Origin of the sequence: Streptomyces daqingensis (genome assembly GCF_014645895.1) — a bacterium.
Taxonomy (GTDB): domain Bacteria; phylum Actinomycetota; class Actinomycetes; order Streptomycetales; family Streptomycetaceae; genus Streptomyces; species Streptomyces daqingensis.
This window is the reverse complement of sequence record NZ_BMMP01000017.1, coordinates 56,284-109,597: the sequence shown is the minus strand read 5'-3', so window position 1 is coordinate 109,597 and position 53,314 is coordinate 56,284. Positions and strand designations below refer to the sequence as shown.

At 70.1% G+C, this 53,314-nt stretch carries 68 protein-coding genes and 1 pseudogene (2 of these 69 running past the window's edge); 7 read left to right on the top strand and 62 right to left on the bottom strand.

What is annotated here, in order from left to right; all coding sequences use genetic code 11:
* From guaB to IEY56_RS23405, 3 genes are all read right to left on the bottom strand, one after another.
* Window positions 1-368, bottom strand: partial view of an IMP dehydrogenase gene (gene guaB, locus IEY56_RS23415; RefSeq protein WP_189039251.1) — the beginning only. It extends 1,150 nt beyond the left edge of the window; 368 of the gene's 1,518 nt are visible here — the first part of the coding sequence; its start codon is at window positions 366-368; its stop codon lies off the left edge, out of view.
* A 53-nt stretch (window positions 369-421) separates the two neighbouring features.
* Complete coding sequence (locus IEY56_RS23410) at window positions 422-1,006, bottom strand: sigma-70 family RNA polymerase sigma factor (RefSeq protein ID WP_045867075.1); 585 nt, start codon at window positions 1,004-1,006, stop codon at window positions 422-424.
* 273 nt (window positions 1,007-1,279) lie between these two features.
* A complete protein-coding gene (locus IEY56_RS23405) occupies window positions 1,280-1,891 on the bottom strand; it encodes a response regulator transcription factor (protein WP_003948568.1) in 612 nt (203 codons plus the stop codon).
* 370 nt (window positions 1,892-2,261) lie between these two features.
* Here IEY56_RS23405 and IEY56_RS23400 point away from each other — a divergent pair, with 370 nt between their 5' ends.
* The 3 genes from IEY56_RS23400 to IEY56_RS23390 all read left to right on the top strand — a co-directional run bounded on the left by IEY56_RS23400 (window position 2,262) and on the right by IEY56_RS23390 (window position 4,296).
* On the top strand, window positions 2,262-2,570 hold the full coding sequence (locus tag IEY56_RS23400; protein WP_045867074.1) for a WhiB family transcriptional regulator: 309 nt from the start codon (window positions 2,262-2,264) through the stop codon (window positions 2,568-2,570).
* Window positions 2,571-2,842: 272 nt separating this feature from the next.
* Window positions 2,843-3,502, top strand: coding sequence for an MOSC domain-containing protein (locus IEY56_RS23395; protein ID WP_189039250.1), 660 nt, complete (start codon window positions 2,843-2,845; stop codon window positions 3,500-3,502).
* Between the two features lie 20 nt (window positions 3,503-3,522).
* Window positions 3,523-4,296 carry an SDR family NAD(P)-dependent oxidoreductase gene (locus tag IEY56_RS23390; protein WP_189039249.1) on the top strand — a complete coding sequence of 258 codons (774 nt, stop codon included), beginning with the start codon at window positions 3,523-3,525 and terminating at the stop codon, window positions 4,294-4,296.
* A 123-nt stretch (window positions 4,297-4,419) separates the two neighbouring features.
* Here the strand turns inward: IEY56_RS23390 and groL are convergent, their stop codons facing one another.
* Together groL and groES are read right to left on the bottom strand one after the other, a co-directional pair.
* Window positions 4,420-6,045 (bottom strand): chaperonin GroEL, encoded by a 1,626-nt coding sequence (gene groL, locus IEY56_RS23385; protein ID WP_189039248.1) that lies wholly within the window; start codon window positions 6,043-6,045, stop codon window positions 4,420-4,422.
* A gap of 108 nt (window positions 6,046-6,153) precedes the next feature.
* Window positions 6,154-6,462, bottom strand: coding sequence for a co-chaperone GroES (gene groES / locus IEY56_RS23380; protein ID WP_028431119.1), 309 nt, complete (start codon window positions 6,460-6,462; stop codon window positions 6,154-6,156).
* Window positions 6,463-6,712: 250 nt separating this feature from the next.
* Between groES and IEY56_RS23375 the strand changes: the two genes are divergently transcribed.
* Window positions 6,713-7,927 (top strand): class I SAM-dependent methyltransferase, encoded by a 1,215-nt coding sequence (locus tag IEY56_RS23375; protein WP_189039247.1) that lies wholly within the window; start codon window positions 6,713-6,715, stop codon window positions 7,925-7,927.
* A gap of 30 nt (window positions 7,928-7,957) precedes the next feature.
* Here the strand turns inward: IEY56_RS23375 and IEY56_RS23370 are convergent, their stop codons facing one another.
* The 6 genes from IEY56_RS23370 to tsaB all read right to left on the bottom strand — a co-directional run bounded on the left by IEY56_RS23370 (window position 7,958) and on the right by tsaB (window position 14,067).
* Window positions 7,958-9,313 carry a hypothetical protein gene (locus IEY56_RS23370; RefSeq protein WP_189039246.1) on the bottom strand — a complete coding sequence of 452 codons (1,356 nt, stop codon included), beginning with the start codon at window positions 9,311-9,313 and terminating at the stop codon, window positions 7,958-7,960.
* Window positions 9,303-11,354, bottom strand: a complete 2,052-nt coding sequence (locus tag IEY56_RS23365; RefSeq protein ID WP_189039245.1) for a hypothetical protein — start codon at window positions 11,352-11,354, stop codon at window positions 9,303-9,305. The genes IEY56_RS23370 and IEY56_RS23365 overlap by 11 nt, the downstream gene beginning before the upstream one ends.
* 149 nt (window positions 11,355-11,503) lie before the next feature.
* A complete protein-coding gene (locus tag IEY56_RS23360; RefSeq protein WP_189039244.1) occupies window positions 11,504-11,752 on the bottom strand; it encodes a hypothetical protein in 249 nt (82 codons plus the stop codon).
* Window positions 11,749-12,870 carry a tRNA (adenosine(37)-N6)-threonylcarbamoyltransferase complex transferase subunit TsaD gene (tsaD, locus tag IEY56_RS23355; protein ID WP_189039243.1) on the bottom strand — a complete coding sequence of 374 codons (1,122 nt, stop codon included), beginning with the start codon at window positions 12,868-12,870 and terminating at the stop codon, window positions 11,749-11,751. The genes IEY56_RS23360 and tsaD overlap by 4 nt, the downstream gene beginning before the upstream one ends.
* The gene (gene rimI / locus IEY56_RS23350) at window positions 12,863-13,357 is read right to left on the bottom strand and encodes a ribosomal protein S18-alanine N-acetyltransferase (protein WP_189039259.1); all 495 of its coding nucleotides are present in this window, start codon (window positions 13,355-13,357) and stop codon (window positions 12,863-12,865) included. The genes tsaD and rimI overlap by 8 nt, the downstream gene beginning before the upstream one ends.
* 44 nt (window positions 13,358-13,401) lie before the next feature.
* Window positions 13,402-14,067, bottom strand: coding sequence for a tRNA (adenosine(37)-N6)-threonylcarbamoyltransferase complex dimerization subunit type 1 TsaB (tsaB, locus tag IEY56_RS23345; RefSeq protein WP_189039242.1), 666 nt, complete (start codon window positions 14,065-14,067; stop codon window positions 13,402-13,404).
* Between the two features lie 307 nt (window positions 14,068-14,374).
* Here tsaB and IEY56_RS23340 point away from each other — a divergent pair, with 307 nt between their 5' ends.
* Window positions 14,375-14,944 (top strand): hypothetical protein, encoded by a 570-nt coding sequence (locus tag IEY56_RS23340; RefSeq protein WP_189039241.1) that lies wholly within the window; start codon window positions 14,375-14,377, stop codon window positions 14,942-14,944.
* Between the two features lie 98 nt (window positions 14,945-15,042).
* On the opposite strand, the gene IEY56_RS23335 is transcribed toward IEY56_RS23340, so the two are convergent.
* The 4 genes from IEY56_RS23335 to alr all read right to left on the bottom strand — a co-directional run bounded on the left by IEY56_RS23335 (window position 15,043) and on the right by alr (window position 18,753).
* Window positions 15,043-15,231 carry a hypothetical protein gene (locus IEY56_RS23335; protein WP_189039240.1) on the bottom strand — a complete coding sequence of 63 codons (189 nt, stop codon included), beginning with the start codon at window positions 15,229-15,231 and terminating at the stop codon, window positions 15,043-15,045.
* Window positions 15,232-15,461: 230 nt separating this feature from the next.
* Entirely contained in the window at window positions 15,462-16,058 is a 597-nt protein-coding gene (gene tsaE / locus IEY56_RS23330; RefSeq protein ID WP_189039239.1) for a tRNA (adenosine(37)-N6)-threonylcarbamoyltransferase complex ATPase subunit type 1 TsaE, read from the bottom strand.
* 107 nt (window positions 16,059-16,165) lie between these two features.
* Window positions 16,166-17,623, bottom strand: coding sequence for an alpha/beta fold hydrolase (locus IEY56_RS23325; protein WP_189039238.1), 1,458 nt, complete (start codon window positions 17,621-17,623; stop codon window positions 16,166-16,168).
* 5 nt (window positions 17,624-17,628) lie between these two features.
* On the bottom strand, window positions 17,629-18,753 hold the full coding sequence (alr, locus tag IEY56_RS23320; protein WP_229712142.1) for an alanine racemase: 1,125 nt from the start codon (window positions 18,751-18,753) through the stop codon (window positions 17,629-17,631).
* Window positions 18,754-18,981: 228 nt separating this feature from the next.
* Between alr and IEY56_RS23315 the strand changes: the two genes are divergently transcribed.
* On the top strand, window positions 18,982-19,470 hold the full coding sequence (locus IEY56_RS23315) for a GNAT family N-acetyltransferase (RefSeq protein ID WP_189039236.1): 489 nt from the start codon (window positions 18,982-18,984) through the stop codon (window positions 19,468-19,470).
* Window positions 19,471-19,602: 132 nt separating this feature from the next.
* Here the strand turns inward: IEY56_RS23315 and IEY56_RS23310 are convergent, their stop codons facing one another.
* The 9 genes and pseudogenes from IEY56_RS23310 to IEY56_RS23270 form a co-directional block, all read right to left on the bottom strand.
* A complete protein-coding gene (locus tag IEY56_RS23310; protein ID WP_189039235.1) occupies window positions 19,603-21,078 on the bottom strand; it encodes an NAD(P)H-hydrate dehydratase in 1,476 nt (491 codons plus the stop codon).
* A gap of 29 nt (window positions 21,079-21,107) precedes the next feature.
* Complete coding sequence (locus IEY56_RS23305; RefSeq protein WP_189039234.1) at window positions 21,108-21,476, bottom strand: holo-ACP synthase; 369 nt, start codon at window positions 21,474-21,476, stop codon at window positions 21,108-21,110.
* A 59-nt stretch (window positions 21,477-21,535) separates the two neighbouring features.
* A pseudogene (locus tag IEY56_RS23300) lies at window positions 21,536-22,255 on the bottom strand (glutamine--fructose-6-phosphate aminotransferase); the annotation flags it as partial.
* Window positions 22,256-22,347: 92 nt separating this feature from the next.
* Entirely contained in the window at window positions 22,348-22,608 is a 261-nt protein-coding gene (locus tag IEY56_RS23295; protein WP_189039260.1) for a hypothetical protein, read from the bottom strand.
* Between the two features lie 215 nt (window positions 22,609-22,823).
* Entirely contained in the window at window positions 22,824-24,182 is a 1,359-nt protein-coding gene (glmM, locus tag IEY56_RS23290) for a phosphoglucosamine mutase (protein ID WP_189039232.1), read from the bottom strand.
* A 356-nt stretch (window positions 24,183-24,538) separates the two neighbouring features.
* Window positions 24,539-25,042: a 30S ribosomal protein S9 gene (gene rpsI, locus IEY56_RS23285; RefSeq protein WP_189039231.1), complete on the bottom strand. Its 504-nt coding sequence runs from the start codon at window positions 25,040-25,042 to the stop codon at window positions 24,539-24,541.
* 41 nt (window positions 25,043-25,083) lie between these two features.
* Entirely contained in the window at window positions 25,084-25,527 is a 444-nt protein-coding gene (gene rplM, locus IEY56_RS23280; protein WP_189039230.1) for a 50S ribosomal protein L13, read from the bottom strand.
* A 388-nt stretch (window positions 25,528-25,915) separates the two neighbouring features.
* Entirely contained in the window at window positions 25,916-26,446 is a 531-nt protein-coding gene (locus IEY56_RS23275) for a GNAT family N-acetyltransferase (RefSeq protein WP_189039229.1), read from the bottom strand.
* A gap of 24 nt (window positions 26,447-26,470) precedes the next feature.
* Window positions 26,471-28,117: an ABC-F family ATP-binding cassette domain-containing protein gene (locus tag IEY56_RS23270; RefSeq protein ID WP_189039228.1), complete on the bottom strand. Its 1,647-nt coding sequence runs from the start codon at window positions 28,115-28,117 to the stop codon at window positions 26,471-26,473.
* Between the two features lie 55 nt (window positions 28,118-28,172).
* Between IEY56_RS23270 and IEY56_RS23265 the strand changes: the two genes are divergently transcribed.
* Entirely contained in the window at window positions 28,173-29,021 is an 849-nt protein-coding gene (locus IEY56_RS23265) for a hypothetical protein (RefSeq protein WP_189039227.1), read from the top strand.
* A 79-nt stretch (window positions 29,022-29,100) separates the two neighbouring features.
* Here the strand turns inward: IEY56_RS23265 and truA are convergent, their stop codons facing one another.
* The 38 genes from truA to IEY56_RS23075 all read right to left on the bottom strand — a co-directional run.
* Complete coding sequence (truA, locus tag IEY56_RS23260) at window positions 29,101-29,988, bottom strand: tRNA pseudouridine(38-40) synthase TruA (RefSeq protein ID WP_189039226.1); 888 nt, start codon at window positions 29,986-29,988, stop codon at window positions 29,101-29,103.
* Window positions 29,989-30,066: 78 nt separating this feature from the next.
* The gene (gene rplQ, locus IEY56_RS23255) at window positions 30,067-30,597 is read right to left on the bottom strand and encodes a 50S ribosomal protein L17 (protein WP_189039225.1); all 531 of its coding nucleotides are present in this window, start codon (window positions 30,595-30,597) and stop codon (window positions 30,067-30,069) included.
* A 214-nt stretch (window positions 30,598-30,811) separates the two neighbouring features.
* A complete protein-coding gene (locus IEY56_RS23250) occupies window positions 30,812-31,834 on the bottom strand; it encodes a DNA-directed RNA polymerase subunit alpha (protein ID WP_189039224.1) in 1,023 nt (340 codons plus the stop codon).
* Window positions 31,835-31,938: 104 nt separating this feature from the next.
* Window positions 31,939-32,565 (bottom strand): 30S ribosomal protein S4, encoded by a 627-nt coding sequence (rpsD, locus tag IEY56_RS23245; RefSeq protein WP_189039223.1) that lies wholly within the window; start codon window positions 32,563-32,565, stop codon window positions 31,939-31,941.
* 26 nt (window positions 32,566-32,591) lie between these two features.
* Window positions 32,592-32,996 carry a 30S ribosomal protein S11 gene (rpsK, locus tag IEY56_RS23240; protein ID WP_028433270.1) on the bottom strand — a complete coding sequence of 135 codons (405 nt, stop codon included), beginning with the start codon at window positions 32,994-32,996 and terminating at the stop codon, window positions 32,592-32,594.
* A 67-nt stretch (window positions 32,997-33,063) separates the two neighbouring features.
* On the bottom strand, window positions 33,064-33,444 hold the full coding sequence (rpsM, locus tag IEY56_RS23235) for a 30S ribosomal protein S13 (RefSeq protein ID WP_028433879.1): 381 nt from the start codon (window positions 33,442-33,444) through the stop codon (window positions 33,064-33,066).
* Between the two features lie 207 nt (window positions 33,445-33,651).
* Window positions 33,652-33,765 (bottom strand): 50S ribosomal protein L36, encoded by a 114-nt coding sequence (rpmJ, locus tag IEY56_RS23230; protein WP_003956441.1) that lies wholly within the window; start codon window positions 33,763-33,765, stop codon window positions 33,652-33,654.
* 64 nt (window positions 33,766-33,829) lie between these two features.
* Complete coding sequence (infA, locus tag IEY56_RS23225; RefSeq protein WP_003948620.1) at window positions 33,830-34,051, bottom strand: translation initiation factor IF-1; 222 nt, start codon at window positions 34,049-34,051, stop codon at window positions 33,830-33,832.
* A 214-nt stretch (window positions 34,052-34,265) separates the two neighbouring features.
* A complete protein-coding gene (gene map / locus IEY56_RS23220; protein ID WP_045867050.1) occupies window positions 34,266-35,102 on the bottom strand; it encodes a type I methionyl aminopeptidase in 837 nt (278 codons plus the stop codon).
* Window positions 35,103-35,262: 160 nt separating this feature from the next.
* The gene (locus tag IEY56_RS23215) at window positions 35,263-35,928 is read right to left on the bottom strand and encodes an adenylate kinase (protein ID WP_189039222.1); all 666 of its coding nucleotides are present in this window, start codon (window positions 35,926-35,928) and stop codon (window positions 35,263-35,265) included.
* On the bottom strand, window positions 35,928-37,241 hold the full coding sequence (gene secY / locus IEY56_RS23210; protein ID WP_189039221.1) for a preprotein translocase subunit SecY: 1,314 nt from the start codon (window positions 37,239-37,241) through the stop codon (window positions 35,928-35,930). The genes IEY56_RS23215 and secY overlap by 1 nt, the downstream gene beginning before the upstream one ends.
* A gap of 161 nt (window positions 37,242-37,402) precedes the next feature.
* Window positions 37,403-37,858, bottom strand: a complete 456-nt coding sequence (gene rplO, locus IEY56_RS23205; RefSeq protein WP_189039220.1) for a 50S ribosomal protein L15 — start codon at window positions 37,856-37,858, stop codon at window positions 37,403-37,405.
* Window position 37,859: 1 nt separating this feature from the next.
* A complete protein-coding gene (gene rpmD / locus IEY56_RS23200; protein ID WP_189039219.1) occupies window positions 37,860-38,042 on the bottom strand; it encodes a 50S ribosomal protein L30 in 183 nt (60 codons plus the stop codon).
* Window positions 38,042-38,644 carry a 30S ribosomal protein S5 gene (gene rpsE, locus IEY56_RS23195; RefSeq protein WP_028433263.1) on the bottom strand — a complete coding sequence of 201 codons (603 nt, stop codon included), beginning with the start codon at window positions 38,642-38,644 and terminating at the stop codon, window positions 38,042-38,044. Before rpsE ends, rpmD begins: the two co-directional genes overlap by 1 nt.
* Window positions 38,645-38,688: 44 nt before the next feature.
* Complete coding sequence (gene rplR / locus IEY56_RS23190) at window positions 38,689-39,069, bottom strand: 50S ribosomal protein L18 (RefSeq protein ID WP_045867045.1); 381 nt, start codon at window positions 39,067-39,069, stop codon at window positions 38,689-38,691.
* Window positions 39,070-39,071: 2 nt separating this feature from the next.
* Window positions 39,072-39,611, bottom strand: coding sequence for a 50S ribosomal protein L6 (gene rplF / locus IEY56_RS23185; protein ID WP_045867044.1), 540 nt, complete (start codon window positions 39,609-39,611; stop codon window positions 39,072-39,074).
* 23 nt (window positions 39,612-39,634) lie between these two features.
* Complete coding sequence (gene rpsH / locus IEY56_RS23180) at window positions 39,635-40,033, bottom strand: 30S ribosomal protein S8 (protein ID WP_045867043.1); 399 nt, start codon at window positions 40,031-40,033, stop codon at window positions 39,635-39,637.
* Between the two features lie 270 nt (window positions 40,034-40,303).
* Window positions 40,304-40,489 (bottom strand): type Z 30S ribosomal protein S14, encoded by a 186-nt coding sequence (locus IEY56_RS23175; RefSeq protein ID WP_028433259.1) that lies wholly within the window; start codon window positions 40,487-40,489, stop codon window positions 40,304-40,306.
* Window positions 40,490-40,491: 2 nt separating this feature from the next.
* Complete coding sequence (gene rplE, locus IEY56_RS23170; RefSeq protein ID WP_189039218.1) at window positions 40,492-41,052, bottom strand: 50S ribosomal protein L5; 561 nt, start codon at window positions 41,050-41,052, stop codon at window positions 40,492-40,494.
* A complete protein-coding gene (gene rplX, locus IEY56_RS23165) occupies window positions 41,052-41,375 on the bottom strand; it encodes a 50S ribosomal protein L24 (RefSeq protein ID WP_028433869.1) in 324 nt (107 codons plus the stop codon). Before rplX ends, rplE begins: the two co-directional genes overlap by 1 nt.
* 3 nt (window positions 41,376-41,378) lie before the next feature.
* A complete protein-coding gene (rplN, locus tag IEY56_RS23160) occupies window positions 41,379-41,747 on the bottom strand; it encodes a 50S ribosomal protein L14 (protein ID WP_019354942.1) in 369 nt (122 codons plus the stop codon).
* 128 nt (window positions 41,748-41,875) lie between these two features.
* Window positions 41,876-42,160, bottom strand: coding sequence for a 30S ribosomal protein S17 (gene rpsQ / locus IEY56_RS23155; RefSeq protein ID WP_070017418.1), 285 nt, complete (start codon window positions 42,158-42,160; stop codon window positions 41,876-41,878).
* The gene (gene rpmC / locus IEY56_RS23150) at window positions 42,160-42,384 is read right to left on the bottom strand and encodes a 50S ribosomal protein L29 (protein ID WP_028433254.1); all 225 of its coding nucleotides are present in this window, start codon (window positions 42,382-42,384) and stop codon (window positions 42,160-42,162) included. The genes rpsQ and rpmC overlap by 1 nt, the downstream gene beginning before the upstream one ends.
* A complete protein-coding gene (gene rplP / locus IEY56_RS23145; RefSeq protein WP_045867040.1) occupies window positions 42,384-42,803 on the bottom strand; it encodes a 50S ribosomal protein L16 in 420 nt (139 codons plus the stop codon). Before rplP ends, rpmC begins: the two co-directional genes overlap by 1 nt.
* A gap of 5 nt (window positions 42,804-42,808) precedes the next feature.
* Complete coding sequence (rpsC, locus tag IEY56_RS23140; protein WP_045867039.1) at window positions 42,809-43,645, bottom strand: 30S ribosomal protein S3; 837 nt, start codon at window positions 43,643-43,645, stop codon at window positions 42,809-42,811.
* Window positions 43,645-43,992 (bottom strand): 50S ribosomal protein L22, encoded by a 348-nt coding sequence (rplV, locus tag IEY56_RS23135; RefSeq protein WP_045867038.1) that lies wholly within the window; start codon window positions 43,990-43,992, stop codon window positions 43,645-43,647. The genes rpsC and rplV overlap by 1 nt, the downstream gene beginning before the upstream one ends.
* Before the next feature lie 41 nt (window positions 43,993-44,033).
* A complete protein-coding gene (gene rpsS / locus IEY56_RS23130) occupies window positions 44,034-44,315 on the bottom strand; it encodes a 30S ribosomal protein S19 (protein ID WP_028433864.1) in 282 nt (93 codons plus the stop codon).
* 14 nt (window positions 44,316-44,329) lie between these two features.
* The gene (gene rplB / locus IEY56_RS23125; RefSeq protein WP_189039217.1) at window positions 44,330-45,166 is read right to left on the bottom strand and encodes a 50S ribosomal protein L2; all 837 of its coding nucleotides are present in this window, start codon (window positions 45,164-45,166) and stop codon (window positions 44,330-44,332) included.
* 39 nt (window positions 45,167-45,205) lie between these two features.
* Complete coding sequence (gene rplW / locus IEY56_RS23120; RefSeq protein ID WP_045867036.1) at window positions 45,206-45,538, bottom strand: 50S ribosomal protein L23; 333 nt, start codon at window positions 45,536-45,538, stop codon at window positions 45,206-45,208.
* On the bottom strand, window positions 45,538-46,197 hold the full coding sequence (rplD, locus tag IEY56_RS23115; RefSeq protein ID WP_045867035.1) for a 50S ribosomal protein L4: 660 nt from the start codon (window positions 46,195-46,197) through the stop codon (window positions 45,538-45,540). The genes rplW and rplD overlap by 1 nt, the downstream gene beginning before the upstream one ends.
* Before the next feature lie 8 nt (window positions 46,198-46,205).
* The gene (gene rplC / locus IEY56_RS23110; protein WP_045867034.1) at window positions 46,206-46,850 is read right to left on the bottom strand and encodes a 50S ribosomal protein L3; all 645 of its coding nucleotides are present in this window, start codon (window positions 46,848-46,850) and stop codon (window positions 46,206-46,208) included.
* Between the two features lie 16 nt (window positions 46,851-46,866).
* A complete protein-coding gene (rpsJ, locus tag IEY56_RS23105; RefSeq protein WP_016909683.1) occupies window positions 46,867-47,175 on the bottom strand; it encodes a 30S ribosomal protein S10 in 309 nt (102 codons plus the stop codon).
* A 542-nt stretch (window positions 47,176-47,717) separates the two neighbouring features.
* On the bottom strand, window positions 47,718-48,149 hold the full coding sequence (gene panD / locus IEY56_RS23100) for an aspartate 1-decarboxylase (RefSeq protein ID WP_189039216.1): 432 nt from the start codon (window positions 48,147-48,149) through the stop codon (window positions 47,718-47,720).
* Window positions 48,150-48,301: 152 nt separating this feature from the next.
* Window positions 48,302-49,495 (bottom strand): elongation factor Tu, encoded by a 1,194-nt coding sequence (gene tuf, locus IEY56_RS23095; protein ID WP_189039215.1) that lies wholly within the window; start codon window positions 49,493-49,495, stop codon window positions 48,302-48,304.
* A 220-nt stretch (window positions 49,496-49,715) separates the two neighbouring features.
* The gene (fusA, locus tag IEY56_RS23090) at window positions 49,716-51,839 is read right to left on the bottom strand and encodes an elongation factor G (RefSeq protein WP_045867031.1); all 2,124 of its coding nucleotides are present in this window, start codon (window positions 51,837-51,839) and stop codon (window positions 49,716-49,718) included.
* Window positions 51,840-51,878: 39 nt separating this feature from the next.
* Entirely contained in the window at window positions 51,879-52,349 is a 471-nt protein-coding gene (gene rpsG, locus IEY56_RS23085) for a 30S ribosomal protein S7 (RefSeq protein WP_045867030.1), read from the bottom strand.
* A 2-nt stretch (window positions 52,350-52,351) separates the two neighbouring features.
* Window positions 52,352-52,723, bottom strand: a complete 372-nt coding sequence (gene rpsL, locus IEY56_RS23080) for a 30S ribosomal protein S12 (RefSeq protein ID WP_003948652.1) — start codon at window positions 52,721-52,723, stop codon at window positions 52,352-52,354.
* A 282-nt stretch (window positions 52,724-53,005) separates the two neighbouring features.
* Window positions 53,006-53,314, bottom strand: the 3' portion of a protein-coding gene (locus IEY56_RS23075; RefSeq protein ID WP_308424175.1) for a DUF1707 and DUF4190 domain-containing protein. 213 nt of this gene lie beyond the right edge of the window; 309 of the gene's 522 nt are visible here — the last part of the coding sequence; the start codon falls outside the window, past its right edge — the gene reads right to left on this strand; the stop codon is at window positions 53,006-53,008.

Here is a 53,314-nt window from a genome sequence, read left to right as displayed (position 1 = left end):
TCCGCGTCGCCCAGCGTCGCGTCCGGACGGATCGTGATCGGGTCGGTGACCATGCCGGACTCGGAGCGCTTGACCCGGTCCACCTGCGCGGCCTGGTCCTCCACGGAAAGGTTGCGGTGGAGGACGCCGACGCCGCCCTGCCGGGCCATGGCGATGGCCATCCGCGCCTCGGTCACCTTGTCCATCGCCGCCGAGAGCAGCGGCACGTTCACCTTGACGTTGCGCGAGACGTACGAGGCGGTATCGATCTCACCGGGAGCCATGTCGGACTCGCCCGGCAGCAGCAGCACGTCGTCGTAGGTCAGCCCGAGCATCGCGAATTTGGCAGGCACTCCGGCCTCGGCTCCGACTCCGTCGTTCGCTGTCATGACACCTTTCCCATGCTTGCCCAGGCTGAACGTCCATGCTAAACGGCCCGGGACTACTGCTCTGCCAGAGCCCTCAGCCTGCTCAGGGCCCTGTGCTGCGCGACGCGGACGGCGCCCGGCGACATCCCGAGCATCTCCCCGGTCTCCTCCGCGGTGAGGCCGACGGCCACCCGGAGCAGCACCAGTTCGCGCTGGTGCTGGGGCAGGTTGGCGAGCAGCTTCTTGGCCCAGGCGGCGTCGCTGCTCAGCAGGGCGCGCTCCTCGGGACCCAGTGAGTCGTCGGGCTGCTCGGGCATCTCGTCCGAGGGCACCGCCGTGCTGCCCGGACCGCGCATCGCCGCGCGCTGAAGGTCGGCGACCTTGTGCTGGGCGATGGCGACGACGAAGGCCTCGAAGGGCTTGCCTGTGTCGCGGTAGCGCGGCAGGGCGCAGAGCACGGCGATGCAGACCTCCTGTGCGAGGTCGTCCACGAAGTGGCGAGCGTCACCCGGAAGCCTGGTCAGCCGCCTCCGGCAGTACCGCAGGGCGAGTGGATGCACCCGGGCGAGGAGGTCGTGCGTGGCCTGCTCGTCACCTTCGGCCGCACGCCGTACGAGTGCACTCACGACTGCGGTGTCGTCGTGCCCGTCGTCGCGCATCGGTCCATGGTGCACTGGCGCCACAGATTCAGTCGTACCGCGTCCGTAGTTGTGCACCGAAGCGTTATGAGCAGGGGCAGTGGCCCTCATCTCCCGCGCCCTCCCCTCACGCCTGACCCGCCGGTCCCGAGGAACTCCATACTCCAAGCATGCGGCACTCGCGAGATTACCGAACCGCTTACGCCGCCCCGCCCTCCCCCTGAGGGCGGCCCATGACTCGGGTGTCGCGGAGTTCTCCCAGGCGGGGACGGGCGGGCAGTTGGCGAACGTGAGTTATCGAACGAGTCCCCATCGGAACCCGAGGGCCACCGCGTGAGCGCGGTCCGAGGCACCGAGCTTCTTGAAGAGCCGGCGGGCGTGTGTCTTGACGGTGTCCTCCGAGAGGAACAGCTCACGGCCGATCTCGGCGTTGGAGCGTCCGTGGCTCATGCCTTCCAGCACCTGGATCTCACGCGCTGTGAGTGTCGGGGCGGCGCCCATCTCGGCCGAGCGCAGCCGCCGCGGCGCCAGTCGCCAGGTCGGGTCCGCCAGGGCCTGCGTGACCGTGGCCCTCAACTCGGCGCGCGAGGCGTCCTTGTGCAGGTATCCGCGGGCGCCCGCCGCCACCGCGAGCGCCACCCCGTCGAGGTCCTCGGCCACGGTCAGCATGATGATGCGGGCACCGGGGTCGGCGGACAGCAGCCGCCGGACGGTCTCGACTCCGCCAAGGCCGGGCATGCGCACGTCCATGAGGATGAGGTCGGACCGGTCGGCGCCCCAGCGACGGAGGACTTCCTCGCCGTTGGCCGCCGTCGTCACACGCTCGACGCCGGGCACGGTCGCGACCGCGCGGCGGAGCGCCTCCCGGGCAAGCGGGGAATCGTCACAGACGAGGACGGATGTCATGAACGCCCTCCGCAGCTGATGCGCGTCACCTTGAGCCTCCAGGCTGTTACGAATCGTCACCTGTGCGGTCGGCGCTCCACGGACATCAGTACCTGAGTCCGACTTCGCCAACCGCCTCTCCGCTCACTCAACGACGGTCACCCAAAAGAGTTACGGGCTTCGGCCACCGCCATCAGCACTCTACGTGATCAGTCGTACACAGTTCACCCGCATCGCACTGAGGGGTTTCCCCGAGTGGCGTCTTTTACCTTTTGACCTATTTAGCACTACTTAGATCTGCTTCTCGCTTTCTTTCGGCTAGGTTCGCAATGAGTCATATTTGTCTATGAATGGATGGAGCGAGCCTCACTAGCCGTCGAGAGGAAGCGCAATGGCAGACTTCTCCCGCCTCCCCGGCCCCAACGCCGACCTGTGGGACTGGCAGCTCCTGGCCGCGTGCCGCGGCGTCGACAGTTCGCTCTTCTTCCACCCGGAGGGAGAGCGGGGTGCAGCCCGCAGCGCGCGTGAGGCTTCCGCGAAGGAGGTCTGCATGCGGTGCCCCGTCCGTTCGGAGTGCGCCGCTCACGCCCTGGCGGTGCGCGAGCCGTACGGCGTGTGGGGAGGGCTGACCGAGGACGAGCGCGAGGAGCTGATGGGCCGGGCCCGCAGCCGGCTCGTAGCCGTGCCCGACAGGAGCTGACGTCCAGCGGCCGACCCGAGAAGAAACGTTTGCACCTGGACCCCTGTACGACACCGCCGCCGCCACAGGCGCTCCGCAGCCGTCCCGTCGCACACTCCGCTCCCCCCGGACCGCCTCCCTCTCTGCCGCCGCTTCCGCCGTCCCGCCGGCGTCTCGTTCCATCCTTCGCATGCGATCCCTCGAATGCAGCAGAGGGCCGAGCCCGGTGCGAATCGGGCCGTCGGCCCGGGTCCTCTCGTGCGCGGTGCCGGCGGCCCCGTAGCGTGAGTGCCATGGAGCTTCTGTCGGTCAACGTCGCAAAGCCGTACCCGGTCCCGTACACCGATGCTCCGGAAGGCGTCACCGGGATCGACAAGCGCCCCGTGGACGGGCGGGTCCACGTCAGCGCGCCGGGTCCCAAGGGCGTCGGAGGCAGCGCGCTCGCGGGGGACACCATCGGCGACCACCGTCACCACGGCGGCAGCGACCAGGCCCTCTACGCCTTCGCACGCGAAGACCTGGACGGGTGGGGAGCCGAACTGGGCCGCGAGTTCACCGACGGCTTCTTCGGCGAGAACCTCACCACGCGCGGCGTCGACGTCAACGGAGCCCTCATCGGCGAGCGCTGGCGCATCGGTCCCGACGTCGTGGTGGAGGTGAACGCGGCGCGCATCCCGTGCCATACGTTCGCGAGCTGGCTCGGCGAGCGCGGCTGGGTGAAGCGCTTCACGGAGAGGGCCGCGCCGGGGGCGTACCTGCGCGTGATCGAACCCGGGTGGATCGGCGCGGGCGACGAGATCCGCATCGAGCACCGACCCGACCACGAGGTGACGGTGGCGTTCCTCTTCCGCGCGCTCACCCTTGAGCCGGAGCTGCTGCCCCGGCTCCTGGCGGCCGGCGACGCGCTCCACCCCGAGGCCCGGGAGACGGCCCTGCGGCGAACGGCGCGCTGAGCGGGGGCTACCGTGCCCGCATGACGACTGCGTTGATCACTGGGGCGACGGCCGGGCTCGGCGCCGCGTTCGCCCGGCGTCTCGCCCGCGACGGCCACGATCTCGTGCTGGTCGCGCGCGACGAGGAACGGCTGCGCGAGCAGGCCGCCGCGATGCACGACCGGTACGGCGTGAACGCGTCGGTGACGGTCGCCGACCTCTCGACGGAGGAGGGCATCTCCACCGTCGAGGAGCGCCTCACCGACCAGGCCCGCCCCGTCGATCTCCTCGTCAACAACGCGGGGTTCGCCAACAGGGACACCTTTCTGAAGGTCCCCGTCGAGGACGAGCTGACGATGCTGAAGGTGCACTGCGAGGCGGTGCTGCGGCTGACCTCGGCGGCTGCGGGGAGCATGCGCGACAGGGGCCGGGGCGGCGTGGTGAACGTCGCCTCGCTCGCGGCCTTCGTACCGCGCGGGACGTACGGGGCGAGCAAGGCGTGGGTGGTGCAGTTCACGCAGGGCGTGGCGAAGGACCTGGCCGGTTCGGGCGTGCGGCTGATGGCGCTGTGCCCCGGCTTCGTGCGTACGGAGTTCCACAAGCGGGCCGGCATGGACGCCGGCAGCGTCCCCGGGTGGATGTGGCTGGACGCCGACAAGGTGGCCGGCGCGGCGGTCAAGGATCTGGCCCGCGGCCGCACCCTCTCCATCCCCGGCGTCAGGTACAAGGCGCTGATGGGGGCGGCCAACCTGCTGCCCCGCAGCGTGCTCGCCCGCGCCTCCTCCAGCACGGGCCGCCGCTACGCACCGCGCTGAGCAGAGCGCCCGGGGCGCGCGGCATCAGCGCCCGCCCCGGGCTCACGCGAAGAGGCCCGGCGCCCCGCTCTCGCGGAGTGCCGGGCCTCTCGGCTCCCTGAGGGAGCGGGGCGCGGACGGACGTCAGTGCGCGTGACCGTGGCCGTGGCCGCCCGCGGACTCCTCTTCCTCGGCCGGCTTCTCGATGACCAGCGTCTCCGTGGTCAGCAGCAGCGAGGCGATCGAGGCGGCGTTCTCCAGCGCGGAGCGGGTGACCTTGACCGGGTCGATGACGCCGGCCTTGATCAGGTCGCCGTACTCGCCGGTCGCCGCGTTGAAGCCCTGGTTGCGGTCGAGGTCGGAGACCTTCGAGGTGATGACGTAACCCTCGAGGCCCGCGTTCTCCGCGATCCAGCGCAGCGGCTCGACGACGGCGCGGCGCACGACGGCGACACCGGTGGCCTCGTCGTCAGCCTTGCCGAGCGAGCCCTCCAGCACCTTGGCGGAGTGCACGAGGCTGGCGCCACCACCTGCGACGATGCCCTCCTCGACCGCGGCGCGGGTCGCGGAGATGGCGTCCTCCAGACGGTGCTTCTTCTCCTTGAGCTCGACCTCGGTGGCGGCACCGACGCGGATGACGCAGACGCCGCCGGCCAGCTTGGCCAGACGCTCCTGCAGCTTCTCGCGGTCCCAGTCCGAGTCCGTGGCCTCGATCTCGCTCTTGATCTGAGCGACGCGGCCCTGGACGTCCTCGCTCTTGCCGGCACCGTCGACGATCGTCGTGTCGTCCTTGGTGACGGTGACGCGGCGGGCCGAGCCGAGCACGTCGAGACCGGCCTGGTCGAGCTTGAGGCCGACCTCCTCGGCGATCACGGTGGCGCCGGTGAGGGTCGCCATGTCGCCGAGCATCGCCTTGCGGCGGTCACCGAAGCCGGGCGCCTTGACGGCGACGGCGTTGAAGGTGCCGCGGATCTTGTTCACGACGAGGGTGGAGAGCGCCTCGCCCTCGACGTCCTCGGCGATGATCAGCAGCGGCTTCGAGCTGCCGGCCTGCATGATCTTCTCCAGCAGCGGCAGCAGGTCCTGGATGGAGCTGATCTTGCCCTGGTGGATCAGGATGTACGGGTCGTCGAGGACGGCCTCCATACGCTCCTGGTCGCTCACCATGTACGGCGAGAGGTAGCCCTTGTCGAAGGCCATGCCCTCGGTGAAGTCGAGCTCCAGGCCGAAGGTCTGGGACTCCTCGACGGTGATGACGCCGTCCTTGCCGACCTTGTCCATCGCCTCGGCGATCAGCTCGCCGACCTGCTTGTCCTGGGCGGACAGGGCCGCGACGGAGGCGATGTCCTCCTTGGAGTCGATCGGGCGCGCGTTGGCGACCAGGTCGTCGGAGACGGCCTTGACCGCGGCGTCGATGCCCTTCTTCAGGGCGGCGGGGGAGGCGCCGGCGGCCACGTTGCGCAGGCCCTCGCGGACCAGGGCCTGGGCGAGCACGGTGGCGGTGGTGGTGCCGTCACCCGCGATGTCGTTGGTCTTGGTCGCCACCTCCTTCACCAGCTGCGCGCCGAGGTTCTCGTAGCCGTCCTCGACCTCGACCTCACGGGCGATGGTGACGCCGTCGTTGGTGATGGTCGGGGCGCCGAACTTCTTGTCGATGACGACGTTGCGGCCCTTGGGGCCGATGGTGACCTTCACGGTGTCGGCGAGTGCGTTCACGCCCCGCTCGAGGGCGCGGCGGGCGTCCTCGTCGAACTTAAGAATCTTCGCCATGGGAGCTGTTGAGTCCTCTCGAACGAACCGCGCCCCGGACCCCCGGTACATCTCGTGATGCGGGAGGGACCGGGGCGCGGATCAGAAGTGTCTTCCGGCTTCGGTGACTTACTTCTCGACGATCGCGAGAACGTCGCGAGCCGAGAGGACGAGGTACTCCTCGCCGCTGTACTTCACCTCAGTGCCGCCGTACTTGCTGTAGAGCACGATGTCGCCGACGTTCACGTCGAGCGGCAGGCGGTCGCCATTCTCGAAGCGGCCCGGGCCGACAGCCAGGACCGTGCCCTCCTGGGGCTTCTCCTTGGCGGTGTCCGGAATGACCAGGCCCGAGGCCGTGGTCTCTTCAGCGTCGAGCGGCTGGACCACAATGCGGTCCTCAAGCGGCTTGATGGCAACCTTGCTGGCGGTCGTCACGATCCGACCTCCCCCTTCGGAGATCTCATCACGGGGTCTTATGTCTGGGGTGGCGAGTCGGTCGATCCGTCGTCGCGGGTGCCGGATCTTCCCGTCGCTCATAGCTGGCACTCACCGAGGGAGAGTGCCAACGCCGACATTATGCCGCGGTTAGCACTCCGTCAACCAGAGTGCCAGGTGCCCGCGATCCGCGTGGCGCGGCGAGGCCCTCCCCGCCGACCGCGGAAGGGCGGCGGGGAGGGAGAATGAACGGGTGGATCGGGAGGCGTTCGCCGCGCTGCAGGGCGACGAAGGACAGGCGCTGCTCGCGTCGTTGGAGGACTACCGGCCGGAGGACGAACTGGCCGTCGCGACCCGGCTGCGGCGCGGCCACCCGCCGGAACTCGTCTCGGCCGCGCTCGCACAGGCGCGGCTGCGGCAGCGGGCGGTGGCGAAGTTCGGCGCGGAGGACGCCGCACGCATGTACTTCACCCCCGACGGACTGGAGCAGTCGACGCGGTCGAGCGTCGCCGGCTACCGGGCCCGCAGGTTCCTGGCCGGGGCGGACGCCGCCGGCGGGCGCGAACTGGCCGATCTGTGCTGCGGGATCGGGGGCGACGCGATCGCCTTCGCACGCGCGGGGGCGCGGGTGGTCGCCGTCGACCGCGACCCGCTCACGTGTGACGTCGCGCGGGCCAACGCCGCCGCGCTCGGACTCGGCGACCGCATCGAGGTCCGCTGCCAGGACGTCGGCGACGCCGACGTCTCGGGCCTGGACGCCGTGTTCGCCGATCCGGCCCGCCGCGGCGGGCGCGGCCGCATCTTCGACCCGGAGGCGTACTCGCCGCCGCTGTCGTGGGCGGTGGAGGTGGCCGGGCGCGTCTCGCGCGCCGCGCTGAAGGTGGCACCGGGCATCCCGCACGAGGCGGTGCCCGCAGGCGCCGCGGCGGAGTGGATCTCGGACGCCGGGGACGTGAAGGAAGCGGTGCTGTGGTTCGGGGAGGCCGCCGGCGCCGGAGCCGAATCACCCGTACGGGCGACCCTGCTGCCCGGCCCGCACACGCTCGTCGCCCGCGGCCTGCCGGACCCGCCCGCGGGCCCGGTGGGCAGGTACCTGTACGAGCCCGACGGAGCCGTCATCCGCGCCCATCTCGTCGCGGAGGTCGCCGAGGAGCTGGACGGCAGGCTCATCGACCCGACCATCGCGTACGTGACGGGCGACGAGGCGCGCAGCACGCCGTACGCCACCGGCTACGAGATCACCGACGTGCTGCCGTTCAACCTGAAGCGGCTGCGGGCGGTGCTGCGCGAGCGGGGCGTGGGCGTGGTCGCCGTCAAGAAGCGTGGCTCGGCGGTGGACCCCGCCGAGCTGCGCAAGAAGCTGCGCCTGCGGGGGACGGCGTCGTGCACCGTCTTCCTCACCCGCGTGGCCGGGGCGCCGTCGGTGCTGCTGGGGCATCCGCTCGGCGGGCGGGACGAGACGGCGTAGCGGCAAGCGGGCGCGCGGTGGCGCGGGGTCCTAACCGCCCGCCAGACGCGAGAAGTCGCCACGGATGACGCGTTCGGTCAGGGTCTCCTCGCCGAGTGATCCATAGCCCGTGGCGGCCCAGAGGCTCTCGTCGGCCGGGACCTCGAAGTACGGCACCTCGCGTCCGCCGTGACGGTCCTTGAGCACCTCCGGGGCGCGGTGCTCGTGCACGGCGTTCGCGCAGTCCCGGCAGGCGGCGATGCGCAGCACCTCGCGGCGCCCGAGGGGACGCCAGCGGATGCGCCGGTCGGCGCGGCCGTGCAGCGGGTGGAAGAAGCAGACCGGCAGGGTCGGCCGGGGCTGCTGCCTGCGCTGCTTGCTCTGCTTGCGGAAGGTGAGCGCCTTCCGGGGCGGCCGTGCCGCGGGCTCCCGCACCGCGCGGAGGCTCTCCTTCCCCTCCGTCACGAGGGCGAGCACGCCCGCGAGATCCGTCAGGCCCCGGGCGGAGTCGAGCACGGTGCCCGCCGCGGCGTACGCGTCCAGGGCGTGCTGCAGCTCCTCCGCAGAGTCGGCTCCCGGGCTTCCTCCGGCTTCGAAACCGCTCAACTCCTCGCCGAACGCCACGAGTTGCTCCTGCGCACGGCGGCGCAGCGCACGTTCGTCCGAGGAACGCGCCGCCGCGAGGACCAGGCTGGGCGAACTGATCGGCGCCGGCCCGCGGCGCCGCCGCACCAGGACGAACGCTCCGGCGGCCATGGCGAGCACGGCCGCCGACACGACCGCGACGGTCACCGCCGTGGACGGCCCGGAGCCCTCCTGCCCCGGCACGGGCGAGTCCTTGCCGAGGTCCTCGGTGGCCTCCTCGTACTGCTTCCGCCCGTCACCCGCGTCGACGATCTCTATGGCGCGGGAGACGTGCGCGGGCAGCCCCTTGCCGTCCATCTCGTCCTGGAAGCCGACCGCGGACGCGGCATCCCGCGCCTGGTGCTTCTCGTCCGGCCACTCGTGGCCCTTCAGCCAGGTGCTGCCCAGCTCGCTGGTGGTGATGAGGATCCACTCCTCGTCCGCGTCGAGCCCCATCCGGGCGTGCACCACCTCGGCGAGCTGGTCCGCCTCGCCGCCGAACGCGTCGCCCTCGACCAGCGGGACGAGGACGACGTGCAGCGGCAGGCCGGTGCGCTCGATCTGCCGTTCCAGGCTGCGCTGCCGGCTGGGCGGCACGGCCCCGGCGTAGGCGGGATCGACGTAGACGGGCGACTCGCGGAGCGCGCCGGCGATCTTCGCGCCGGGGCCGGGCTCTGCGTGCGCCGGTGCCGCCGGACCGACGAGCGCGGCCAGTACGAGGGCGGGGGCCGCGAGCGTGCCGAGCACGCGGCGGGCCGGCTTACGGGCGTGCTCAGTGGACACCGAGATACTCCAGGACGTCGTCGACGAGGTGGTCCGTGGTGATGTCGCAGGCTCCCGTGCCGGACAGCGGCCCCGGCACCTGGTCGTAGGGGACGTACGGCGTGCCACGACGGGCCCGCAGGCGCAGCAGCCGGCTGTTCACGGCCGACTCGCCCGCGCCCGGGCCGGAGAGGAACGTGCGGCAGCGCGCGCACACGGGCTGCGAGCGGGCCGCGCTCTGGCCCTCGCGCGAGAAGGTGCTGCGCCCGGCCGCCGGGCCGTGCAGGGGGTTGAGCGAGCAGATCCGGGCCGCCTCTTCCTTCCGCGCCTTGCTGAGCCCGGCCCGGAGCGCGGCCTGCCCCGCACGCAGCGCGACGAGGGCGGTCGCGAGGGTCGGTGCGTCGGCGTCCGCGTCGACGCGGCCGTCGCCTTCCTGGTCGAGCAGGAGCGTCGCCGCGTCGAGGCACTTCCAGGTGCGCTCCCGGTGTACCGGCGAGGCGTCGCCGGACTTCTCGCGGAACTCCTCGTTGAGCGTGTGGAGTTCGCGGCGGGCCGTTCTGCGCAGCCATCCCGCACCGGGCTTGGCGGGGGCGTTCCGAGCTCCGGAGGCGCCCGGGCCGGAAAGAGCGGTACGCGGGGTCTGCCGGCTCACGGACCTGTGCGAGCGCACGCTCCCGAAGACGGCGTAGCCCGCGCTGACGCAGCCCACGAGGACCACCGCGCCCATGGCGCCGAGGGTCAGGCCGCCGCCGAGTTCGCCGCCGGAGTACAGGGGCGGCAGGCGGTCCTCCTCGACGGGGTCATCAGGAGGCAGGGGTTCGAGGTACGGCTTTCCGGGCGGGCCTGAGGGCACGTCGGCGATGTGGCCGACGAGTTCGCCCAGCTTCTCGTACAGGTCGGGCCGGTCGTCGTCTCCCGTACTGCTGCCGTAACGGATCTTTTCCGTGTACCTGTAGAGCCGCCCGTCGTCCAGCCTGGCGCCGTAGTTGACGACGTGGACGCGCATCGCGTCGGGCTGGGCCACGACGTAGAGGGCGTCTTCCCCCGTCGCGCGGTGCAGCTGCCGGGCGAAGTAGTCGCCGTCGCCGCCTGATTCGTCGTTCAGGGTGAGCGGGACGACGGCGACGCGCACAGGCACGCGGAGATCCTCGATGCGCCTGCTCAGGCTGCGCTTCTGCTTCGGGCTCAGCCTCCGGGCGGACTCGGGGTCCTCGTACAGCGCCTCCTCGCGGAGCGCCGCGGCGACCCGCTCGGTACGCGCGGTCAGGTCCCTGCCGGAAGGCGGCGGATCGTCCGAGGACCGGGTGTCGTCGTAGTGCATCGGCAGACCGACGAGGAGGACGAAGAAGGCCAGAACGGCGGCAGGCAGCGTGAACCGCAGCCGCACCCACCTCCCGAGACGGCTCCGCCGCAGCAGCAGTCCGGCGGACGCGACGAGGAGGGGTACGGCGGTGAGCAGGATGCCCGCGAGGAAGCTCTGGTCCTCCCGGTCGGTCCTCGACGGGTGGAGGCGCTCGGGCTCGCTGCCGCTGTCGTCCTCGGCGGCGGCCCGGGCCCGCCGGGCGGCTTCGCGGTCACCGGCCTTCAGGACGTCGACGAAGCGGGTGAGCTGCTGCAGGGGCCCGGCGTCGTAGGTGAGTTCGTACAGCGTGGCCCGTGCGGCCTGCTCGGCGGGGACGTCGACACCGTAGGTCTCAGCCCTGAGGCCGGCGGACCCGTCCTCCAGCAGGACGTACAGGCCGTCGCGGCCGAGCCGGTCGTGCAGCTGCGCGAGGAGCTCCTGCCGGTCCGAGAGGACCGTCTGGCCCGGCAGGAGCACGACGTAGGTGGGCACGCCGGTGCGGGCGGCCTGCTTGCGGAAGTCCGGCGCGGAGGAGAGCGGGGCGACGCGGGGCACCTGGTCGGAGATGTAGACCGGGTTCTCACGCAGCCGTTCGGCCAGGTAGACGGCCCGGTCGGCGGGAGCGTCACCGGCGTCGTCGCGGGGTGCGGCCGAAGCCGGCGGTACCGCGGCGGCGAGCGCGAGAAGAGTCAGCAGCAGCGTCAACAGGGCCGTGCCCACGGCCGGATGGCGCGATCGCCGATGTCTGCCAGCGATGTCGTTTCCGGCGCCGCCCACCCCGTGCCCCCCGAAGTCCCGCCGTACGTCTCCTTGAAGGACGATAACCGGTCACAGGATCGAGCGGGCGGGCTCAGGCGCCGTCAGCGGCGCTACACCTGCCGGAAGCGCCAGCGGTGGACAGGGCGTGCGGTCAACTCCCTCGGTGGGTCGGGGAGTTCGGGCAGACCGTCGGAGAAGTCGGCGTCCCACCATGTGATGACGAGAACCCGCCCGCCCGGCGCCGCGAAGTACTCGCGCCGCTCGGGCTCGCGGCCGGGCGCGTTCGCGCGGGCCCACTCCAGCAGTTCCGCGCCGCGCCCCTCCGCGGCCTTCGCCTCCCACATCAGCGCGACGGTCACGAGTACAGGTTCTTCCTGCTCAGTTCGTGCACATGGTCGTGGGAGTGCCCCTGCTCGTCCCCGTCGGCCTGGGACTCGCCCGGCACATGCGGTTCCGTGACCGGCAGCGACGAGTCCGCGGGCAGGTCCCAGTCGGAGGCGGCGCGGCGCCGGGCCACCATCTCGGCGCCGAGGGCGGCGACCATCGCGCCGTTGTCCGTGCACAGCTTCGGACGCGGCACGCGCAGCGTGATGCCCACCGCGGCGCACCGCTCCTCCGCCATGGAGCGCAGCCGGGAGTTGGCGGCGACACCGCCGCCGATCATCAGGTGGTCGACGCCCTCGTCCTTGCACGCGCGGACGGCCTTGCGTGTGAGCACGTCGGTGACCGCTTCCTGGAAGGACGCGCTGACGTCGCGTACCGGCACCTCCTCGCCGGCGGCGCGCTTCGCCTCGATCCACCGGGCGACGGCCGTCTTCAGGCCGGAGAAGGAGAAGTCGTACGGCGCATCGCGCGGGCCGGTCAGACCGCGCGGGAAGGCGATGGCCTCGGGGTCGCCCTCGCGTGCGTACCTGTCGATGACGGGGCCGCCGGGGAAGCCGAGGTTGAGGACGCGGGCCACCTTGTCGAAGGCCTCGCCCGCGGCGTCGTCGATCGTGGAGCCGAGGGGGCGCACGTCGGCGGTGATGTCCGGGGCGAGCAGCAGCGACGAGTGACCCCCGGAGACGAGCAGCGCCATCGTCGGCTCGGGCAGGGCGCCGTGTTCGAGCTGGTCGACGCAGATGTGGGAGGCCAGGTGGTTCACGCCGTAGAGCGGCTTGCCGAGGGCGTACGCGTACGCCTTCGCGGCGCTGACGCCCACCAGCAGGGCGCCCGCCAGCCCCGGACCGGCCGTCACGGCGATGCCGTCCAGGTCGGACGCGGAGACGCGGGCCTCGCGCAGGGCCCGCTCGATGGTGGGGACCATGGCCTCCAGGTGCGCCCGGCTGGCCACCTCGGGCACCACGCCGCCGAAGCGGGCGTGCTCGTCCACGCTGGATGCGACGGCGTCGGCGAGCAGCGTGTGGCCGCGGACGATGCCGACGCCGGTCTCGTCGCACGAGGTCTCGATTCCGAGGACGAGTGGTTCGTCAGCCATGGCTCCTGGTTCCTTCGGAGAGGGACGGGGTGGTGTCGGAGAGCTCCAGACGCATCACCAGGGCGTCGACGTCGCCGGGCTGGTAGTAGCCGCGGCGTACCCCGACGGCGGTGAATCCGAAGCGTTCGTACAGGCGCTGGGCCGGGGCGTTGTCCACGCGGACCTCCAGCAGCACCTCGTGGCAGGCGCGTTCGGCGGCGGCGTCGAGCAGGGCACGCAACAGGCGGGCGCCGAGGCCCGTTCCGCGGTGGGAGGGCAGCACCCCGATCGTCTGGATGTCGCCGGTGCCGCCGACCGCCGCGAGTCCGCCGTACCCGACGAGGACGGGGCCCTGCCCGGTGGGCGCCTCGGCCACGAGATAGCGGCGCGTGGCGCCCGGGCCGCGCGCGTGGGCCAGTTCGGACCAGAACAGAGCGGCCGACCAGGCGTCCTCCGGGAAGAGAGCCCTTTCGAGCTCGAGGACGCCTTCGATGTCCCACCAGCGCATCTCGCGGAGTTCGACGCCCGCGTCCGCGCCGGCACCCGCTCCGGTCACCTCGGCGTGACCACCTTGTAGTTGGCCGGGACGCGGGCGTCGGGACGGCGCAGGTAGAGCGGCCGCGGAGGGAGGAACTCCTCCCCCTTCGCCAGCTTCTCGCCGGCGAGGCACGCGAGCGCCGCGGCCGACTGGTCGAGCGGCAGATCCGTGCGCAGGCCCTCGAACGTCTCCTCGTACAGCCGCGCGCCCGCACCGACGGCCGGCATCCGCGTCACGTCCTCGGGCAGCTCGGCGGGGCGGTCGACGGCAGGGCCGTCCGTCCGTGTGCGGCAGTCCGCGTACCGCGCCCAGTAGACCTCCTTGCGCCGGGCGTCCGTCGCGACGACGAAGGGGACGTCGAGGCCGGAGGCGTAGGCGATGCCGTCGAGCGTGCAGAGTCCCAGGACCGGAATGCTCAGGGCCGCACCGAACGCCTCCGCCGTCGCGAGGCCGACGCGCAGACCCGTGTAGGGGCCGGGGCCGACACCGGCGACGATGCGGCCCACGTCGTGCAGCGTGCGCCCCGCGTCCCGCAGCACGCGGTCGACGGTGGGGAGCAGCAGCTCGCCGTGGCGGCGGGCGTCGGTCTGGTCCGCGGCGGCGAGCACGCGGTCCCCGTCCGTGTCGTACAGCGCGACGGTGACGGCGGGCGTGGCGGTGTCGAGAGCGAGCAGCAGCACGGAAGCCAGCCTACGGCGGAATGCGGGCGGCTTGACCCGGGGTCCCCTACACGACGCTTTCGGGTGACTCGGCGGCCCGCGACGGGGGGCTCACCAGGCGTTACCCGGCGGCGCACCGACCGGACACCGGCACCGTCCCGCCGGTGCACCGGAAGCCGGAGCTCCGGGCCGTACGAGCGGCCGGGCGCTCGGCGCAGGGTCCCGGCGCCGACTGCTACGGTCGTCCCCAGCGCGGCGGGGGCGCTCGCAGGCGGGTCGCCGGCAGGCGCCCGCGGCGGAGGCGGACATCGGAGAGGCGGCGCACACAGTGGCACGGGGCAGCAGCGCGGGAGCGGTCGTGGCCGGTCTGACGGCGGCGGCCTTCGCGGTCATCGGGTTCTTCGCCTACCAGGCGGACGCCGCGCACGACCGCATGAAGGCCGGTTCGGCGGGGTCGTCCGGCGACGCCTCCTCCCGTACACCCTCCAAGGGCGAGAAGGACGAGGGGCGGAAGCAGGGCGAGCCCCCCGCGTCGTCCGGCACGGGCGAGCGCGTCGTCTACTCCCTCGGCAAGGACCGGGTCTGGCTCGTCGGCGCGAACGAGAAGGTGAAGCGCACCTTCGAGGTGCGGCCCAGCTCGGTCGACCCCGACCCCGGCGCGTACAAGGTCGAGTCCCGCGCCTCGCACGTGACCGGCTCCGACGGTGTGCCCGTCGAGAACGTGGTGCGCTTCGCGACGAGCCAGGGCACGACCATAGGGTTCAGCGCGGCGCTCGACGGTACGCTGCCCGACCCGGAGCCGGGTAAGACGACCGGCGGCATCCGCGAGCGCAAGAAGGACGGCGAGGCGATGTGGCTCTTCGCCACCATCGGCACGAAGGTCGTCGTCGTCCGCTGAGACTCCCGTCGGTTCGAGCGGGGCCCGTCGGTTCGAGCGAGGCCCGTCGGTTCGACGTTTCGAGGCGGGCACCGTCGGTTCGACGTGGACGCCGGCGCTCAGGCCGCGTCGCGCTCCCCCTGCCCGCCCGGAGCGCCGGACAGACCCTCCGAGTCGTCCCCGCCGGCCGGCGGCGTGGACACCGCGTCGGCGGCGGCGCGGGAGGCCAGCAGCGTACGCATCGACACCCCGGACTCCGGCGGAACGGGCAGCGCGCCGCGCTGCTGCTCTCGCTCTTCGGCCGACATGGTCCCTCCCGAAGGCTGGGGGGCGGGTGCTGGAGGCTAATGAGGCAGACCTAACCTCACTGCTCACCCCATCTGACCACGCCTGCCTTCGCGCGCGCAACATCTTGCCGACACGATGTCGGAACGTCGCGGCGAACGCTCGCGCGAGGTCGCCGCGGTACAGAACCTTTCCGGCGGACACCCGCGCCGAGGCCCCGGGTGGGACGCACCGGCGGGGCGCCCCGCGGGGATCACCCCAGGACGGCCAGGTCCTCCCCCGCCCAGCGGTCGCCGATCCCCGTCACCGTCACGGTCCGCACGTCGTCCTCCGCGACGGCCGCCACGTCTTCCGCCGCTACCCCTTCCGCACCGGTCGCGCCGTCCGGAGCGTCGCCTCCTGCCGTCCGCTCGATGACGACGTGCAGCCGGTCCTCGGCCAGCTCCTCGACCCGGCCCTCGCCCCACTCGACGACCACGACCGACTCGGGAAGCGAGACGTCCAGGTCCAGGTCGTCCATGCCCTCCAGCCCGCTGCCGCCCAGCCGGTAGGCGTCGACGTGCACCAGCGGGGGGCCGTCGCCCAGCGGGGGGTGGACGCGCGCGATGACGAACGTCGGAGAGGTGACGGAACCCCGCACGCCGAGCCCTTCGCCCAGTCCGCGGGCGAACGTGGTCTTGCCCGCGCCCAGCTCTCCCGTCAGCAGGACGAGGTCACCGGGGCGCAGCAGCGCGGCGAGGCGCAGGCCCAGCTCGCGCATGCGCTCGGGGGTCGGGACGTCGGCCGTCTGCTGTACCGCGAGTGCTCCGGCCGGAGGGCGGACTCCAGAAGGGGAGTGTGCTGCTTCCATGCGTCCGGATGGTACGCGCGGCGGTGCGACGGCCGCGCCGCCCGGACCCGCACGGGGGCCGGTACGAGCCCTGTCCGCCCCCCTCCGGGCCCTGCCCGCCGGCGCGCTCAGCGCTCCCCGCGCTCCTGCCGCCGCCCGTACGCCACCGCCCGGGCGATCAGCTGCGCGAGCGCCTCGTTGACCACGTGCGGGCGCTCCAGCATCGACAGGTGCCCCGTGTCGTCGAGGATGCGCAGCCGGGCGGAGGGGAGGGCCCGGGCGATGGCCTCGCTGTGCCCGCTGGGGGTGAGCAGATCCGCCTCGCCCGCCAGTACGAGCGCGGGGCGCCCGTCGAAGGCCGCGAGCGCCTCCGTCTTCTCGTGCGCCTCGAAGGCCGGGTAGAACTCCGCGACGACGTCGATCGGCACGGACTCGATCAGTCGCTCCGCGAAGCGCGCCACTCCGGGGTCCACCTCGTGCCCGCTGCCGAAGGAGTAGCGCTTGACCAGTCCCGCGAACAGGTCGGCCACGGCCCTGCGGCCGCGTTCGACCAGCGCGGTCTGCGAGACCAGGGCTTTGAGCACGCCCGGCACCGCGCGGCGGACGGCCTTCACCCCCACCGACGGCAGGGGCAGCCCGTACGTGACGTCGCCGAGGCCGCCCGCGCTGGTGCCGATGAACGCGACACCGGCCACCCGCTCCGCGACGAACTCCGGGTACTGCTCGGCGAGCGCCATCACCGTCATGCCGCCCATGGAGTGGCCCACGAGCACGAGGGGCCCCTCCGGCGCCGCCTCGTCCAGCACCGCTCTCAGGTCCCGGCCGAGTTCGTCGATCGTGACCTCCCGGCCGACCGGGGCGCGGCCGGAGCGCCCGTGGCTGCGCTGGTCCCAGTAGACGGCGCGGACGGCTCCGCGCAGAGCGGCCCGCTGGAAGTGCCAGACGTCCTGGTTGAGGCAGTAGCCATGGGTGAAGACCACCGTGGGCGGCTGCCCGGCGGACCGGGGACCGCCGTCCTTCCGTGCGCCCGAACCTGCCCGGCCGCCGCCCCGCGGGGTCTCCGCACCGACGGTCTGCCGGGCCCCGAGGCGTCCCAGCAGCCGCAGGAGCCGGTTGCGCTGCGGAGCGTCCGCGCCCGCGGAGGCGGCCCCGGCCTCGATGCGCACGCGGTCCACCGTCGGGCCGCCGGCGCCGTCGCCCGCGGACGCCGTTGTGTGGGCGGCGGCGTCCTCGTACTCGGCGACCTCGTCGGTCTCGAAGTACAGCTCGGTGCCGTCCTCCGCGTACGCCATGCCCGCCGTGCCCCGAAGTGAGCCGTACGGGCCGGCGGCGTCCAGCGCCAGCCGTGCCTTACGCCGCACGGCACGGTTGACGGTCAGCCTCTCGAAGGCGACACCCGCGGCGACGAGCCCCACGGTCGCGCCCGCGAGCCCCGCCCGGCGCCCCCAGCCCGGCGCGCCGCCGCCCGACACGACCGCGGCGGCGTTCACGGCGGCGGACGGCCCCACGTCACCGGCGGCGCTGATCGCCGCGACGGCTCTGGCCGCGGCGTCCGCGATCTCTTCCGTCTCCGTCTCCGCGCCCATGTGCTCTACAGACCCCTCGTACTAGCGCGTACGTTCGTATACGTCCGGGATACCCGGGCGCTGACGCGCGTAACGATCTCGTACGAGATGGTGCCCGCCGCACGGGCCCAGTCCTCGGCGGTGGGCTCGCCCCGGTCGCCCGGCCCGAAGAGCACCACCTCGTCTCCGGCCGACGCCGCGTCGCCGCCGAGATCCACCACGAACTGGTCCATGGCGACGCGCCCCGCGATCGTGCGCCACTTGCCCGCGGCCAGGACGGGAGCCGTGTTGGAGGCGTGCCGGGGGACGCCGTCCGCGTACCCGAGCGGGACGAGACCGAGGGTCGTCGGCCCTGGAGTGCGGTAGCTGAAGCCGTAGCTGACGCCGTGCCCGGCCGGTACGTCCTTCACCAGCGCGAGCGCCGCCTTGAGCGTCATCGCGGGGCGCAGCCCCAGCTCGGCGGCGACCCCCACCTCCGGGGACGGGGAGAGCCCGTAGAGGGAGACGCCCGGCCGTACGAGGTCGAAGTGCGACTCGGGGAGCGTGAGCGTCGCCGGGGAGTTGGCGTGGTGGCGCACCTCGGGGTCGAGGCCGGCGCGTTCCGCCACGGCGAGCGCCTCGCGGAACACCTCCAGCTGCGCGGCGTTGGCGGGGTGCCCCGGTTCGTCCGCGCAGGCGAAGTGCGACCACACGCCCGTCACGTCGACCGCGCCCTCGGCCTCGGCGGCCCGCGCCGCGGCGACCAGTCCCGGCCAGTCCGCCGGCTGGCTGCCGCTCCGTCCCAGGCCCGTGTCGGCCTTGAGGTGGACCCTCGCGGTGCGGCCGGCCTGCCGTGCCGCGGCGACGATCTCCTCCAGCGCCCACAGCCCGCTCGCCGAGACGTCGATGCCTGCTTCGATCGCCTCCCGCCACGGCCCGCCCGGCGTCCAGAGCCAGCTCAGCAGGCGACCGCGGTCCCCGGCCGCCCGCAGCGCGAGGGCCTCCTGGGGCGTGGCGGTTCCCAGCCAGGTGGCGCCCGCCTCCCGCGCCGCGCGGGCGCACGGCACAGCCCCGTGCCCGTATCCGTCCGCCTTCACCACTGCCATGAGCTCCGCGCGCGGCGCGCAGGCGCGGAGCGTTCGGACGTTGGAGCGGACGGCGTCCAGGTCGATCTCCGCCCGGGCGCGGCAGGCGGCCGGATCGGGCTGCTCGGAAGCGGAGGCCGGTGCGGGGTCCGGGGAGGAAGCCGGGGTGGAAAGGGGCTGAAACTGATCGTTCACGCTGCCAGTGTCTCAGGCGGGCCGAAGGGGCATTCCCCCGTACATCGCCCGTACATCGCAGAGGAGCGGCTGCCGGAGCCTCACCGGAAACCGCTTGCCGACGTCCGGAGAATGGCAGCCATGACCTGGACGATCGTCCCCGCGCCCGTCGGCGGCCGCGCCGCCGTCGCCGCCTTCCGCGCGTACCTCGCGGACATCGTGTCCCGCTACCACGGCCGCCCCGCGACAGCCGACGAGGTGGACGAGGCCGCCGCGGAAGCCCCCGGGGACACCCTGGCGCCCCCGCACGGCGTCTTCCTGCTCGCCCGGGACAGCGAGGGGCGCGTCGTCGGCTGCGCGGGCGTGCGGATGCTCGACGTCGAGATCGCGGAGCTGACACGCCTCTGGACGGCTCCCGGCGCCAGGGGGCGAGGACTGGGGAGGGCTCTCGTGGCCGAGGCCGAGCGTGCGGCCACCGCGCTGGGCGCCTCCGCCGTGCGGCTGGACACCCGGGAGGATCTGACGGAGGCGCGGCGGCTCTACGCCCGCTGCGGTTACGCGGAGATCGCGCCCTACCACGACGGACCGTACGCGGACCGCTTCTTCGAGAAGCGCCTGGACGGCGTCTGAGCCGAGGGCGCGGCCGCCCCAGGCGGACTTGGCGGCCGGACCCGCGTGGGGCCGCCTCGGAGCGGACGAAGGGACGCGCGGGCAGCGTCACCGGAACGGGTGCCGCCGCGAACGGCGGGGGCGGAGGTCCCGTCAGCCCGCCAGCAGATCCCGCCAGGCGGTGCTCAGCGCCTCCGCCACGTCCGACGCCCCGGCGGGCCGCGGCGCGAACCGTCCCGCCATCCCGTGCACGTAGGCGCCCACCGACGCCGCGTCCCGGCCGTCCAGCCCGGCGGCGAGCAGCGCGCCCACGAGCCCGGCGAGCACGTCCCCCGTCCCGGCCGTGGCGAGCCATCCGGTGCCCGTCGGGTTGATCCGCACGGGGGCCGCCTCCGCGGATCCGCCGCCGGACCCGCCGCCGTCCGCCACCACCGTCGTCGACCCCTTGAGCAGGACCGTCGCCCCGGTGCGTCCGGCCAGCTCCCGGGCGGCCGTCAGCCGCCTCGCCTCGACGTCCTCCCGTTCCCAGCCGAGCAGCGCCGCCGCCTCCCCGGCATGCGGGGTCAGCACGGTGGGGGACGTACGGGCACGCAGGGCCGCCTCGTCCGCGAGCCGCAGTCCGTCGGCGTCGATGAGCAGGGGCACGTCGGCCGCCAGCACGTCCCGCAGCCGGTCCTTGTCGTCCCCGAGGCCCGACCCGACGGCCCACGCCTGCACGCGCCCCGCCTTGCTCGGCCGCCCCGCCGAGACGAGCGTCTCCGGATGGCGGGCGATCACCGCGTCCGCCGCCGGCCCCACGTAGCGCACGGCCCCGGCACCGCCGCGGAGCGCACCGGAGACGGCGAGCACGGCGGCGCCCGGGTAGCGAGAGGAGCCCGCCACGATCCCGACGACGCCGCGCCTGTACTTGTCGCTCTCCGCGACCGGACGCGGCAGCAGCGCCGCGACGTCCGCGTGCTGCAGCGCCTCGACCGCGGGGTCCGGCGGCAGGTACGGGCCGAGCCCGATGTCCACGAGCCGGAGCGCGCCCGCGTGCTCCCGCGCCGGATCGGCGAGCAGTCCCGGCTTGTACGCACCGAAGGTGACCGTGGCGTCGGCCCGCACTGCGACGCCTTTCACCTCGCCGGTGTCGGCATCGACGCCGCTCGGCAGGTCCACGCTCACGACGGGCGCACGCACCGCGTCCGTCAACTCCACGGCCACGGGCCGCAGTCCGCCCCTGCCGCCGATGCCCACGATGCCGTCGACCACGAGGTCCGCCCGCGCGATGACCGGTTCCACCGGGGCGGACTCGCCCTCCACCACGGCGCCCGGGGCCACGAGCACGCGGCCGCCCGCCGCCCGCAGCGCCGCCAGACCGCCCTCGTGGACCTTCTCCGGCGACAGCAGCACGGCGCTCACCCCCGCGCCTCGCCGCGCGAGCCGCGCACCCGCGTAGAGGGCGTCGCCGCCGTTGTCGCCGCTGCCCACGAGGAGGACGACGCGGCTGCCGTACGTACGTCCGAGCATCCCCGCGCAGGCGGCGGCCAGACCGGCCGCGGCCCGCTGCATCAGCGCCCCGTCGGGGAGCCGCCCCATCAGCTCCCGCTCGGCGGCCCGTACGGTCTCCACGCTGTAGGCAGTCCTCATGACCCCAGTCTGACCGACCGGGCCGGGCCTCACCCCTCCGCGATGACCACGGCGGAGGCGATCCCGGCGTCGTGCGACAGCGACAGGTGCCATCCGCGTACGCCCAGCAGTTCGGCCTGTGCCGCCACGGTGCCGCGCACCCGGAGCGACGGCCGGCCCGACGCCGCTGCCACGACCTCGGCGTCCGTCCAGCTCATCCCGCCCGGAGCGCCGAGCGCCTTGGCCAGCGCCTCCTTCGCGGCGAAGCGCGCCGCGAGAGAGGCCACCCCCCGGCGCTCGCCCGTGGGAAGCCACAACTCGGCCTCCACGAACAGCCGTTCGGCGAGTATGGGTGTGCGTTTCAGGGCCTGGCCGAACCGTTCGATCTCGGCGACGTCGATTCCCACCCCGACGATCAACGCGAACCCCCGCCCGAGGTCTCCCGGACGGCTTCCCCACCGGTGCCGGGGTCCCCGGCCTCCACCCTGTACGTGCGCATGTCCACCGGCACCCCCTCGAAATCCGTGATGCGCACACCGTCCCGGTGCAGCACCACGACCTGGTCCTCGTCCACGGCCGCGGCCTCACGGACGTACGGCGCGAAGACGGCGTCGTCGGACGCCAGGAACAGCTCGCCCTCCCCGAGCCCCGCCGACAGCGGCAGCCCCCTGGACGCGCCCACGACCACCTCCGGCTCGTCCGCGTGCACCGCCACGAGCGCGAACTCGCCTACGAGCCGGCGGCAGACCTGACGCATCGCCTCCGCGAGGTCGCCGCATGACGAGAAGTGCTCCGCGAGCAGGTGGGCGGCGGCCTCCGTGTCCGTGCCGGAGGCGAGTTCATGGCCGCGCCGGGCCAACTCGTCCCGCAGTTCACCGGAGTTGCCGATGACGCCGTTGTGGACCACCGCGACACGGCCGGAGTCGTCCAGATGCGGATGCGCGTTCGCGTCGACGGCCGGGCCGTGCGTGGCCCGTCTGATGTGCCCGATGCCTGTCGTCCCGGCCGGGAGCGGACGCTCCGCCAACTCCGCGTGCAGATCGGCGAACGTGCCCGCCTTCTTCGCGGCCGCCAGCCCGCCGTCCACGAGGACGGCGACACCGGCGGAGTCGTAGCCGAGGCCCTCGAGCCGCCGCAGCCCGGCGAGGATCACATCGAGGGCGGAGCGCCCACCCGCGTACGCAACGATTCCGCACATGCGAGCAGCCTAAGCGGCGCCCGGCGGCGCGACGACACCGCGCGGGCAGCCCGGCGCCCGCACCGACCGCCCGCGACCGCCCACGGCGGCCGTCAGTGGCCGCGCGCTATGCGCTCTATGGCGTCCTCCATCAGCTCCAGGTACTCCGCTTCCTCGCACCTGGGCTTGCTGCCCAAGACGTACATGTCGAGGGTCTCCGTCAGGTCCTCGCAGAAGTCCTCGTCGGGGAGGTCCTCCAGAGCCAGGTCGCTCTGTATGCGCGCTGCGAAGTCCCGCTTCTCCGGCAGCTGGGGCCGGCCGGGACGTCTCCGTCTGCGGTACTTGAGGCTCATGCGGCCGATGCGGTGTGACATGCGGTGAAACGTAGCGGGAAACCCCACGCTCCGTACACCGTCCGTGCATACCGTTCTCACGGCGGGTTGCCTTCGGTACGGAGCCCTGCAGGCGAGGGGCCGGTGCGAGCGGGAGCCGCGTCGAACTCATGGGCCCCTACGCGTGACGAAGGGCGCGCTCTGCGCGAGCGCGCCCTTCGTCACGAGCGGATGGAGCAGCCGGGACGGCGGCGGGCTCAGCCCAGCGAGCTCTTGACCACGTCCGCCAGCCGCCCGGCCACGGAGTCGGCCTGCTCCTTGTCGGCGGCCTCGACCATCACCCGTACCAGCGGTTCCGTGCCCGAGGAGCGCAGCAGGACCCTGCCCGTGCTGCCCAGTTCCCTCTCCGCGTCGCTGACGGCGGCGGCGAGCTCGGCAGAGGTGTCGACCCGGCTCTTGTCGACGTCCCGCACGTTGATGAGGACCTGCGGCAGCCGCTCCATCACGCTCGCCAGCTCCCCCAGGGGCTTGCCCGTGTCGGCGACGCGGGCGGCGAGCATCAGACCGGTCAGGGTGCCGTCGCCGGTGGTGGCGTGGTCCAGTGCGATGACGTGCCCGGACTGCTCGCCGCCCAGCGCGTATCCGCCGCGCTTCATCTCCTCCAGCACGTAGCGGTCGCCGACGGCCGTCTGGAGCAGCTCGATGCCCTCACGGGCCATGGCCAGCTTGAAGCCGAGGTTCGACATGACGGTGGCCACCACGGTGTCCTTGCGCAGCCGTCCCGCGTCCCTCATCGCGAGGGCCAGTACGGCCAGGATCTGGTCGCCGTCGATCTCCTCGCCCTGGGCGTCCACGGCGAGGCAGCGGTCCGCGTCCCCGTCGTGCGCGACGCCGAAGTCGGCCTCGTGCTCCACGACGGCCGCCCGCAGCCCCTCCAAATGGGTCGAGCCGCAGCCGTCGTTGATGTTCAGCCCGTCGGGATCGGCGCCGATCGTGACCACCTCGGCGCCCGCGCGGGCGAACGCCTCCGGGGAGACGCGCGAGGCAGCGCCGTGCGCACCGTCGATGACGACCTTCAGGCCGTCCAGCCGGTTCGGCAGTACGCCCACGAGGTGCGCCACGTAGTTGTCGAAGCCCTCGTCGTAGTCGCGGACGCGCCCCACGCCCTCGCCCGTCGGCCGGGCCCAGGGCTGGCCGGCGCCGTGTTCCCGGTACAGCGACTCGATGCGGTCCTCCAGCTCGTCGGCGAGCTTGTGGCCGCCCTGCGCGAAGAACTTGATGCCGTTGTCCGGCATCGGGTTGTGGCTGGCGGAGAGCATCACACCGAGGTCCGCGCCCAGCGAACCCGTCAGATACGCGACCGCGGGAGTCGGCAGCACACCCACCCGCAGGACGTCGACTCCGGCGCTGGCGAGACCCGCCACCACCGCCGCCTCCAGGAACTCTCCGGAGGCACGCGGATCCCGTCCGACCACGGCCACCGGCCGGTGGCCTTCGAACGAGCCCACTTCGGCGAGCACATGGGCCGCCGAGACGGACAGACCGAGCGCGAGCTCAGCCGTCAGGCCTTCGTTGGCGACACCGCGCACGCCGTCCGTACCGAAGAGTCGTCCCACTTGTGGTTCCTCCGAGTCCGAGTCGAGTACGAGCACCAGGCCGGGTGGCGGGAGCCCGGCCCGTATGCGAGCTGTATGAATGCCGCCCGCCGGGCGGACGCGGAACCGGCGCACGGCCGGCCTGCCGCCGTCCGCTCCCGCGTGCTCCCGGAAGCGTCCGGGCCGCCCGGTCCATCCGGTCCGAGCAAGGTATCCGCCGCATGCCCGTCTACTGCGCTTCCCCGCACCACGGCGCGCGCACGCACCCCGCAGCCGGACTGCGCATCCTCCTCATAGACGAACGCCCCGGGGGCACGGTTTCGTACCCCCGGGGCGGTTCGCACAGCTGCGATGAGCAGGGCAGCCGGTGCAGCGCCTCAGCGCTTGCTGTACTGCGTTCCCTTACGGGCCTTCTTCAGACCGGCCTTCTTGCGCTCGACGGCGCGAGCGTCACGGGTCAGGAAGCCGGCCTTCTTCAGCGGGCCACGGTTGTTGTCCGAGTCCGCCTCGTTCAGCGCACGGGCCACACCGAGGCGCAGCGCGCCCGCCTGGCCCGAGATGCCGCCGCCGTTGATGCGGGCGACGACGTCGTAGCGCTCGTCGAGCTCGAGCACCTTGAAGGGCTCGTTGACTTCCTGCTGGTGCACCTTGTTCGGGAAGTAGCCCTCGAGGGTGCGGCCGTTGATCTTCCAGCGGCCGCTGCCCGGGACGATCCGGACGCGGGCCACGGCGTTCTTGCGACGGCCGGTGCCGGCAGCGGGCTGCGGGTCGCCGAAGCGCGAAGCGAGGGACTCGGAGGTGAACTCCTCCGGCGCCTCGGGGGTTTCGGTCGTGTACTCCTCGACGCCCTCGACGGGGGTCTCAGCAGTGGTCTCGGCCACGATTCTCCTCAACTTCTCTCTGTGTCGGTTGGTGGCCGGACTTACTGCGCGACCTGGCTGATCTCGAACGGCACCGGCTGCTGGGCGCTGTGCGGGTGCTGGTCGCCCGCGTAGACCTTCAGCTTGGAGAGCATCTGACGGCCCAGCGAATTCTTGGGGAGCATGCCCTTGACCGCCTTCTCGACGGCCTTCTCGGGGTTCTTCTCCAGCAGCTCGTCGTAGCGGACGGACCGCAGACCACCCGGGTAGCCGGAGTGGCGGTAGGCCATCTTCTGGATCCGCTTGTTGCCGGACAGGTGCACCTTGTCGGCGTTGATGATGATGACGAAGTCACCGGTGTCGACATGAGGCGCGTACACCGGCTTGTGCTTGCCCCGGAGAAGGGTGGCGGCCTGGGTGGCCAGACGGCCCAGGACAACGTCCTGCGCGTCGATGACATGCCACTGGCGCTGAACGTCGCCGGGCTTGGGGCTGTACGTACGCACGGTCTTAGCCTTCGCTTCTAGGTGGGGTCTCCCCGGCCCCGCGAGGGGTCGGGTGACGGATCTCCCTGAGCACGGGGCCCCGGAGAAAGGTCCTGACAAGGCCACCTGGCAGATCACGACAGGCTTGACCACACCGCGGTGACGCGGGCCGCGGGTGCTGGTCGCTGGTCATCGGCCGGTGGGCCGGGTGTAAGGCCCTCCCACGTGAGAATGAGCAAGCCAATACACACAACGAACCGGCAGCTTACCGGTGCGCACCCGTACGGGTCAAAGCGGGGCGGCACGGGCTGTGACCGCCCGTTCTCCGTCCGCGGCACGACCCGTGCCCGGCAGACCGGCGGCCCCGGAGCCCGTGCGCCACGGGCTGCCGCGCGGCGCTCCTCTCCCGTCAGGCGACCCGCATGGCCAGCACCTGTCCCGGCCATGCGTCCGACAGGAACCGCTCGGTCGGAACGAAGCCGTGCCGCTCGTAGAACGCGACGAGTCCGCCCCCGCCGCCCGCCCAGCAGTCGACCCGCAGCAGCCGCAGGCCCGCCCTCCGGGTCTCCTCGGCGGCATGGGCCAGCAGCGCCGCGCCGACGCCCTGACCGGCGTACCGCCGGTCGGAGACCAGCATGCGGACGTACCTTTCGGGCTCGCCGGCCGGCGGGACCGGCATGTCCGGGTCCGGTCCCGAGTCGAGCACCAGTACGCCGGCGGGCGCACCGTCCAGCTCCGCGACGTACGCCGCGTTCTCGGTCGTGTACCGCACTGTCCGCTCGGCCCAGCCGGGCCTCTGCGAATGCGGCGTCGTGCCCCACTGCTCGGTGTTGCCGCGCGCGTTCATCCACGCCACGGCCGAGTCGAGCATGGCCAGGATCGCCGGTGCGTCAGCGGGGGTACCCGGCCTGATCCGCAAGGAGTCCGCGGTGGTGTCCATGGGCGCGACCCTACGAGCGCCTGCTCAGCGCTCCCGCCGCACTCTCCCCTCTGTCCACACCGGCTCCGGCGTCTCCCGTACGACGCCGTCCGAGCCGAAGACCAGGAAGCGGTCGAAGGACCGGGCGAACCAGCGGTCGTGCGTCACCGCCAGCACCGTGCCCTCGTACGCCTCGAGCCCCTGCTGGAGCGCCTCCGCGGACTCCAGGTCCAGGTTGTCGGTGGGCTCGTCCAGCAGTAGCGCCGTCGTCCCCGTCAGCTCCAGCAGCAGGATCTGGAAGCGCGCCTGCTGCCCGCCCGAGAGCCGGTCGAAGGGCTGCTCGGCCTGCCCGGTCATCTCGTAGCGGCGCAGGGCGGACATCGCGGCGCCCTTGTCGAGGGAGTGCTCGGTCCACAGGACGTCCAGCAGGGTGCGCCCCACCAGCTCCGGATGCGCGTGCGTCTGCGCGAAGTGCCCGGGCACCACGCGGGCGCCCAGCCGCCACTTGCCGGTGTGGGCCACGGCGGTGCCGTCGGGGCCGTCCGCGAGGAGCCGCAGGAAGTGCGACTTGCCGGAGCCGTTCGAGCCCAGGACCGCGACGCGCTCGCCGTAGAAGATCTCCAGGGACAGGGGCTTCATCAGCCCTGTCAGCTCCAGCTCCTCGCACGTCACGGCCCGCACTCCGGTACGTCCGCCGCGCAGCCGCATGGTGATCCGCTGCTCGCGGGGCGGCTCCGGGGGCGGCCCCGCCTCCTCGAACTTCCGCAGCCGGGTCTTGGCCGCCTGGTACCGGGAGGCCATCTCGTGGCTGCGGGCCGCGTACTGCTGCATGTCCAGCACCAGCCTCTTCAGCTGCGCCCGCTTCTCGTCCCAGCGACGGCGGAGCTCCTCGTAGCGGGCGAAGCGCTCCTGCCGGGCCGCGTGGTAGCTGCCGAACCCGCCGCCGTGCACCCACACCTCGCTGCCGGCCGGGCTGGGCTCCACGCTGACGATCTTGTCGGCGGCCCGGGCCAGCAGTTCGCGGTCGTGGGAGATGAACAGCACGGTCTTGCGGGTCTCCCGCAGGCGCTCCTCCAGCCAGCGCTTCCCGGGAACGTCCAGGTAGTTGTCGGGCTCGTCCAGCAGCAGGACCTCGTCGCCGCCGCGCAGCAGCGACTCCAGCACGAGCCGCTTCTGCTCGCCGCCGGAGAGCGTGCTCAGCGTGCGCCACTGCGCCTTCTCGTACGGGATGCCGAGCGCCGCGGTGGTGCACTTGTCCCACAGGGTCTCGGCCTCGTAGCCCTGCACCTCCGCCCAGTCGGAGAGGGCCTGCGCGTACCGCATCTGGGTGGTCTCATCGTCCGACGGAGCCTCCATGACGGCCAGTTCGGACGCGTCCACCGCCTCAGCGGCTTCGCGGATCGGGGGCGGCGCCACCGAGACCAGCAGATCCCGGACGGTGCGTTCGTCGTCGCGGTCGGTGCCGACGCCGATGAACTGCGGCATCACGCCCAGGCCCCCACTGGTCGTCACCGTCCCGCTCTGCGGGGCGAGTTCACCGGAGATGACGCGCAGCAGGGTCGTCTTGCCCGCGCCGTTCGGCCCGACCAGCGCGACCGAGGCGCCCTCGCCCACCCGGAAGGAGACGTCGGCGAGCAGCAGCCGCCCGTCCGGCAGACAGTGGTCGAGATGCGCGACTTCGAGGTGCCCCATGTTTGTGGATTCTCGCGCTGGCATCACCCGGAATCCAACCGAATAAGATGCGCCCATGAGCTTTGGGCAGGGTGGCCCCGATTGGGGCCAGGGAGACAGTTCTACCCCCGACTGGGCAGCACTGGCCGAGCAGACGGAACGCAACCGGGCGCGGCGGCGACGCTGGACGATCATCGGTGTCAGCGCGCTGGCCACCGTGGCCGTCGCCGGCATAGTGGCGGTGGCGGTCGTCGACAGCGGGGGCAGCGGCAGCGCGTCGGACAAGCCGTCGGGCGATCTGCCCACCCCCGAGGACCTGCCGTCGAGCACCGCGGGCCAGCCGGAGCCGACCTTCAAGGACGAGCCGCCGCCCCCTCCCCCGCCCCGCGACTTCGTGTCGGACGCGAGGCGCGACAAGGCCCCCCTCAGTACGGCCACGCTCTTCCCGAACAGAACCGTCAAGATCAACGGCCGTCCCTACAAGCGGGCCGCCACCGACACCAGCAAGGGCTGCACGGACGCGGCTCACGCGGGTCTCGGGCCGGTGCTCAGCAAGAACGACTGCATCAGCCTCTACAGGGCGACGTTCACGCGGAACGGCCTGGCCGTCACCGTCGGCATCGCCGCGTTCGACAACGCCAAGACCGCCGGCACCGTGAAGTCGGGGTACAAGCCCAACCTCGTCGCCCTGCCGGGCAAGGGCGTCCCCGACTTCTGCCGCACCGTCACGTGCCGTACGACGGCCAACTCCTACGGCCGGTACGCCTACTTCACGATCTCGGGGCGCACCAACGGCAAGCCGTCCACGAACGCCGACAAGCAGGCGGAGCAGGCCGGCCGCGACGGCTCGACGTACGCGTACGCGCGCCTCCAGCAGCGCGGCAAGGACCAGGCCGCCAAGGCCGTGGGGGCATCGCCCGGGTAACGCCTCAAGGGCCGCGACCGCCTCGTGTGCGCGATCGGCACGCGCGGGCGCGGCCTCCCGCCCAGCAGCAGGCGCCCGCTCAGCAGCACCCGGCTCCCGCGCCGCTCCCCGCCCCGGCGACGGGCAGCGAACGCCTGTTGCGGGCCGCCAGGTTGCGCGCGGCCAGCTCCCCGTCCGCGGGGTAGCCGACCTCCTCCAGCGTGAGCCCGTGCGGCCGTACGACATGGACCGCGGAGTCGCGTACACCGGCGGCGAGCACCTGTCCCGGCCAGTCCGGCGACCGGTGCCCGTCCCCGACGAAGAGCATCGCCCCGACGAGCGAACGCACCATGTTGTGGCAGAACGCGTCCGCCTTGACCGTCGCCTCCAGCACCCCGTCCCCACGGCGCGTCCAGCTGAGCTCCTGCAGCGTGCGGATGGTCGTGGCGCCCTCGCGCTTCTTGCAGTAGGCCGCGAAGTCGTGCTCCCCCAGCAGCAGCCGTGCCGCCTCGTTCATCGCGTCCACGTCCAGCGGCCAGTTGTGCCACAGGACGTGCCCGCGCAACAGCGGGTCCACGCCGGCCGGATGGTCGCTGACACGGTACGAGTAGCGCCGCCAGACCGCGGAGAAGCGGGCGTTGAAGTGCGGAGGCGCGGCGCCGACCCGCCACACCCGCACGTCCGCCGGCAGCCGCCCCGCGAGGCGCCGCAGCAGCTGCTCGCTGTGCTCGGCCCACACCGCCTTGGGCAGGTCGACGTGCGCCACCTGCCCGCGCGCGTGCACGCCGGCGTCCGTACGGCCCGCGACCGTCAGCTCGACCTGTTCCGCCTCCTCAGCCCCGAGCCGCATCACCACGCGGAGCGCGCTCTCCAGCTCCTCCTGCACGGTGCGCCGGGCGCGCTGCCTCGCCCACCCCGAGAACTCCTTGCCGTCATAGCTCAGGTCGAGCCGCACCCGGACCTTGCCGGGCTCCACCACGTCCGTCACGCAGCGATCCTCTCCGCGTAAGAGGAACAGGCCCGCCCCCCGAAGGGGACGGGCCCGCTCACGAGCTCTACGAGCGCGTCAGGAGTCCTTGGACTCCTCAGCCGCCTCGTCGCCCTCGGCCTTGGACTCGGCCGGGGCCTCGTCCGCCTTGGCGTCCTTCTTCAGGTCCGCTGCGGCCTTGTCGCCCGCGGCGTCCTTGGCGGTCCGCTTCGTGGCCGCCTCGGCCTCGCCGACAGCCTGCTGCTGCACGGTGAGGGCCTCCACCAGCTCGATGACCGCCATGGGGGCGTTGTCGCCGCGACGGGGACCGATCTTGGTGATGCGGGTGTAGCCGCCCGGCCGGTTCTCGTAGCGCGGGCCGATCTCGGTGAACAGCGTGTGGACGACGCTCTTGTCCTTGACCGTGCGCATGACCTGGCGGCGGTTGTGAAGGTCGCCCTTCTTCGCCTTGGTGATCAGACGCTCCGCCACGGGACGCAGACGGCGGGCCCGCGCCTCGGTGGTGGTGATGCGCCCGTACTCGAAAAGGTCCGTGGCGAGGTTCGCCAGCATGGCCTTCTGGTGCGAGGCGCTGCCGCCCATGCGGGCACCCTTGGTGGGCTTCGGCATCGTGCTTCTCCTTCACTGTTGCTGCACCGGCCGTGTCAGGTACCGGTGACAGTTCCGGCCGTATCAGGTACCGGAAGGGGGGTGCCCCCAGGCCCGCGAGGGCCGGGGGGAATCCCGGGCCGGGCGGATCCCGGCCAGGGAGCGGGCCCGAAGGCCCCGCTCTCACGGGTGTGACCGACGGCCTCGGCCGCCGGTCACCGCACCGCGGAACAGATCAGTACTGCTCGGTCTCCACGAACCCGGCGTCCGTGTCGTCGTCCGCGCCGAAGGCGTCGGCGGCGGCCGTCGGGTCGAATCCGGGCGGGCTGTCCTTCAGGGCGAGACCCATGCCGGCCAGCTTCGCCTTGACCTCGTCGATCGACTTCGCACCGAAGTTGCGGATGTCGAGCAGGTCCGCCTCGGAACGCGCCACGAGCTCGCCCACGGAGTGGATGCCCTCGCGCTTGAGGCAGTTGTAGGAGCGGACCGTCAGCTCCAGCTCCTCGATCGGCAGCGCCAGGTCGGCGGCGAGCGCGGCGTCCGTCGGGGACGGGCCCATGTCGATGCCCTCGGCGTCGACGTTCAGCTCGCGGGCCAGGCCGAAGAGCTCGACGAGCGTCTTGCCCGCCGAGGCCATGGCGTCGCGAGGACGCATGGCCTGCTTCGTCTCGACGTCGACGATCAGCTTGTCGAAGTCGGTGCGCTGCTCGACACGGGTCGCCTCGACCTTGTACGTGACCTTCAGCACGGGCGAGTAGATGGAGTCGACCGGGATACGGCCGATCTCCTGGCCCATCTGCTTGTTCTGCACGGCGGAGACGTAGCCGCGGCCGCGCTCGACGGTCAGCTCCATCTCCAGCTTGCCCTTGCCGTTGAGCGTGGCGAGGACCAGGTCGGGGTTGTGCACCTCGACGCCGGCCGGCGGCGCGATGTCCGCGGCGGTGACGAGGCCGGGGCCCTGCTTGCGCAGGTACATCACGACCGGCTCGTCGTGCTCCGAGGAGACGACGAGGGACTTGATGTTGAGGATCATGTCCGTGACGTCTTCCTTGACGCCCGGCACGGTCGTGAACTCGTGCAGGACGCCGTCGATCCGGATGCTGGTGACTGCCGCACCGGGGATCGAGGAGAGAAGCGTGCGACGCAGGGAGTTACCGAGGGTGTAGCCGAAACCCGGCTCCAGCGGCTCGATCACGAACCGTGAGCGGAATTCGTCGACGACCTCTTCGGTCAGGGACGGGCGCTGAGCGATCAGCATGAGGTGATGCCTCCAGTCTTCGGCAACCGCTATTTGATGCCGTACTGACAGGGTACGGGCGGCACGGAGCGTTCAGGCCCCGTACCACCCGTCCCTTATGAGCCTTACTTGGAGTAGAGCTCGACGATCAGCTGCTCCTGCACCTGGGTGTCGATCACCTGGCGCTCAGGCAGCGAGTGGACGAGGATCCGCATCTTCGACGGAATGGACTCCAGCCAGGCCGGAACCGTCTTCTCGCCGGCCTCCGCAGCCGCCACCTGGAAAGGCGTCAGGTTACGGGAGGCCTCGCGGACCTCGACGATGTCGTTCACGGACACGCGAGCCGACGGGATGTCGTTCTTGCGGCCGTTCACGGTGATGTGCCCGTGCTTGACGAGCTGACGGGCGTGGTCGCGGGACTTGGCGAAGCCGGCCCGGTAGACCACGTTGTCGAGGCGGGTCTCGAGGATGCGCAGCAGGTTCTCACCAGTCTTGCCCTGCTGACGGTTGGCCTCGTTGAAGTACCCGCGGAACTGCTTCTCCAGGACGCCGTAGATACGAGCTGCCTTCTGCTTCTCACGCTTCTGCAGCAGGTACTCGGAGTCCTTGGTGCGCCCGCGACCGTGCTCACCCGGGGGGTAAGGACGGATCTCGATCGGGCACTTCGCGCTCTCGCACTTGCTCCCCTTGAGGAAGAGCTTCTGCTTCTCCCGACGGCAGCGCCTGCAGTCGGCCCCGGTGTAACGCGCCATTGTCTCAGATCTCCTGTTTCAGCTGGTCAGACTCGGCGACGCTTGGGCGGGCGGCAGCCGTTGTGCGGGGTCGGGGTCACGTCCTGGATCGAACCGACCTCGAGGCCCGTGGCCTGGAGGGAGCGGATCGCGGTCTCACGGCCGGAGCCGGGACCCTTCACGAAGACGTCGACCTTGCGCATGCCGTGCTCCTGAGCGCGGCGTGCGGCGTTCTCGGCAGCCATCTGCGCCGCGAACGGCGTCGACTTCCGGGAGCCCTTGAAGCCGACGTGGCCGGCGGAGGCCCAGGAGATCACGTTGCCGGTCGGGTCGGTGATCGAAACGATGGTGTTGTTGAACGTGCTCTTGATGTGAGCGTGCCCGGCGGGGACGTTCTTCTTGTCCTTGCGGCGCACCTTCTTGGCGCCGGCCGTACGGCCCTTCGGAGGCATATGGATTTACTCCTGTGGAGGTCGTCGGTCCTGCAACACGGACCGCTTGCAGCGTGTCCGGTGAGGACTACTTCTTGCCCGGCTTCTTCTTGCCGGCGATCGCGCGACGCGGGCCCTTGCGGGTGCGGGCGTTGGTCTTGGTGCGCTGCCCGTGGACCGGGAGGCCGCGGCGGTGCCGCAGGCCTTCGTAGCAGCCGATCTCGACCTTGCGGCGGATGTCGGCCTGGATCTCACGGCGGAGGTCACCCTCGACCTGGAGATTGTTGTCCACGTACTCGCGGATCTTGACGAGGTCTTCCTCGGCGAGATCGCGCACGCGGGTGTCGGGGTTGATGCCGGTCTCACCGAGGGTCCGCTGGGCAAGGGTGCGACCGATGCCGAAGACGTAGGTGAGGGCGACCTCGACGCGCTTCTCGCGCGGGAGGTCGACGCCTGCGAGGCGTGCCATTCCTTGGCTCCTGATTGCTTTGCGGAGGTCTGCCGCAGCACCGTCCCCTGCCGCACGGTCCGTGCGTCCAGAGTCCTCGGCCTCCGACCGAGGGTGTCGTCCCCACCGGCAAGAATTCTCAGGCGGGGGGTCGGGTGTCTGCGTATGTACTTTTCGCTTGCGTCGCGCGAAGAGTGCGAGTGGTGCGAAGGCTCGGTCGGAGTCGCGTCAGCCCTGGCGCTGCTTGTGGCGCAGGTTGTCGCAGATGACCATGACCCGGCCGTGACGGCGGATCACCTTGCACTTGTCGCAGATCTTCTTGACGCTCGGCTTGACCTTCATGGGATGAGGTTCTCCGGGTCAGGCCGCCGCCCGCATGAGCGGGCCGACGGCTCGATCTGTCGAGCTACTTGTAGCGGTAGACGATCCGCCCGCGGGTCAGGTCGTACGGAGAGAGCTCCACCACGACCCGGTCGTCGGGAAGGATACGGATGTAATGCATCCGCATCTTGCCGCTGATGTGCGCGAGAACCTGGTGACCGTTCTGAAGCTCCACCTTGAACATCGCATTCGGCAGAGATTCGACGACAGTGCCCTCGATCTCGATGGCCCCTTGTTTTTTGGCCATGCTCTAGCGCTTCACCTTCCGGGATCGGCTACCTGGGGTGACCCCGGGCATACGAAAACCCCGGGACCGACGAGCCAGTCTACGGCACGGCCCCCGCAAAGACGAATTCGGGCAGTCTCCCCGGCAACCATGATCATCATGCAGAGGTGGCGCCAAGTGGAAACGGGTGGGGCGGCTGTCCGATTCGCCTCACCGCCACCGGCGGGCCGCCGGCTCAGGCCAGCGGGTCGGGGGCTGCCGTGACCCCGAGCTCGGCGAGCTTCGCCCTGCCGCCGTCGGGAGCGGTGAGGACGAGAGGGCCGTCCTCCGTCAGAGCCACCGAGTGCTCCCAGTGGCTCGACCAGCTGCCGTCGTCCGTCTTGACCGTCCAGTCGTCGGAGAGCACGTGCGTCTTGGGCGTGCCCAGGGTCACCATCGGCTCGATCGCGAGGCACATCCCCGGCACGAGCTTCGGCCCCCGGCCGCGACGACGGTCGACGTAGTTCAGCAGGTGCGGGTCCATGTGCATCTGCGAGCCGATGCCGTGCCCGCCGTAGTCCTCGACGATCCCGTACGAGCCGGACGCCGGACGCGGCTGCCTGCGGATGTAGCCCTCGACCGCCTTCGAGATGTCCACGAGGCGGTTGCCCTTGCGCATGGCGGCGAGCCCGGCCCACATGGACTCCTCGGTGACCCGGCTCAGTTCGCGCTGCTCGGCGGTGTGGCCCTCCCCGACGAAGACGGTGATGGCGGCGTCGCCGTGCCAGCCGTCCACGATCGCACCGGCGTCGATGGAGAGCAGGTCGCCGTCCTTCAGCACTGTCTCCCGGTCGGGGATGCCGTGCACGACGATGTCGTTGACCGAGGTGCAGATGTTGCCCGGGAATCCGCCGTAGCCGAGGAAGTTGGGCTTCGCCCCGTGGTCGGCGAGAACCTTCGCCGCCACCTCGTCCAGATCCTTGGTGCTGGCGCCCGGCACCGCGGCGGCACGGCAGGCGTCGTGCATCGCGGCGACGACCAGCCCCGCCTCGCGCATCTTCGCGATCTGCTCCGGGGTCTTGATCTCCACCATGGGCGGTGCCTCTCCTCGCCTGCTTCCTGCTGTCTGCGTCCGGACGGACGCAGCGCTCGTGCTTCACCAAGTGTGCCGTACCGCCAAACGGCCGCGGCCCCCTGGCGGGGTACCGCGACCGCAGGACGGGTTCCGGCGTCGGCCGGTCAGAACAGTCCGGTCACTCGGCGACCGAATCGCTCTGCCGCAGAGCGTTCATCGCACGCTCGGTCACCTCACCGACCTTGCCCAGGGCGGAGATCGTGGTGACCAGGTCCTGACGCTTGTAGTGGTCGATGATCGGTTCGGTCTCGCTGTGGTAGACCGCCAGCCGCTTGCGGACGGTCTCCTCGCGGTCGTCGTCCCGCTGGTACAGCTCGCCTCCGCACACGTCGCACACGCCCTCGGTCTCGGGGGCGCTGTACTCGGCGTGGAAGACGTGGCTGCTGTCGCTGCGGCAGATGCGGCGGCCCGCGATCCGCTTCACGACCTCTTCCTCCGGGACCTCCAGGTCGAGGACGGCGTCCAGCTTCTGGCCGTTCTCCTCCAGGATCCGGTCCAGGGCTTCGGCCTGTGCGATGTTGCGGGGAAAGCCGTCCAGCAGGAAGCCGCCCGCGGCGTCCTGCTCGGCCATCCTGTCGCTCGCCATGCCGATGGTGACCTCGTCGGGTACGAGCTGGCCGGCGCGCATGTACTCCTGCGCCTGCCGGCCGAGCTCCGTGCCCTGGCTGATGTTGGCGCGGAAGATGTCGCCCGTCGAGATGTGCGGGATCGACAGGTTCTCGGCGAGGAACGCGGCCTGCGTTCCCTTACCCGCACCAGGCGGCCCGACGAGGACGATACGCATCAGCGGAGGAACCCTTCGTAATTGCGCTGCTGAAGCTGGCTCTCGATCTGCTTCACGGTCTCGAGTCCGACGCCCACGATGATCAGAATGCTCGTCCCGCCGAACGGGAAGTCCTGCTGGGCGCCGAACGCGATCAGCGCGACGGTCGGCACCAGGGCGATCAGACCCAGATACAGGGCACCCGGCCATGTGATGCGGTTCAGCACATAGCTCAGGTACTCCGCAGTGGGCCGACCTGCCCGGATGCCCGGGATGAAGCCACCATACTTCTTCATGTTGTCGGCAACTTCTTCGGGGTTGAAGGAGATGGCGACGTAGAAGAAGGCGAAGAAAATGATCAGCACGAAGTACGTGACGATGTAAATCGGGTGGTCACCCTTGACGAAGTGGGCCTGAATCCACTGCGCCCAGTCGGCCTGCGAGTTGCTGAACTGCACGATCAGCGCGGGGATGTAGAGCAGCGACGACGCGAAGATGACCGGAATCACACCGGCCTGATTGACCTTCAGCGGAATGTAGGTGGACGTACCGCCGTAACTCCGGCGCCCGATCATCCGCTTCGCGTACTGCACGGGAATGCGGCGCTGCGCCTGTTCGACGAGCACCACGAGCCCCACCATCGCCAGGCCGCAGATGATGACGATGCCGAACTCGATCCAGCCGTCGGCCAGGTCGCCCTGCGTCTTGATCTGCCACAGCGCACTGGGGAAGCCGGCGGCGATCGAGACGAACATCAGAATGGACATGCCGTTGCCGATGCCCTTGTCGGTGATGAGCTCACCGAGCCACATGATGAACGCGGTGCCCGCAGTCATGCAGATCACCATCGTGGCGGTCGTGAAGACCGACTGGTCAGGGACGATCTGGTCCCGCACCTGGCACTGCGGGAAGAGGGTGCCGCTGCGTGCGGTGGCGACGAGGCCCGTCGCCTGCAGGACGGCGAGCGCGACCGTCAGATAACGCGTGTACTGCGTGATCTTGGCCTGGCCGGCCTGGCCCTCCTTCTTCAGCGCCTCGAGCCGCGGAATGACCACGACCAGCAGCTGAAGAATGATGCTCGCTGTGATGTACGGCATGATGCCGAGCGCGAAAACGGTCAACTGCAGCAGTGCGCCACCGCTGAACATATTGACCAGCCCGAAGAGGCCCTGGCTTCCCTTGGCCTCGTTCATGCACTGGTTGACGTTCTCAAAGCTGACACCCGGCACCGGGATGTGCTGCCCCAAACGGAAGAGCACCATGATGCCGAGCGTGAACAACAGCTTCTTTCGCAGGTCGGGCGTCTGAAAAGCCCGGGCGAACGCGGTGAGCACGGTGCCTCCTGCGCCCCCCGCGTCTGGCGCGCGAGAGGTGACGGTCTTGGGGGTCGACAGATACCAACAGTGCCCGCCACCTTACCGGCGACGGTGCCCGCCATGGAACGACGGACCGGGGACGCCCCGTTGGGACATCCCCGGCCAGTCAGTCAGCGAACTCAGTCAAGCTCGTTGACGGTGCCGCCAGCAGCGGTGATCTTCTCCTTGGCGGAGCCGGAGACCTTGTTGACGGTCACCGTCAGTGCCACGGAGACATCGCCGGTGCCGAGCACCTTGACGAGCTCGTTCTTGCGAACAGCGCCCTTGGCGACCAGATCGGCCACCGTGACCTCGCCACCCTTGGGGTAGAGCTCGGCCAGCTTGTCCAGGTTCACGACCTGGAACTGCTTGTGGGCAGGGTTACGGAAGCCCCTGAGCTTGGGCAGCCGCATGTGCAGCGGCATCTGCCCACCCTCGAAGTTCTCCGGAACCTGGTAACGGGCCTTGGTGCCCTTGGTGCCACGTCCAGCGGTCTTGCCCTTGGACGCCTCACCGCGACCCACACGGGTCTTGGCGGTCTTGGCGCCCGGGGCCGGCCGGAGGTTGTGGACCTTCAGCGGGTTGTTCTCCGCCATCTCAGTCGACCTCCTCGACCGTGACGAGGTGACGCACGGCGTGCACCATGCCGCGCACCTCAGGACGGTCCTCACGTACGGCCACGTCACGGACCCGCTTGAGACCGAGGGTCCGCAGCGTGTCCCGGTGGTTCTGCTTCGTACCGATGACGGAACGAGTCTGCGTGATCTTCAAGCGAGCCATTACGCACTCACCCCGGCACGCGCCCGCAGCAGTGCGGCAGGCGCCACGTCCTCGAGCGGCAGGCCACGGCGGGCGGCGATCTCCTCGGGGCGCTGAAGGCCCTGCAGAGCCGCACGCGTGGCGTGCACGATGTTGATCGGGTTCGCGGAGCCGAGCGACTTGCTGAGCACGTCGTGGATGCCCGCGCACTCCAGCACGGCACGCACCGGGCCACCGGCGATCACACCGGTACCGGGCGAAGCCGGCTTGAGCAGCACGACACCCGCGGCCTCCTCACCCTGGATCGGGTGCGGAATGGTGCCCTGGATGCGGGGGACCTTGAAGAAGTGCTTCTTGGCCTCCTCAACGCCCTTGGCGATGGCGGCCGGCACCTCCTTGGCCTTGCCGTATCCGACACCCACGGTGCCGTCACCGTCGCCCACCACGACCAGCGCGGTGAAGCTGAAGCGACGTCCACCCTTGACTACCTTGGCCACGCGGTTGATCGCGACGACGCGCTCAACGTACGCGGTCTTCTCGGCGGCGGCGCCGCCGTCCCGGCCCTTGCGGTCCCGACGCTCGCCGCCACCGGCGCCGCCACCGCGGCGCTGGGGTCCAGCCATTGGAATTACCTCTCTCGTTTACGTCCGCTGCGTAGGAACCGCACTCAGAACTTGAGCCCGGCCTCACGGGCGGCGTCAGCCAGAGCGGCAATCCGCCCTGCGTACTTGTTGCCGCCGCGGTCGAACACGACGGCCTCGACACCGGCAGCCTTGGCACGCTCGGCGACCAGTGCGCCGACCTGCTTGGCCTGCGTGCTCTTGTCGCCGTCACCACGGATCGACGAGTCGAGCGACGACGCCGAAGCCAGAGTGTGTCCGGCCAGGTCGTCGACGACCTGAGCGACCATGTGACGGTTGGAGCGCGTCACCACAAGACGAGGGCGCACGGGGGTGCCCGAGACCTTCTTGCGGATGCGGATGTGACGGCGCTTGGCGGCGGCGCGCTTGTAGGCGTCGCCCTTAGCGATCTTCACGCCGTATGCCATGGCTACTTACCAGCCTTTCCGACCTTGCGGCGGATGGTCTCGCCCGCGTACTTGACGCCCTTGGCCTTGTACGGGTCCGGGCGGCGCAGCTTGCGGATGTTGGCTGCGACCTCGCCGACCTTCTGCTTGTCGATGCCCTCGACCGAGAACTTGGTCGGCGACTCGACCTTGAACGAGATGCCTTCCGGCGCCTCGACCAGGATCGGGTGGCTGTAGCCCAGGGAGAACTCCAGGTTGGAGCCCTTGGCCTGGACGCGGTAACCGACGCCGCTGATCTCGAGGTCCTTGCTGAATCCGTTGGTCACGCCAGTGATCATGTTCGCCACCAGCGTGCGGGACAGACCGTGCAGGGCCCTGTTCCGGCTCTCGTCGTTGGGACGAGTGACGACGAGCTTGCCGTCATCGTCCTTCGCGATCTCGATGGGCGCGGCAACGGTGTGCGAGAGGGAACCCTTGGGCCCCTTCACGGCGACCGCCTGGCCATCGATGGTGACGTCCACACCGGCGGGAACCTGGATGGGGAGCTTGCCGATTCGCGACATTGCTTTTCCTCCGTTCCCTTCCGTTACCAGACGTAGGCGAGGACTTCCCCACCCACGCCCTTCTTCTGCGCCTGCTGGCCGGTGAGGAGACCGTGCGACGTGGAGATGATCGCCACGCCCAGGCCGCCGAGCACCTTCGGCAGGTTGGTGGACTTTGCGTAAACCCGGAGGCCGGGCTTCGAGATCCGCTTGATGCCGGCGATCGAGCGCTCGCGGTTGGGCCCGAACTTCAGCTCGAGAACGAGGTTCTTGCCGACCGGCGCGTCCTCGGTCTTCCAGCCGGTGATGTAGCCCTCCTGCTGGAGGATCTCCGCGATGTGCGACTTGATCTTGCTGTGCGGCATCGCAACGGAGTCGTGGTACGCCGAGTTCGCGTTCCGCAGACGTGTCAGCATGTCTGCGATCGGATCGGTCATGGTCATGTGATGGCCTTCGGCCTCTCTCGCCGGGGTTTCCTGTATGCGCCCTCCCTCTCCCCGTACTTCGCAGACGGGACGGGTGGGGTGCGGGGACCTACGGCGTAGTAAGACGGTCATGGACGTCGAGCGCCCAACCACACAAGCCTAAGCCATGTGCGGATGGACCCCGACGGCCTTGATGCTCTTACCGAGAGCCCTGGTTGACCCTGGATCCCGGAGGATCCTGCCGCCGGGAGACGCCCCTGTGGAGCGCTTCCCGTACGGCCTGGAGGGTTACCAGGAGCTCTTGGTCACGCCCGGCAGCTCGCCGCGGTGCGCCATCTGGCGAAGGCACACACGGCACAGGCCGAACTTGCGGTAGACGGAGTGCGGACGGCCGCAGCGCTGGCAGCGCGTGTACGCGCGGACAGCGAACTTCGGCTTGCGGCTGGCCTTGGAGATCAGAGCCTTCTTCGCCATGATCAGTTCTCCTTGAACGGGAATCCGAGGTGACGAAGCAGGGCACGCCCCTCGTCGTCGCTGGTCGCCGTGGTGACCACGGTGATGTCCATGCCCCGGACCCGGTCGATCTTGTCCTGGTCGATCTCGTGGAACATGACCTGCTCCGTGAGACCGAAGGTGTAGTTGCCCCTGCCGTCGAACTGCTTCGGCGACAGACCGCGGAAGTCGCGGATGCGCGGCAGCGCGAGCGACAGCAGGCGGTCGAGGAACTCCCACATCCGGTCGCCACGCAGCGTCACGTGGGCACCGATCGGCTGGCCCTCACGCAGCTTGAACTGCGCGATGGACTTACGGGCCTTGGTCACGGCCGGCTTCTGGCCGGTGATCGTGGCCAGGTCACGGATGGCTCCGTCCATCAACTTGGAGTCGCGGGCGGCGTCGCCCACACCCATGTTGACCACGATCTTGGTGAGACCGGGAACCTGCATGACGTTCTCGTACTTGAACTCGTCGTGCAGCTTGCCCTTGATCTCGGAGCGGTAGCGCTGCTTGAGGCGCGGTGCTTCTGTGGTGGCAGTCATCAGATGTCCTCACCGGTCCGCTTGGCAACGCGGATCTTGTTGCCGTCGTCATCGAAGCGGTATCCGACGCGGGTGACGACCTTCTTGCCGTCCTTCTCCACCACGAGCTGCACGTTGCTCACGTGGACCGGAGCCTCGGTCGTCACGATTCCGCCCGTCTTCGAACCACGAGCGGTCTGGCCGGCCTTGGTGTGCTTCTTGACCCGGTTCACACCCTCGACCAGGACGCGGTCCTCGCGGGGGTAGGCCACGATGACCTTGCCCTGCTTGCCCTTGTCCTTGCCGGTGATGACCTGGACCAGGTCGCCCTTCTTGATCTTCATCGGTTACAGCACCTCCGGCGCGAGCGAGATGATCTTCATGAACTTCTTCTCGCGCAGCTCCCGGCCCACGGGGCCGAAGATGCGGGTGCCGCGAGGGTCACCGTCGTTCTTGAGGATGACCGCCGCGTTCTCGTCGAAGCGGATGTACGAGCCATCGGGCCGGCGGCGCTCCTTCACGGTGCGCACGATGACGGCCTTGACGATGTCGCCCTTCTTCACGTTCCCGCCGGGGATCGCGTCCTTGACGGTAGCGACGACGACGTCACCGATGCCCGCGTAGCGCCGGCCCGAACCGCCGAGCACACGGATGGTGAGAATCTCTTTCGCACCCGTGTTGTCGGCGACGCGCAGCCGGGACTCCTGCTGGATCACGTCTATCTCCTGATCGTCTGCCGGTTCCCGGCAGGGTCACGCCCGATACGGGCGCGCCCTGCCGAGCCTGGCGGAACTGTCCTGGGGGTCCCCAGGCTGTTTGCCTGCCAATTCCTGGACGGAACTGGTTACTTCGCCTTCTCGAGGATCTCGACGATGCGCCAGCGCTTGGTCGCGGACAGCGGCCGGGTCTCCATGAGGAGGACACGGTCGCCGACCCCGGCGGCGTTCTGCTCGTCGTGAGCCTTGAGCTTGTTGGTACGGCGGATGACCTTGCCGTACAGCGCGTGCTTCACGCGGTCCTCGACGGCGACGACGACGGTCTTGTCCATCTTGTCGCTGACGACCAGACCCTCACGGGTCTTGCGGAAGCCGCGCTCCTGCTTCGTCTCAGTCACATTCGTCTCGCTCATCAGGCGCTCTCCACCGTCTCGATGCCCAGCTCGCGCTCACGCATCAGGGTGTAGATCCGGGCGATGTCCTTACGCACGGCCTTGAGGCGGCCGTGGTTCTCCAACTGCCCGGTCGCCGCCTGGAAGCGGAGGTTGAACAGCTCTTCCTTGGACTCGCGAAGCTTGCCGAGAAGCTCCTCGTCGCCCAGCTCACGCAGCTCGGAGGCCTTGGTCCCGGCCGCCATCACGACTCACCTGCCTCGCGCCGAACGATGCGGCACTTCATCGGAAGCTTGTGGGCGGCGCGGGTGAGCGCCTCCTTGGCAATCTTCTCGTTCGGGTAGGACAGCTCGAACATCACGCGCCCAGGCTTGACGTTCGCGACCCACCACTCCGGAGAACCCTTACCGGAACCCATGCGGGTCTCGGCGGGCTTCTTCGTGAGCGGACGGTCCGGGTAGATGTTGATCCAGACCTTGCCACCACGCTTGATGTGACGAGTCATGGAGATACGAGCTGCCTCGATCTGCCGGTTCGTCACATAGGCAGCGGTGACTGCCTGGATGCCGTACTCACCGAAGCTGACTTCGGTGCCACCCTTGGCCATGCCCGAGCGCTTCGGGTGGTGCTGCTTGCGGTGCTTGACCCTGCGCGGGATAAGCATGGCGGTCAGCCCTCCTTCCCGGCAGCGCCGGGTTCTGCGGCCGCACCAGCGGGAGCCACTGCCTCGGCCTTGGGGGCCTCGGCGGGTGCGCTCTGCTGCTGCGGCTTACGGCCGCGACCGCCACGCTCGCCACCACGACGGGGGCGGTCGTTACCGCCACCACGCGACGGGCGGTTGCCCGCACGGGCGGCGGCGTTCTCGGCGCGGACCTCAGCGATGTTCTTGACGTCACCCTTGTAGATCCAGACCTTCACGCCGATACGGCCGAAGGTGGTCCTGGCCTCGAAGAAGCCGTAGTCGACGTTCGCGCGGAGCGTGTGCAGGGGCACGCGGCCCTCGCGGTAGAACTCCGAGCGGGACATCTCGGCGCCGCCGAGACGGCCACCGCACTGGATCTTGATGCCCTTCGCGCCGGCCTTCATCGTCGTCTGCATGCTCTTGCGCATGGCGCGACGGAAGGAGACGCGGGAGGAAAGCTGCTCGGCGACGGCCTGGGCCACCAGCTGCGCATCCGTCTCGGGGTTCTTGACCTCGAGGATGTTGAACTGGATCTGCTTGCCGGTCAGCTTCTCCAGGTTGCCCCGGAGCCTGTCGGCCTCCGCGCCGCGGCGGCCGATGACGATGCCCGGACGCGCGGTGTGCACGTCGACCCGGACACGGTCGCGGGTGCGCTCGATCTCGACCTTGGAGATGCCGGCCCGCTCCATGCCCTGCGTGAGCATCTTGCGGATCGCGACGTCTTCCTTGACGTAGTCCTTGTAGAGCTTGTCGGCGTACCACCGCGACTTGAAGTCGGTGGTGATGCCGAGGCGGAACCCGTGCGGGTTTACCTTCTGGCCCATTACCGGGTTCCTTCCTTGCTGCTCACGACCACCGTGATGTGGCTCGTCCGCTTACGGATCCGGTAGGCACGCCCCTGGGCGCGCGGCCGGAACCGCTTCAGGGTCGGGCCCTCGTCGACGTAGGCCTCGGAGATGAAGAGGCTGTCGGCGTCCGTGTGGTCGTAGTTGTGGGCGGCGTTGGCGATTGCGCTGTCCAGCACCTTGCCCACCGGCACGCTCGCGGCCTGCGGGGCGAAGCGCAGGACCGCCTGAGCCTCCGTGGCAGCCATGCCACGGACAAGGTCCACCACCCGGCGGGCCTTCATGGGCGTGACGCGCACGTAGCGCGCGGAGGCCCTGGCTTCCATGGTTGTCCCTTCGGTGTCAGTCATAGTCTTCACACCCGCCATCAGCGACGACGCGACTTGCGGTCGTCCTTGACGTGGCCGCGGAAGGTGCGGGTCGGCGCGAACTCGCCGAGCTTGTGGCCGACCATCGACTCGGTGACGAACACCGGGACGTGCTTGCGGCCGTCGTGCACCGCGATCGTGTGGCCGAGCATGGCCGGGACGATCATGGAGCGGCGGGACCAGGTCTTGATGACGTTCTTGGAGCCGGCCTCGTTCTGGGCGTCCACCTTCTTGGTCAGGTGGTCGTCGACGAAGGGCCCCTTCTTAAGACTGCGCGGCATCTAAAACCCGCCTCCTAGCGCTTCTTGTTCGTCTTGCGGCGGCGGACGATGTACTTGTTGCTGGCCTTCTTCGGCGAGCGCGTACGGCCCTCCTTCTGACCCCACGGCGAAACCGGGTGGCGGCCACCGGAGGTACGACCCTCACCACCACCGTGCGGGTGGTCGATCGGGTTCATGACCACACCGCGGACGGTCGGGCGGACGCCCTTCCAGCGCATACGGCCGGCCTTGCCCCAGTTGATGTTCGACTGCTCGGCGTTGCCGACCTCGCCGACAGTGGCGCGGCAGCGGACGTCGACCAGGCGGATCTCACCGGACGGCATGCGCAGGTGGGCCATGCGGCCCTCCTTCGCCAGCAGCTGCACGGACGCACCGGCGGACCGGGCGAACTTCGCGCCGCCGCCGGGCCGCAGCTCGATGGCGTGGATGGTCGTACCGACCGGGATGTTGCGCAGCGCCAGGTTGTTGCCCGGCTTGATGTCGGCCCCGGGGCCGTTCTCCACGCGCGCGCCCTGCTTCAGGCCGGCCGGGGCGAGGATGTAGCGCTTCTCGCCGTCGGCGTAGTGCAGCAGTGCGATGCGTGCGGTGCGGTTCGGGTCGTACTCGATGTGCGCGACCTTTGCCGGCACGCCGTCCTTGTCGTGACGACGGAAGTCGATCACGCGGTAGGCGCGCTTGTGGCCACCACCCTGGTGGCGAACGGTCACACGACCGGCGTTGTTACGGCCGCCCTTGCTGTGCAGCGGGCGGACCAGCGACTTCTCCGGCGTGGACCGCGTGACCTCGACGAAGTCGGCGACACTGGCGCCACGACGGCCCGGAGTCGTCGGCTTGTACTTGCGGATACCCATTTCTCAGTCCTCGTCCGATATCGGACGGTCCTGTCTCCGTCAGGAGACCGGGCCGCCGAAGATGTCGATACGGTCGCCCTCGGCGAGGGTCACCACAGCGCGCTTGGTGTCGGCGCGCTTGCCGTAACCGGTGCGGGTGCGCTTGCGCTTGCCCTGGCGGTTGAGGGTGTTGACCCCGCTGACCTTGACCGAGAAGACCGCCTCGACGGCCTGCTTGATCTGGGTCTTGTTGGCACGCGGGTCGACGATGAAGGTGTACTTGCCCTCGTCCAGCAGTGCGTAGCTCTTCTCCGAGACCACCGGCTTGATCAAGATGTCACGGGGGTCCGTGAACGTCTTGCTGGTGGCCGTTGCGGCGTTCGCCTCGCTCATCAGGCGTCGCTCCCTTCGAGCTCAGAGGTGGCGGCCTTCTGCGGGCCGGCCACGAAGGACTCGAAGGCGGCCTTCGTGAAGACCACGTCGTCGGAGACCAGCACGTCGTACGTGTTCAGCTGTCCCGGCTCCAGGATGTGCACCTGGGGCAGGTTGCGAGCGGACAGCCATGCCTGCTCGTCGCCGCGCTCGGCCACCAGCAGCACGTGCTTGCGCTCGCTGATCTTGCCCAGCAGCGTCTTCGCGGCCTTCGTCGAGATCTCGTTCTCGACGACACCGGAGACGACGTGCACCCGGCTGTGACGGGCCCGGTCCGAGAGGGCACCGCGCAGGGCGGCCGCCTTCATCTTCTTCGGGGTCCGCTGCGAGTAGTCACGCGGGACGGGGCCGTGCACGACGCCACCGCCGGCGAACTGCGGCGCGCGGGTCGAGCCCTGGCGGGCGCGGCCGGTGCCCTTCTGGCGGTAAGGCTTCTTGCCACCGCCGCGGACCTCGCCGCGGGTCTTGGTCTTGTGCGTGCCCTGTCGGGCAGCGGCCAGCTGCGCGACGACGACCTGGTGGATCAGCGGAACGCTGACCTGTACGTCGAAGATCTCCGAGGGGAGATCGACGGTCCCGGTCTTGTCGCCGGCCGGCGAAAGGATGTCAATGGTGCTCATCGGTTACCTCAGGCCCCCTTGGCCGCTGTACGGACCAGGACGAGGCCGCCGTTCGGACCGGGGACTGCGCCCTTGATGAGCAGCAGGCCCTTCTCCGCGTCAACGGCATGGACGGTCAGGTTCTGGGTGGTGACCCGCTCGTTGCCCATGCGGCCGGCCATCCTCGTGCCCTTGAAGACACGGCCGGGGGTGGCGCAGCCGCCGATGGCGCCCGGCTTGCGGTGCACGCGGTGCGCACCGTGCGAAGCCTTGCCCCCGCGGAAGCCGTGGCGCTTCATGCCACCGGCGAAGCCCTTGCCCTTGGACTTACCGGTCACGTCCACCTTGCCGCCCGACTCGAAGGTGTCGGCGGTGATCTCCTGGCCGAGGGTGTACTCGCTGGCGTCAGCGGTACGCAGCTCGACGAGGTGGCGGCGGGGAGTGACGTCGGCCTTGGCGAAGTGGCCCTTGAGGGGCTTGTTCACCTTGCGCGGGTCGATCTCGCCGAAGGCGATCTGAACGGCTTCGTAGCCGTCCTTGTCTGCGGTGCGGACCTGGGTCACGACATTGGGCCCGGCCTTGACGACGGTCACGGGAACGACGCGGTTCTTGTCGTCCCAGACCTGGGTCATGCCGAGCTTCTCGCCCAGGACTCCCTTGATCTGCTTAGCCATCTTCTTCCCGCACCCCTCAGAGCTTGATCTCGATGTCGACGCCGGCCGGGAGGTCCAGGCGCATCAGCGAGTCAACGGTCTTGGGCGTCGGGTCGAGGATGTCGATCAGACGCTTGTGGGTGCGCATCTCGAAGTGCTCGCGCGCGTCCTTGTACTTGTGCGGCGACTTGATGACGCAGTACACGTTCTTCTCTGTGGGCAGCGGCACCGGGCCCGCGACCGACGCTCCAGTGCGGGTCACCGTCTCGACGATCTTCTTCGCCGAGTTGTCGATGACCTCGTGGTCGTAGGCCTTGAGCCGGATGCGGATCTTCTGTCCCGCCATGGCTACTTCGTAGTCCTGTCTCTCGTAACGCTCTGGAACCCATGGGTTCTGTCCTCCGACGACCCGTCCGACCCACGCGGTCGGGCGTGTCGGCTTCCTTCCGGCAACGAGCCGCGAAGAATCGCGGTGTGTTCCTTGCGAAAGGAAGAACCGGGGGTACAGACCCACCAGGTGCCTGGCTGGAAGCCCCTCCTGCACTTCCCGGAAGATTCCCGTACTTCCGCTCCTGATAAGGGGCGACGAATACTCTGGGACTCGCTTCCAGTCCTCCCGGCGGGAGGCGCGCAGCATCGGCACTCAACCGAGCAACCTGCACAGTGTGCCATAAGGCGTTTGGCTCATGCCAATCGAGCCCACGGCGGCCGACAGGCCCGTGTTCACGGCCTTTCAAAGGATTTCACCGGGCGCATCCTCGTGTGGCGTTCAGCACTTCGAGTGTGCTGCCTTCCCGTTCCGGGGCGCCCGGTCCGCGCAGCGAGCAACCCGTACCTGTTTCGGAGTCGCCGATGAAGGCCCGGACGCCCCAACCGGAGAGCGCTCCCCTAGCTCACCGCCGGGGCCGGAACGGCCAGCGGGCTCCTCACCGAGTCACTGCCCGGTACCGGCTCGCCAGCGTCCGCGCCCAGTCCGACGATCCGGTTGTCCGCGTCGACGTGCACCACGGCGGGCCGCAGTGATCGCGCCTCCGCGTCGTCGACCTGCGCGTAGCTGATCAGGATGACCAGATCACCGGGGTGCACCAGGTGCGCCGCGGCCCCGTTGACACCGATCACACCGGAGCCGCGCTCGCCCTCGATCACGTACGTCTCCAGCCGCGAGCCGTTCGTGATGTCGACGATGTGGACGAGCTCACCCGCCAACAGGTCGGCGGCGTCCATGAGTTCGGCGTCGACGGTGACGGATCCCACGTAGTGCAGGTCCGCCTGCGTCACCGTCGCACGGTGGATCTTGGACTTGAACATGGTGCGCAGCATGAAGCGGCTCCCTGAGAGAAGGTCGCGCCCCCGTGGCAGAGGTGCGCGCCGGCTCGTCCATCGTAGACGGGCAGCGAAGAGGGCCCGCACGACCGGAGTCGTACGGGCCCTCTCCCCCAGCAGCGATGGCCGGGAACGCTAACGCGTCGAGGTCACTTGACGATCTTGGTGACCTGGCCGGCGCCCACCGTACGGCCACCCTCACGGATGGCGAACTTCAGGCCCTCTTCCATGGCGACGGGCTGGATGAGCTGGACGCTCATCTCGGTGTTGTCGCCCGGCATGACCATCTCAGTGCCCTCGGGGAGGGTCACGACGCCGGTCACGTCCGTGGTGCGGAAGTAGAACTGCGGACGGTAGTTGTTGAAGAAGGGGGTGTGACGGCCACCCTCGTCCTTCGACAGGATGTACGCCTGCGCCTCGAACTCGGTGTGCGGCGTGACCGAACCCGGCTTGATGATGACCTGGCCGCGCTCGACGTCCTCGCGCTTGATGCCACGGAGGAGCAGACCGACGTTCTCACCGGCCTGGCCCTCGTCGAGGAGCTTGCGGAACATCTCGATACCGGTGACGGTCGTCGAGGTCTTGGTCTCCTTGATGCCGATGATGTCGACATTCTCGTTGACCTTCAGGACACCGCGCTCGATACGGCCGGTGACGACCGTACCGCGACCGGTGATCGTGAAGACGTCCTCGATCGGCATCAGGAACGGCTTCTCGACGTCACGCTCGGGCTGCGGGATCGCGCCGTCGACGGCGTCCATCAGCTTGACGATGGAGTCGCCCCACTCGGCGTCGCCCTCGAGGGCCTTGAGCGCCGAGACCTTGACGACGGGAACGTCGTCGCCCGGGAACTCGTACTCCGAGAGGAGCTCACGGACCTCGAGCTCGACGAGCTCCATGATCTCCTCGTCGTCCACCATGTCCGCCTTGTTGAGGGCGACCACGATGTAGGGAACGCCGACCTGGCGGGCCAGGAGGACGTGCTCCTTCGTCTGCGGCATCGGGCCGTCGGTGGCGGCGACCACGAGGATGGCACCGTCCATCTGGGCGGCACCGGTGATCATGTTCTTGATGTAGTCCGCGTGACCCGGGCAGTCCACGTGCGCGTAGTGACGGTTCTCCGTCTGGTACTCGACGTGCGCGATGGAGATGGTGATACCGCGCTGGCGCTCTTCCGGCGCCTTGTCGATGTTCTCGAACGCGGAAGCCTCATTCAGCTCCGGGTACTTGTCGTGCAGCACCTTGGTGATCGCCGCGGTAAGAGTCGTCTTACCGTGGTCGATGTGACCGATGGTGCCGATGTTGACGTGCGGCTTAGTCCGCTCGAACTTCGCCTTCGCCACTGGGGTCCTCCTGTGGACTGGTGCTGTACACCCTCCACATTCTGCGGAGGGGTTCAGGTGGTCGTTATGAACTGGCCAGGACCCCGAGGGGGTTGCCCTTGACCGGTTCCCTGGGGGGCTGGCGGCCGGGACCCCGGCACAGCCGCCGGACGAGCCGTACGGTCTGTGCCGGAGTGCCCCGAATGCCTTTGCTCCAGCCTAATGGGTGAGGAACGTCGAGTTACTCGCCCTTGGCCTTCGCGATGATCTCCTCTGCGACGCTCCGCGGAACCTCGGCGTAGGAGTCGAACTGCATGGAGTAGTTGGCACGGCCGGAGGTCTTGCTGCGCAAGTCGCCGACGTAACCGAACATCTCCGACAGCGGGACCAGGCCGGTGACGAGCTTGGCGCCACTCCTGTCGTCCATGGACTGAACCTGGCCACGGCGGGAGTTGATGTCGCCGATCACGTCGCCCATGTACTCCTCGGGCGTGGTGACCTCGACCTTCATCATGGGCTCCAGCAGGGCCGGGCTCGCCTTCCGGGCGGCATCCTTGAACGCCATGGAACCGGCGATCTTGAACGCCATCTCGGAGGAGTCGACGTCGTGGAAGGCACCGTCGAGCAGCGTCACGCGGACGCCGGTCAGCGGGTAGCCCGCCAGTACGCCGAACTCCATGGCCTCCTGGCAGCCGGCATCCACGGACGGGATGTACTCCCTGGGGATGCGGCCACCGGTGACCTGGTTGACGAACTCGTAGCCGTCACCCTCGAGCGGCTCGACAGCGATCTGCACCTTCGCGAACTGACCGGAACCACCGGTCTGCTTCTTGTGGGTGTAGTCCACCTTGTCGACCGGCTTGCGCAGCGACTCGCGGTACGCCACCTGCGGCTTGCCGACGTTGGCCTCGACCTTGAACTCGCGCTTCATGCGGTCGACCAGCACGTCCAAGTGCAGCTCGCCCATGCCCGCGATGATCGTCTGGCCGGTCTCCTCGTCGGTCTTGACCTGGAAGGACGGGTCCTCCTCGGCCAGCCGCTGGATCGCGACGCCCAGCTTCTCCTGGTCGCCCTTCGACTTCGGCTCGATGGCGACCTCGATCACCGGAGCCGGGAACTCCATCGACTCCAGGATCACCGGGTTGCTCGCGTCGCAGAGGGTCTCGCCGGTGGTGGTCTGCTTGAGACCCATGACGGCGACGATGTCGCCGGCACCCACCGACTCGATCTCCTCACGCTTGTTCGCGTGCATCCGGTAGATCTTGCCGATGCGCTCCTTCTTGCCCTTCACCGAGTTCATCACCTGCGAGCCGGTGGTCAGCTTGCCGGAGTAGACGCGGATGAAGGTCAGCTTGCCGAGGTGCGGGTCGCTCGCGATCTTGAAAGCGAGCGCCGACATCGGCTCCTCCTCGGACGGCTTCCGCGTCAGGACCTCTTCCGAGTCCTTGACGGAGTGGCCTTCGATGGCCTCGACGTCCAGCGGGGAGGGAAGGTAGCGGGCGATCGCGTCGAGCAGGGGCTGCACGCCCTTGTTCTTGAACGCGGTACCGCAGAACACCGGGGTGACCGTGATCGTGCCCTCGGCGCCGGTGGAGGCGAGAGTGATGCGGCGGATCGCCGTGTAGAGCTGCTCCTCGGTGGGCTCCTGGCCCTCCAGGTACAGCTCCATCATCTCCTCGTCGTTCTCCGCGACGGCCTCGAGCAGCTTGCCGCGCCACTCGTCGGCGGCCTCGAGGTGCGTGGCCGGGATGTCGACGGTGTCGTACATCTCGCCCATCTTCGCCTCGGGCGACCAGACCATCGCCTTCATGCTGACGAGGTCGACGACGCCCTTGAAGTCCGCCTCGGTCCCGATCGGAAGCTGCATGACCAGCGGCACCGCGCCGAGGCGGTCCACGATCATGTCGACGCAGCGGTGGAACTCCGCGCCGGTCCGGTCGAGCTTGTTGACGAAGCAGATACGCGGCACGCCGTACCGGTCCGCCTGCCGCCAGACGGTCTCGGACTGCGGCTCGACGCCGGCCACGCCGTCGAACACCGTCACCGCACCGTCGAGCACACGCAGCGCACGCTCCACCTCGACGGTGAAGTCGACGTGCCCGGGGGTGTCGATGATGTTGATGGTGTAGTCGACGTCGTTGAGCGGCCAGTGAGTGGTCGTCGCGGCAGACGTGATCGTGATGCCGCGCTCCTGCTCCTGGGCCATCCAGTCCATCGTGGCTGCGCCGTCGTGGACCTCACCGATCTTGTAGCTGCGACCGGTGTAGAACAGGATCCGCTCGGTGGTCGTCGTCTTGCCCGCGTCGATGTGGGCCATGATCCCGATGTTCCGGACCTTGGCCAGGTCAAGTGAAGTGGTAGCCATAAGGCTTCAGTCTTCTCTCGGTCTCGATGGGGTCTGCGACTACCAGCGGTAGTGCGCGAAGGCCTTGTTGGACTCGGCCATCTTGTGGGTGTCCTCGCGCTTCTTCACTGCTGCGCCGAGGCCGTTGGAGGCGTCGAGCAGCTCGTTCAGCAGGCGCTCGGTCATGGTCTTCTCACGGCGGGCGCGGGCGTAGCCCACGAGCCAGCGCAGCGCGAGAGTGGAGGCGCGGCCGGGCTTGACCTCGACCGGCACCTGGTAGGTGGCGCCACCGACACGACGGGACTTGACCTCGAGGGTCGGCTTGATGTTCTCCAGCGCGCGCTTCAGCGTGATGACCGGGTCGTTGCCCGTCTTCTCACGCAGGCCCTCCATGGCGCCGTAGACGATGCGCTCCGCAGTGGAACGCTTGCCGTTCAGCAGCACCTTGTTGATGAGGGAGGTCACCAGAGGAGTGCCGTACACCGGGTCGATGATGACCGGGCGCTTCGGGGCGGGGCCCTTACGAGGCATGCTTACTTCTCCTTCTTGGCGCCGTAGCGGCTGCGAGCCTGCTTGCGGTTCTTGACGCCCTGCGTGTCGAGGGAGCCGCGGATGATCTTGTAGCGAACACCCGGCAGGTCCTTCACACGGCCGCCACGCACGAGCACGATGGAGTGCTCCTGCAGGTTGTGGCCCTCACCCGGAATGTAGGCCGTGACCTCGATCCCGCTGGTCAGACGCACACGCGCGACCTTACGCAGGGCCGAGTTCGGCTTCTTCGGGGTGGTGGTGAAGACACGCGTGCAGACGCCACGACGCTGAGGGGAACCCTCAAGTGCGGGCGTCTTGTTCTTCTCGACCTTGTCCTGCCGGCCCTTCCGGACCAGCTGCTGGATCGTAGGCACAGTTTCTCCGGTTTCTGTGTGCCGTCTCGGTAAAACTAACCTGGGCCACATCCCCGACCCACGAGGTCGGGTGTGTCGGAGACTGCACGGTCTCGCGCTGAAACGAGGGACCTCTCAGGTGAAAGGCATGCAGATTCCGGTGCCGCCGACTCTTTTCCCGAGCGTCAGATCCGCTTACGGGAGCGCAGGGGGCACCCCAGGCACAAGGTCAGAGCGTACCTATCGCGTCGTCCCCGGTCAAAACAAGTATCCACGCAGCCGAAGTGCAGCTCGCAGGCGCCCTCAGCCCACGATGAAGAGCATCATCATCGCGCCCAGTGCGATCCACAACCAGCCGAGAACGAGCCCCACGGTCGCGGCGCCCTCGCCCTGCTCACCGGTACGCCTGATCTCGTTCCGCGCCTTGTGCCCGAGGATGACCGCGGGGATCGCCGAAAGCCCCCAGACAAGCGGCGAGATGATCCCGCAGACCAGTGCCGCCGTCGCCGTGCCGTTCTGCGGCCTGTGCGGGGGCGCGTACGGAACGATCGGCGGCGGCTGCTGCAGAGGCATCAGCTGCCCCTGCGGGTGCGGCTGCGGCCGTTGATAGGT

Coding starts and splice junctions, on each gene's coding strand:
- IEY56_RS23405 (WP_003948568.1), bottom strand. CDS start 1,891: ATGACATCCGTCCTCGTCTGTGACGATTCCCCGCTTGCCCGGGAGGCG.
- rplW (WP_045867036.1), bottom strand. CDS start 45,538: ATGAGCGAGGCGAACGCCGCAACGGCCACCAGCAAGACGTTCACGGAC.
- rpsD (WP_189039223.1), bottom strand. CDS start 32,565: ATGGCGCGTTACACCGGGGCCGACTGCAGGCGCTGCCGTCGGGAGAAG.
- IEY56_RS23215 (WP_189039222.1), bottom strand. CDS start 35,928: ATGCGTATCGTCCTCGTCGGGCCGCCTGGTGCGGGTAAGGGAACGCAG.
- IEY56_RS23295 (WP_189039260.1), bottom strand. CDS start 22,608: ATGTCACACCGCATCGGCCGCATGAGCCTCAAGTACCGCAGACGGAGA.
- rplF (WP_045867044.1), bottom strand. CDS start 39,611: ATGTCGCGAATCGGCAAGCTCCCCATCCAGGTTCCCGCCGGTGTGGAC.
- infA (WP_003948620.1), bottom strand. CDS start 34,051: ATGGCCAAAAAACAAGGGGCCATCGAGATCGAGGGCACTGTCGTCGAA.
- panD (WP_189039216.1), bottom strand. CDS start 48,149: ATGCTGCGCACCATGTTCAAGTCCAAGATCCACCGTGCGACGGTGACG.
- rpsS (WP_028433864.1), bottom strand. CDS start 44,315: ATGCCGCGCAGTCTTAAGAAGGGGCCCTTCGTCGACGACCACCTGACC.
- IEY56_RS23250 (WP_189039224.1), bottom strand. CDS start 31,834: ATGCTGATCGCTCAGCGCCCGTCCCTGACCGAAGAGGTCGTCGACGAA.
- rpsJ (WP_016909683.1), bottom strand. CDS start 47,175: ATGGCGGGACAGAAGATCCGCATCCGGCTCAAGGCCTACGACCACGAG.
- rpsC (WP_045867039.1), bottom strand. CDS start 43,645: ATGGGCCAGAAGGTAAACCCGCACGGGTTCCGCCTCGGCATCACCACC.
- rpsM (WP_028433879.1), bottom strand. CDS start 33,444: ATGGCACGCCTCGCAGGCGTCGACCTCCCGCGCGAGAAGCGCGTCGAG.
- IEY56_RS23335 (WP_189039240.1), bottom strand. CDS start 15,231: ATGTCGGCCGAAGAGCGAGAGCAGCAGCGCGGCGCGCTGCCCGTTCCG.
- rplD (WP_045867035.1), bottom strand. CDS start 46,197: ATGAGCACCATTGACATCCTTTCGCCGGCCGGCGACAAGACCGGGACC.
- IEY56_RS23410 (WP_045867075.1), bottom strand. CDS start 1,006: ATGCGCGACGACGGGCACGACGACACCGCAGTCGTGAGTGCACTCGTA.
- rplC (WP_045867034.1), bottom strand. CDS start 46,850: ATGGCTAAGCAGATCAAGGGAGTCCTGGGCGAGAAGCTCGGCATGACC.
- rimI (WP_189039259.1), bottom strand. CDS start 13,357: ATGCGCTGGTGGGACATCGAAGGCGTCCTCGAGCTCGAAAGGGCTCTC.
- IEY56_RS23275 (WP_189039229.1), bottom strand. CDS start 26,446: ATGGACACCACCGCGGACTCCTTGCGGATCAGGCCGGGTACCCCCGCT.
- IEY56_RS23325 (WP_189039238.1), bottom strand. CDS start 17,623: ATGGGCGCGGAGACGGAGACGGAAGAGATCGCGGACGCCGCGGCCAGA.
- IEY56_RS23395 (WP_189039250.1), top strand. CDS start 2,843: ATGGAGCTTCTGTCGGTCAACGTCGCAAAGCCGTACCCGGTCCCGTAC.
- rpmD (WP_189039219.1), bottom strand. CDS start 38,042: ATGGCTCGCTTGAAGATCACGCAGACTCGTTCCGTCATCGGTACGAAG.
- IEY56_RS23175 (WP_028433259.1), bottom strand. CDS start 40,489: ATGGCGAAGAAGGCTCTGATCTCCAAGGCCAGCCGCAAGCCGAAGTTC.
- tsaE (WP_189039239.1), bottom strand. CDS start 16,058: ATGGAAGCAGCACACTCCCCTTCTGGAGTCCGCCCTCCGGCCGGAGCA.
- rplV (WP_045867038.1), bottom strand. CDS start 43,992: ATGGAAGCCAGGGCCTCCGCGCGCTACGTGCGCGTCACGCCCATGAAG.
- map (WP_045867050.1), bottom strand. CDS start 35,102: ATGGTGGAGATCAAGACCCCGGAGCAGATCGCGAAGATGCGCGAGGCG.
- rpsK (WP_028433270.1), bottom strand. CDS start 32,996: ATGCCTCCGAAGGGCCGTACGGCCGGCGCCAAGAAGGTGCGCCGCAAG.
- IEY56_RS23265 (WP_189039227.1), top strand. CDS start 28,173: ATGAGCTTTGGGCAGGGTGGCCCCGATTGGGGCCAGGGAGACAGTTCT.
- rplB (WP_189039217.1), bottom strand. CDS start 45,166: ATGGGTATCCGCAAGTACAAGCCGACGACTCCGGGCCGTCGTGGCGCC.
- IEY56_RS23400 (WP_045867074.1), top strand. CDS start 2,262: ATGGCAGACTTCTCCCGCCTCCCCGGCCCCAACGCCGACCTGTGGGAC.
- IEY56_RS23310 (WP_189039235.1), bottom strand. CDS start 21,078: ATGAGGACTGCCTACAGCGTGGAGACCGTACGGGCCGCCGAGCGGGAG.
- fusA (WP_045867031.1), bottom strand. CDS start 51,839: ATGGCTACCACTTCACTTGACCTGGCCAAGGTCCGGAACATCGGGATC.
- rpsG (WP_045867030.1), bottom strand. CDS start 52,349: ATGCCTCGTAAGGGCCCCGCCCCGAAGCGCCCGGTCATCATCGACCCG.
- rplE (WP_189039218.1), bottom strand. CDS start 41,052: ATGACTGCCACCACAGAAGCACCGCGCCTCAAGCAGCGCTACCGCTCC.
- rplQ (WP_189039225.1), bottom strand. CDS start 30,597: ATGCCGAAGCCCACCAAGGGTGCCCGCATGGGCGGCAGCGCCTCGCAC.
- IEY56_RS23390 (WP_189039249.1), top strand. CDS start 3,523: ATGACGACTGCGTTGATCACTGGGGCGACGGCCGGGCTCGGCGCCGCG.
- rplO (WP_189039220.1), bottom strand. CDS start 37,858: ATGGCGGAGAACAACCCGCTGAAGGTCCACAACCTCCGGCCGGCCCCG.
- rpmC (WP_028433254.1), bottom strand. CDS start 42,384: ATGGCGGCCGGGACCAAGGCCTCCGAGCTGCGTGAGCTGGGCGACGAG.
- IEY56_RS23315 (WP_189039236.1), top strand. CDS start 18,982: ATGACCTGGACGATCGTCCCCGCGCCCGTCGGCGGCCGCGCCGCCGTC.
- rplP (WP_045867040.1), bottom strand. CDS start 42,803: ATGCTTATCCCGCGCAGGGTCAAGCACCGCAAGCAGCACCACCCGAAG.
- IEY56_RS23270 (WP_189039228.1), bottom strand. CDS start 28,117: ATGGGGCACCTCGAAGTCGCGCATCTCGACCACTGTCTGCCGGACGGG.
- rpsE (WP_028433263.1), bottom strand. CDS start 38,644: ATGGCTGGACCCCAGCGCCGCGGTGGCGGCGCCGGTGGCGGCGAGCGT.
- rplR (WP_045867045.1), bottom strand. CDS start 39,069: ATGGCATACGGCGTGAAGATCGCTAAGGGCGACGCCTACAAGCGCGCC.
- groL (WP_189039248.1), bottom strand. CDS start 6,045: ATGGCGAAGATTCTTAAGTTCGACGAGGACGCCCGCCGCGCCCTCGAG.
- rplX (WP_028433869.1), bottom strand. CDS start 41,375: ATGAAGATCAAGAAGGGCGACCTGGTCCAGGTCATCACCGGCAAGGAC.
- rpsH (WP_045867043.1), bottom strand. CDS start 40,033: ATGACCATGACCGATCCGATCGCAGACATGCTGACACGTCTGCGGAAC.
- rpmJ (WP_003956441.1), bottom strand. CDS start 33,765: ATGAAGGTCAAGCCGAGCGTCAAGAAGATCTGCGACAAGTGCAAGGTG.
- tsaD (WP_189039243.1), bottom strand. CDS start 12,870: ATGGCTGACGAACCACTCGTCCTCGGAATCGAGACCTCGTGCGACGAG.
- rpsQ (WP_070017418.1), bottom strand. CDS start 42,160: ATGAGCGAGACGAATGTGACTGAGACGAAGCAGGAGCGCGGCTTCCGC.